The sequence below is a fragment of the Devosia sp. genome, assembly GCF_048261455.1.
In the GTDB taxonomy this organism is placed as follows: domain Bacteria; phylum Pseudomonadota; class Alphaproteobacteria; order Rhizobiales; family Devosiaceae; genus Devosia_A.
The window spans coordinates 111121-168791 of record NZ_JBLXGA010000004.1; the positions used below are offsets into that span (position 1 = coordinate 111121).

Consider the following 57671-nt stretch of genomic DNA (forward strand, 5'->3'; position numbering starts at 1 on the left):
GCCCGCCCCTCGCGCCCGCTGCAGGTCGCGCTTGCGACGCTGCCCTTCGTCATCGTCATCATCGCCTACATGATGGGTTCGGCGGCGCGTCTTGCCGATAATCCCAGCGACAAACTGCTGCCCGGCCTCACGGCCTTCGCCGATGCGATCAATCGCATGGCCTTCGTGCCTGACACCCGGACCGGCGAACTGCTCATGCTCTCCGACACACTGGCCAGTCTCGGCCGCCTCGGCGCCAGCATTGCAATCGCGACCGTCATCGCCCTGGTGACCGGCATGGTCGTCGGCATGTTTCCCTATGTCCGCGCCGTCCTTGCCCCGTTCATTGCTGTCGTTTCCATGGTGCCGCCCCTGGCGCTGCTACCGATCCTCTTCATCATCATGGGCCTGGGCGAAACCGCCAAGATCGCGCTCATCGTCATCGGCATCACCCCCATCCTGATGCGCGACCTTGCTTTCACCGTACGCGACCTGCCGCACGAGCAGATGGTCAAGGCCCAGACGCTTGGCGGCTCGTCCTGGCAAATCGGCATGCGGGTCGTGCTGCCCCAGGTCCTGCCGCGCCTGTTGACGGCGCTGAAGCTGCAACTCGGTCCGGCCTGGCTGTTCCTCATCGCCGCCGAAGCCATCTCGTCGGATTCCGGGCTCGGCTATCGCATCTTCCTCGTCCGTCGCTATCTGTCGATGGATGTCATCTTCACCTATGTCGCCTGGATCACGCTGCTCGCCGTGCTGATGAACCTCGCGCTCGACTGGCTTCGGGACAGCGCCTTTCCCTGGGCCCGGGTGAGCGCATCATGAGCCGTATCGAGATCAACGACGTCTGGAAGGAATACGACGACCAGATCGTCCTCGAGCGCATCTCGCTCACCATCGAATCCCGCGCCTTCATCGCGCTGGTCGGCCCTTCCGGCTGCGGCAAGAGCACGTTTCTGCGCATGCTGCTCGGCGACGAACGCCCGACCCGCGGCACGATCACCCTCGATGGCACGCCGCTGTCCGGTGAGCCCGGACCAGACCGCGGCGTCGTCTTCCAGCGCTACTCGGTCTTTCCCCATCTGACCGTCCTCGGCAACGTGCTGCTCGGGCTCGAACTGCTCGACTCCAACACCCGCATCCGACTGCGCGGCGCCGCCCGGCGCGAGGCCATCGAGCGCTGTCGCCAGTGGATCGCCGACGTCGGTCTCGCCGGCGCCGAAGACAAATACCCGGCGCAGTTGTCCGGCGGCATGCAGCAGCGTCTGGCGCTAGCCCAGGCGCTTGCGACCCAGCCGAAGGTCCTCTTGCTCGACGAGCCATTCGGCGCCCTCGACCCCGGCATCCGCGCCGACATCCATGTGCTGATGAAGCGCCTCTGGCACGAGACGCCGCTGACCGTCGTCATGGTCACCCACGACATGCGCGAAGCCTTCACCCTCGCCAACCGTGTCATCGCCTTCGAGCGTCCACGCGATCGTCCCGAAGAGCGCGAGCGCTACGGCGCCAGTCTCAGCCGCGATACCACGATCTGGCCGCACCGCATCGCGGGTGGCCCTGCTCCATTCAGCCCCGACCGGGACGGCCCGGTTCTCGAGGCGGGCCCCGGCCGGGACGACCTGGCAAAAGCAAAATTGCCTGGAGTCTAGCCATGTTCAGCAAGGTCCTCGTCGCTAATCGCGGCGAGATCGCCGTCCGGATCATCAGGACGCTCAAGCAGATGGGCATCGCGTCCGTCGCCGTCTATTCCGACGCCGACCGGGCGACGCCTGCCGTCACGCTGGCCGACGAGGCGGTGCGCCTCGGTCCGGCGCCCGCCACAGAGAGCTATCTCGATATCGACGCCGTCGTCGCCGCCTGCCGCGCCACCGGCGCCGACGCGGTACATCCCGGTTACGGGTTCCTCAGCGAAAACATCGGCTTTGCCCAACGTCTCGCCGCCGAAGGCATCACCTTCATCGGTCCTCGCCCCGAACACATCGAAGCCTTCGGTCTGAAGCACCGGGCCCGAGAGATCGCCCGCGCTTCCGGCGTGCCTCTACTGCCCGGTTCGGACCTCCTGACCGATAGCGATCAGGCGCTCGCCGCTGCCCAGGCCATCGGTTACCCGGTCATGCTGAAAAGCACCGCCGGCGGTGGCGGCATTGGCATGCAGCTGTGCCCCGACGCCGAGGCGCTCGCCGCCAGCTTTGCTTCGGTGCAGCGCACCGCCAACGCCAGTTTCGGCGATGCCCGCGTTTATCTCGAGCGTTTCGTCGCCGACGCCCGGCATGTCGAGGTGCAGCTCTTCGGCGACGGCAAGGGCCAGGTCATCGCGCTCGGCGAGCGCGACTGCTCGCTGCAGCGCCGCAACCAGAAGGTCATCGAGGAGACCCCGGCGCCGCTGCTTTCCGACGCCGTGCGCGCCCGCCTCCATCAGGCCGCGACCGACCTCGGCAAGGCGGTCTCCTACCTCTCCGCCGGCACCGTCGAGTTCATCTACGATCCAGACCGCGAAGAATTCTATTTCCTCGAGGTCAACACCCGCCTGCAGGTCGAACACCCGGTCACCGAAGCCGTCTTCGGCATCGATCTCGTCGCCTGGATGATCCGCCAGGCCGCCGGCGAGAACGTCATCGGCACCGCTGGTCCGCTCACCCCCAAGGGCGCAGCGATCGAGGCCCGGCTCTATGCCGAAAAGCCCAATGCCAATTTCCAGCCGAGCGCCGGCCGGCTGACCGAAGTCAGCTTCCCGTCGACGGCCCGCATCGATGGCTGGATATCCACTGGCACGGTCGTGACCCCCTTCTACGATCCCATGCTGGCCAAGATCATCGTTACCGGCCCCGACCGGGCCAGCGCCATTACGGCGCTGCAGCAGGCACTGACCGACAGCACCGTCGCCGGCATCGAAACCAACCTGGGCTATCTGCGCGCCATCGCCGCGTCAGACCTCCTTGCGTCTGGCAAGGTCGCGACCACAGCCCTGCGGGATTTCGCCTTCGTCGCCGACAGCATCGATGTGCTGCTGCCCGGCGCCCAGTCCTCACTGCAGGATCTGCCTGGCCGCCTGCACCTGTGGCACGTCGGCGTGCCGCCCAGCGGCCCGATGGATGCGAAGAGTTTTCGCCAGGCCAACCGGCTGGTCGGCAATGCCGACGAAACCGTTGCGCTCGAAATGACCGTCTCTGGCCCCACGCTCCGCTTTCACGCCGCGGCCCGCGTCGCCATCGCCGGCGCCAACATGCCGGCCCTTGTCGATGGCACCGCGATGCCGCACGACGAAGCGTTCGACGTCGCCCCGGGTCAGACCCTCGCCATCGGCGACATCACCGGTGCGGGACAGCGCGCCTATCTCGCCGTCGAAGGTGGCTTCGCGGCAACCGAAATCCTAGGCTCGCGCGCCACCTTCGGCCTCGGCGCTTTCGGCGGTCATGCCACCGGCACGCTGAAGCCCGGCGACACCCTGACCTTCGCCCGCGCCCCTCAGTCGCGCATTCAGCCTCCGACCGACCCGGCACCACTCACCGCGAACTGGGACATCTCGGTGCTCTACGGCCCGCATGGCGCGCCGGATTTCTTCCAGCCCGAGGACATCGCCGACCTCTTTTCCGCGACATACGAGGTCCACTACAACAGCGATCGCACCGGCGTCCGCCTCATCGGCCCCACCCCGCGCTGGGCCCGCCCCGATGGTGGCGAGGCCGGCCTCCACCCCTCGAACCTCCACGACAACGCCTATGCCGTCGGCGCCATCGATTTCACCGGCGACATGCCGATCATTCTCGGCCCCGATGGCCCGAGCCTCGGCGGCTTCGTCTGCCCCGCGGTGATTGCCCGCGAAGACCTGTGGAAGATGGGCCAGCTGCGCCCCGGCGACACCATCCGCTTCCACCCGGTGCACCGCGCCGAAGATCCCGTCGCGGGCCCGGCGGTGCATCAGACCACCCCTGATGCTGGCGCACCCATCGTCGGCGTCGACGAGAGCGACCCGATCCGGGTCGTCTACCGCCGCCAGGGCGACGACAATCTCCTTGTCGAATATGGCGAAATGATCCTCGACATCGGCCTGCGCCTCCGCGTCCACGTGCTGATGCAGGCGCTCGTCGATGCAAACCTAACCGGCATCATCGATCTCACACCGGGCATCCGCTCGCTGCAGATCCACTACGACAGCACAGTGCTGTCGCGTTCCCGGCTCCTGGGCTTACTCGCCGATATCGAGCGGGATTTGCCGCCGGTCGAGGACATCACCGTCCCAAGCCGCATCGTCCACCTGCCGCTCTCGTGGAACGACGTCGACGCCCAGCTCGCCATGCGAAAATACCAGGAGCTCGTTCGCCCCAACGCCCCCTGGTGCCCCGACAACATCGAATTCATCCGCCGCATCAACGGCCTGCCCGATATCGATGCGGTACGCCGCATCGTCTTCGACGCGAGCTATCTGGTGCTCGGCCTCGGCGACGTCTATCTCGGGGCGCCGGTCGCCACCCCGGTCGACCCGCGCCATCGTCTCGTGACCACCAAATACAATCCAGCCCGCACCTGGACGCCGGAAAACGCCGTCGGCATCGGCGGCGCCTATATGTGCATCTATGGCATGGAGGGTCCGGGCGGCTATCAGCTGTTCGGCCGCACCATCCAGGTCTGGAACACCTGGCGCACCACCCCCAACTTCCTTCCGGGCAAGCCATGGCTGCTCGACTTCTTCGACCAGATCCGCTTCTTCCCGGTCAGCCACGACGAACTCACCGAAGCGCGCGCCGCCTTCCCGCATGGCGAATATCCGATCAAGATCGAACAGACCGAATTCTCTTATGCCGATTACGCCCGGTTCCTGAAGCGCGAGGCCGAACCCATCGCCGCCTTCAAGGCAACCCAGCAGGCCGCCTTCGACGCCGAACGTCAGGACTGGAAAGAGCGTGGCCTCGACAGCTTCGTTGCCGAAGACGGCGTTGCCCTTGTCGACGAGGATATCCCGCCCGGCTGCACCGGCGTCGCCAGCACCGTGCCGGGCAGCGTCTGGAAGGTGCTGGTCTCCGAGGGGGACCCGGTGAAGGCCGGCGACACCGTTGCCATCATCGAGTCGATGAAAATGGAAATCCCGGTCACCGCCTTCGCCGACGGCCACGTCAAATCCGTCCGCGTCGCGCCAGGCCGCGCAGTCCGCGGCGGCGATGTCCTCATCGTACTCGAGCAGTAATTGTATACCTCATGCGCACAGACGCACATAAACTAAGCACAACTGTCTCGAACGCTCATATGTCGGGCACTTCTTTCTGGATAAACAATTGCGACTTCCTGCCTTTGTGGTTGGATTTCAACCACTTGAGCAGGTGAGCAAATATGGCACACCGCTTGCATCACCTACCGTGAGATTGGTGGCTAGGGTTCCGGTGCGTCACGCAGCACGTCTGGTCCGAGAGCCACCACCGGCGGACACCACAGTCCGCCGGGTGCACGGCGGGATAAAAGCCCGGGAGACCTCGTAGCCAGTGGGATTGGCGCGGATGGTCTCGTCAATCCCTTGATTAGATAGGGAACGACATCATGATCTCATCAAACAATCGGTCGAAACGAACAGCCGCCACCAGCCTGAAAATCGGCATTGCGACCCTCGCACTCGGCATTGCTCTGCCCTCCATATCCGTTCAGGCACAGGAAACCCTGAGGCTGCCCACGGCGACCGACTTCGACTCCTTCGACCCCGACAACGCCTTTGAAATGGACGGCCTCGCGGCCATCAACAACGTCTATGAAGGGCTCGTCGAATACGTACCCGGCAGTGCCGAGATCCGCGGCCTGCTCGCCAAGGACTGGGAGATTTCGGAAGACGGGCTCACCTACACGTTCCATCTCGTCGAAGACGCCACCTTCCATGACGGCACGCCCTTCACCGCCGATGCCGTGGTCAAATCCTTCGAGCGCCGCCGCGATGGCGAACTGATCCTCAGCTACTTCCTGTGGAACCTCGAGAGCATCGAGGCGACCGACGAGCACACTGTCGTCATGACCCTCGGCATGCCGCAGCCGTCGCTGCTCGACAGTCTCGCCAGCCCATGGGGCCCCAAGGTCATCAGCCCCACCGCTCTTGCCGAACACGCGGGCGATGACAACGCCTCGACTTGGCTCGACACCAATGCCGATGGCACCGGCCCCTACAAGCTCACCAGCTTCGAGCGCGGTCAGGGCTACACCTTTGAGCGCTATGACGATTACTATGGTGACGCGCCCTACTTCGAGACCGTCGAGGTGCCGCTCATTCCCGAGATCAGCCAGCAGGTGCTGAACCTGCAGGCTCAGGAAACCGACGCGGTGCCCGCCAACTATCCTTGGGCGCAACTCGCCGGTCTGCCCGCCGGACTTGAAATCACCACGGCGCCCAGCACCTCGCTGATCGTCGGCTTCATCAAGCCGGACAGCCCCCTGAGTGATCCGGAAATTCGCCAGGCTTTCCTGACCGCCATCAATCCGGACCTGTGGGTCGATGACGTCTTCAACGGGTACGGACACACGGCAAAATCGCTCTATCCCGAAATCATGCTCGACCCCGAGGTGCCGGTGAGTTTCCCCACCGACATGGAGGCCGCCGAGACGATCGTGACGGAAAAGGGCCCGATTGAATTGACGCTTGCGATCAGCACCGAGGAAGCCAATGCACTGGGTCGCGTCGGCGACATCCTTGTTGCCCAGCTCGCCGGTATCGGCATCGACGCTACCGTCGAGCTGCTGCCATCCGGCGCCGCCTTCGGTCTGTCGGAAGATCCCGATGCCCCCGACTTCTACATGGGCAAGCTGACCCCGGACGCCCTGCATCCGGAAAACCAGGCGGGGATATTCTTCACCTCGGGGGCGCCGATCAACTTCTACAAGGCATCGCTCCCGGCCGCCGATGAACTCGTCGGCGAAGCCGGCACGCTCACCGACGTCGCAGCCCGCAACGCGCTCTATGAAGAGGCGAGCCACATGTATTTCGACAACGGCCTGTTCGTCCCGATGGTTGGCGTCGACGACGTTGTGGTCGCGCCGGAAGGCCTGGCTGGCTTCGACCTGCGCGCCGCCTACGCACCGGGCAATATCGACTTCGGCTCGGTGCGCTGGGCCGACTGACACGCTGTGGCGGCCCCGGACCCTCCGGAGCCGCCATTCCCGCTTCCGCGTGACTGAAGGCCCGCCATGACCACCGACCCCCGCAACTCAGCCCGTCCGCCCTTCGCGCCGAACATTCGCGTGGCGAAAATCAACGACTATCTGCTGTGCTTTTACGATGGCCGCGAGACCGCCGGATACCCGGACTGGATCAAGGTCAACATCGACATGAAACTTGGCCTGAGCTGCTATGTGCTGTTCCGTGGCGACAAGGCGATCATCTTCGATACCATGCTCTACAAGGAGCAGATGATCTGGATCGACCGCTATCTGCGCGACATGGGGATCAGGACCTTCTCGGTGATCAACAGCCACTGGGACGCCGACCATATCGGTGGCAACGCCCTTTATCGCGACTGCGATATCTTCAGTACCGACAACACCCGCTGGAGCATCCAGATGCACGCCCAAGCGCTCAAAAGCGGCGACATCTGGAAGCCCTCCGGCGACCCCGACAACCCGGGGATCGAAGAGCTGGTCCTGCCCAACCGCACCTTTACCGGCCAGTTGACCCTGTGGCTCGAGGACATCGAGATCCAGCTCACCGAAGTCTTCATTCACCAGTTGGGCAGTCTCGTCGCCTACCTGCCGCGCGACCGCATCCTGCTCGCCGCGGACGCCTGCGAGGACACATGCCTTTTCGTCAACAATGGCAGCGAATACTACCTGCCGATTCAGGCCCAGGCCTACAACCGGCTGCTGTCGCTGGACATCGAGCGCATCTACCCCATCCACGGCCGCTTCGAGGTGATCGACAACGGTGGCTACGCAAGGGATTTCCTGCGCGCCATGCAGGACTACCTGAACCAGCTCATGCTGCGCCTGCCCAAGCCCGACTATCTGACAGCCGATCTTGAAAGCGTCATTGGCCCATGGATCGACAAGGGCATACTCGAAATCCACGAGCCCTACCGCTGGCTGCACACCCACAACGTCAACATGCTGCACGCCTACTACAAGGACCGCCCCATTCCGGGCATCGTCGAATAGACACATCGATCGGATGCGACCGGCCCCTAAAGGCCGGCCACGGAGCGGCGAGTCAGGGCTCTCCGGCGATTACTCTATACCTACCGAGCACTGCCTTCGCCCGCTCGACCACTGGCGCATCGACCATTCGTCCGTCGATCACGAAGGCACCCGCGTTGTCTGCAGCAGCGGCCAGCACACGCTCAGCCCAGGCCACGTCCTCGGCGCTCGGCGAAAAGCCCTTGTTGAGCAATGGCACGAGAGCGGGATGGACGCAGGTCGCGCCGTCGAATCCATGCGCCTTGGCTTCCCGCGCCGCGGCTTCTATCGCTGTGTGGTCGGCGAAATCGGCCGCTGACCGCAACAGGCCGAACGACAGCAGCCCTTCTGCCTTCGCCGCATAATGCACCATCAGCTTGGGAAAATGCAGCACCTCAGGCGTCGGCTGACCGCCCAATACCTGCGCCAGATCCTCGCCGCCCAGCGCGAGCGCGATCAACCGCGGCGCGCGCGCAATGGCCCGCGCATCCAGTACCGCCGCCGGGTCCTCGAGCAGCGCCACGAACGACATCGCCCCGCGCCCCAATTCATGTTCCACAGGGTCCAGCAACAGGCCGAGCTCGGTCAGCGTCTCGGCCCGCTGAACCTTTGGGACGAACAGGCCATCCGCGCCGGCGCGACAGGCCGCAATCGCGTCGGAAGCGTTGCCGGCATTCATGCGCACGAACACCACCGCGCCACCCCGACGCACCGAGGCGACGCTGGCTGCAAGGTCGTCACGCGCCGCATCCTTGTGCTCCGCTGGAACAGCGTCCTCGAGGTCTAGCACGATCGCATCCGCCTGGCGCTCATGCGCCTTTGCGATAAATCGCGCCGAATGCGCAGGCACATAGAGCAGCGAGCGGATCATCGGCCTGCCGCGGCAATTTCCGCATCATCGAGCCCGGCCGCCCGCAGCACTTCCTCGTTGTGCTCGCCCAGCCCCGGTGCGGGGCGACGCCACACGCCCGGCGTACCGGACATGCGCGGCACGATATTGTGCATCGGCAGGGTGCCGAAACCCTCGTCCTCGACATCCACGATGATCTCACGCGCGTCGAAATGTGGGTCCGCCATGGCGTCGGCAATATTGTAGATCGGCCCGACTGTCGCACCCGAGTTCCGCATCACCTCCAGCGCTTCGGCGCTGTCGCGGACCGCGAACCATGCACCCACCGCCTCATCGACCAGGCCCCGGTTTTTCACCCGCTCCGAATTCGTTGCAAAGCGTGGATCCTCGTTCATCTCGGGCCGTCCGATGATCTCGAAAATCCGCCGGGCGACCGCCGGGGTGGAGCCCGACAAGGCCAGATACTTGCCATCGGCGCAGCGATAGACGTTGCGCGGCGACGCGGTATTCGACGCGCTTCCGGCCCGCTGCTTGACCTTTCCGGTCACCGCGTGGATCGCCGCCTCCGGCCCGAGGACGGAGAACATCGGCTCCAGCAGCGACAGGTCGATCACCTGGCCGCGCGCCCCGCCCGTCTGGCGCGCGAACAGCGCCATCGTCGTCGCTGAGGCGCCGTAGATACCGGCGATCATGTCGGCGAGCGCCAGTGGCGGCAGCACCGGTTCGCGATCCGGAAATCCCGTTCGGTCGGCAAAGCCGCTCATCGCCTCGATGATCGTCCCGAACCCGGGCAGCTGCGCATAGGGTCCGGTCTGCCCGAAGCCGGAAATCCGCACCACAATCAGGTCCGGATTACGCGCCAGCAGGGTTTCGGGTGCCAGCCCCATGCTCTCCAGCGTTCCGGGACGGTAATTCTCGATGAACACATCCGCGCCGTCGATCAGCGTCCACAGCGCTGCCATCGCCTCGGGCTGCCGCAGGTTCAAAGCCACCGACCGCTTGTTGCGCCCGTAGGTCTTCCAGAACAGCGAATGCCCGTCATCCTTCCAGTCGCGCAGCGGATCACCGGCCGGCGGTTCGATCTTGATGACATCGGCACCAAAATCCGCCAGTTGCAGGCTCAGCATATTGCCGGCCATCAGCCGCGACAGGTCGAGGACCCGTATCCCGTCCAGCGGCCCCCTGGCCGCCGGGTCGAAGTGACGCGTGGGGCTGTGCATGTGCTAGCTCGCCTGTACCGTCTCGCGAATGTCGATCGTGCCGACGCTGATGCGTCCGGCCGATGCCATCCGGATCCCCGACATGCCATATTGATAGGCACCATCCTCGGCGCTCAGCAGCGCCTTGCCGTCGACGGCGAGGCGCAAGTGCTCGCCCTCGACCGTGAACGCCAGTTCGTAGCTCTTGCCAGTCTCCACCGCGAACGGCGTCCGCGCCAGTACGGTCGAGCCGAAATCCTCCTTGAGGATGACCAGTTCGTCTCCCTCAAAACCGGCAGCGTAGAAGCGGCCGGTGCCCTGCACCCGTGCCGTCACCAGTTGCGACCGGCCAGCGAGCCGTTGCACATCGGCCGTCACCGTTACGTCACGGGCATAGTAGTGCCCGGTCCAGATGTCGGCATCGCCCGAGGTATGTCCGTGGATCCGGCCCCCCTGCTTGGTCCAGTGCCCGCGGTTGTAGGTAAACCGGGAAATGCTCCCCCATTCTTGCACCTCGGTCTCCGGCGCGATCACCGTATGGCCCGCGCCCGACACCTCGAAATCGGCAAGGAACAGCCGGCCGAGGAACTTCAGCCGACCGAAATATTCGATCGAGATGCCGATTTCGTCGATCGCCTCGACACCCTCAGGCACGATAAACTCATACTGCTGCCAGCCTTCAGCCGAGGGCACATCCCAGGCACCCGCCTCTTCGATCTTCCCACTCATCGTCCTTCGCACATAGGGCGCAACGCGCAGATTGCCGTCGCCATTCCACGGGTCGAGCCACAGCTTGAAGCGCACTGTCTGCCCGGCATCGACAACCGGCGTGAACATCGGGCGGTAGCGCTCATCGTCGAAGTCGGTGCGGCGATAAAACGGCTTCCAGAACACTCGGCCGCCCTGCCCGCGCTCCAGCCGGTCGAGCTGGATCTCGAGCGATCCGCGCGAATCTTCGACGTGGCGCTCGTCTGAGTGCTTGAGGCTGATCTGGTTGAACCCGGCAGTGCGGAACCCATGCGTCGCTCCGGGCAGATCGAAGTCGAAGCGCAGCCCGCGCCGCGTCATGTCTTCCAGCCACAGCGCCGGCACATCACGTCCCGCCAGTTGCAGCGCCAGCACGGTCAGTTCCCGCGCAAAGCTCGGCATGTCGACAATATTGATCGTCCCGACGATGCCCGAGGCGACGAGGAAGTCGTTGATCGGCTTGCGGTACTTGTCCCAGCTGGCGTCCAGTCCCTGGAATGTGCCGACGATCGCGGCGGCGTTGCCCGCGTTGCAATCGGTGTCCCAACCAGCCATCGTGGCGATCTCTGCGGTGCGCGGCAGCGAGCCGGCCCCGTACAGGATCGCCATGATCGTCACGCCTGCATTGGGGATGATGTGGCAGACCCCGGGATAGCGGTCATAGCCCCACTCGGCGCCGAGCATCTCCCGGCAGGCGCGCCAGTCATCTGGATTGGCGGCGTGGAAGTCGATCACTGCACGGCAGACCCGCGCATAGGTCGAGTCCGGCTCGATCTGCGCCAGCGCCGTCTCGATAATTTCGTCGATAGATGTCGCTTCGAATGCTGTCGCGATGGCCGCGGCACAGAACCGTGCGCCCTTCAGACCGTCGCCGTCATGCGCAACGCTTGCCGCCATGGCCGACATCTCGGCTGCCTTGGCCGGATTGCCCGGGTTCACCCAGCCCCAACTGTCGATGAAGATCTGGCCACCGATCTGCTCGGCAACCGTTGTCCCATTGGTCGCGATGGCGCCCGAAAGCGGCGCAGGGATGCCAGCCCTGAGGTTCTTGTAGGCGGTATGCTCGGTCGAAACCCCATAGCCGCCCCACCAGTACATGCCGTGCTCTTCGGCGGCATAGTTCAGCCAGGTCTTGCCCACGTCCTCGGCGGTGCAATCGAGGCCATAGTCGCGCAGCGCACGGATGAAATAGACCGGCCCATTCGTGTCATCATCGGCCGCGAAGTTCTGGAAGTCGCGCAGATATTGCGTCACCTCGCCATAGGTGTCGCGCACCCGCTCATAGCTCCAGATCGTCGGCTCGACCGGCGCCCCGAGGCGTACGCCGATGGCCTTGGCGATGAAGCCGGCATAGATCTTTTCGAGGATTTTCGTTTCGGACAACATGGCAAGCTTTCAGGTTAGGCGGGGTCGAGTTGGGCGAAGGCGACCTCGCGTGCGCGGGCAGCAGCGAGATCGCTGGAAATGATCATGTGGGCGGTGTCGGCGAAGGCATCGGCAGAAGCCATCAAATCGAGGCGGTTGGCGCCGTTGAGCTGCTCGAGCTCGTCACCGGCGATCACGGCCTCGCCATGCAGCGCGCCCAGCACGGCGCCGGCCATCACGCCGATTGAATCCGTGTCGCGGCCCGAGTTGATGCCGTCGACGATGCTCGTGCGGAAGGCGCCATCGTTAAGGAGGCAGAACCCAAGCGCCAGCGGCAGTTCCTCGATCGCCCGCAGGCGCGAGGGCTGATAGGCGTCGGAAAGACGTCCCGCCTTGTCGGCCCTGTGGTTGACGTCATCGCCCATCGGAGAATAGGGCGCGATGGCAACGTGGAACGCATCCACGACCTCGGCATGGGACATGCCCTTGCCCCGCGATTCGCGTGCAATCTGGCAGATATCGGCTATCGCGGCGCGGGTGCCGTCCTTGGCCAGCGACAGCGCTACCTCCACCACCGCCTCGATCGTCGTGTCGGGTACGAAAGCCGCGGCAATCGCCGCCGCCAGCACGCCAGCGGCTTCGAGGCCGTAGCTTTCCTGGTGGCCGCTGGCAAAACTTATGGCCTCGTCATAGGCCGCGCGAGGATTGGCCGCATTCACCACGCCGACCGGCGCCACGTACATCGCCGCGCCGCAATTGACCATATTGCCGATCCCGCCCTGGCGCGGGTCACATGCGGTCAGTTGGTGGCGCTGAAAGATCCACTTTTCGGGATAGAACAGCCGGTCGAGCAGCACCGTCTCGCGCTGCAGCTCGGGAATCCAGCGCGGCGTCCAGGCGATCTGGCGCACCATGCCGTCGGCCATATCCCAGGCATCGATATGCCGGCCGGCCTCGGCATAGACCTCGCACAGCGCCAACATCATCAGCGTGTCATCGGTGACAATGCCGTCGCCCCGGACCCGATGGTTCCGCTGCGCGGGCGGCAGGTCCATCTTGTGCCAGCGCGTGTTCAGGCTTTCCACGCGACCATATCGGTCGCGGATCGCGGCAGCGGACAGCTTTTCAACCGGCGCGCCCAGCGCGTCGCCCAGTGCCACACCATACATCATGGCCCGAACCCGGCCGCGAAATGTCTTGGTCATTCCAGATCCTCGTTGGGCAATCCCTTGCCCTGCCCCCTTCAAATTGAAGACGGCACACTCAAGAACATGGACCCGCCCTTCCGGGCGGATCCACTGGTGCTCTGTCTTACTCGCCCAGGACGGTCCGGGCGTATTCGGCCATCCGCTGGCCGCCGACCGAATTGTACTCGGCGACGAACTCGTCCCACTGGTCCATCGAAGCCTCGCCAGTGATGAACTTCGCCACCCAGGCGCGGTACACCTGCTCGGTCGCGTCCACATCAGCCGCATAGTCGGCCGGCCACACGAAGGCATTGTCGGGCGTGAAGCTCGACTTGATGGTGTCGAGGTCCTTTTGCGCCGTCTCGCTCAGCAGCGGCGTCGGCGGCTGCCAGTTGGCAGCGTTGAAGAAGCGCGCATACCAGGTCGAGATCTGGTCGGTGAAGGTCACCTCTCCGTCCGCGTCCTTGGTGTATTGCGTGCCCTCAAATCCCATCCGGTCGATGTTCTGACCCTCTTCGGAGGTCATGAAGTCGAGCACCTTGAACGCCGCTTCCTTGTTCTCGGAGAGCGAAGAAATCGCGAAGCCACGCGACTCCTTGGCCACGTCGACCGCTGCCAGTCCCTGGCCACCAGGGCCGCTGGGCGGGGGCAACAGGGTCAGCGAGATGTCTTCGTCAGGATGTGCCTGGCGCATCTTGCCGGTGTAGATGTCGATCACCTCGGGCGACGAGCCGAAGATGACGCCGGCCTTGCCGGAGTAAAACTTGTCTTCCTTCACGTCCCACGTGTTGGTGACATACTCCTTGTCGAACAGACCCTTGTCCGCCAGCTCCGCATAATAGGCGATCTTGGCCTTCTCGGCGTCCGTGACGCGGGAATTGACCCACTCGCCCTCGTCGTTCTTCATCCAGGTTCCGGTGACCCCAAAGGCTTGGTTGAAGATGGAGTCGAGCTCATTGGTATTGCCGTAGCCGGTTAGGCCAAGCGTGTTGCCCGGCGTGCCGTCGCCATCGAGATCGGCATCGTGGATCGCCTGGAATAGCTCTTCATAGCCTTCGACAGTCGTCGGCGGCTCCATGTCGAGCTGCTCGAGCCAGTCGGTGCGGATCACCGGCTGCGGTGCCCGCGGCGGATAGATGTAGGCGAGATAGGGGTAGTTCTTGAGACGCTCGACATTGTGCGGCCACAGCGCCGCTTTCATGTGCTCGGAGCCGTCGATCCAAGGCGTCAGGTCCTCGAGAATCCCTTGCTCGGCCATCTTCTGGTCGCCGCCCTGGAAGTAGATGATGTCGGGAATATCGCCCGACAGCAGCATGATACCGAGCGCATCGGCATATCCAGAACCAGGCATGTCGACGATTTCGATGTCGATCTCGTCGCCCTGCGCCGCAAGCGCCTCTTCGATGGCTTCGATTTCCTTGACGTCATCCGGATTGGTGGTCAGCAGGTCCTTGCTGACGAGCCGCACGGTGACCGGGTCGGCGAGTGCGGGCCCGGCGATGGCGCCGAGCAGCGCCAGCGCCGTGGTCGTGGTGAGAAGAGTCTTCAAAAGCATGGTCTTTCCTCCCTGATGCTTTGTCGTTGCAGGCCGCGTCATCCCTTCAGCGCACCGGTCATGGTGCCCTTGGTGAAGAACCTCAGGATGAGCGGATAGATGGCCAGGATCGGCACGATCGTGATGAGGATCATGCCGGCCTTGAGCGCCCGGATGTTGATCTGGGCGAGGCCGATATTGTTGTTGACGTTGTTGGCGCCGACGATGGCGACCTTGTCGCCCTCGATGACGAATTGGCGCAGCACCACCTGCAGCGGCCATTTGGTCTGGTCGTTCAGGTAGATCATGGCGCGGAAGAACTCGTTCCAGTGGAAGACGAGATAGAACAGCGCGATGGTGGCGAGGGCCGACCGTGCCAGCGGCAGCACGACCCGGAAGAAGGTCTGGAACGGGTTGGCGCCGTCGAGTTCGGCCGCCTCCAGCAACTCCTGCGGGATTTCCTCGAAGAAGCGGATCAGGATGATCAGGTACCAGGCGTTGATCGCCTTATACATGATCACCGACCACGGCGTGTTGAGCAGCCCCATCGACTTCATCAGAAAGTAATCGGGAATGATGCCCGGTTCGAAGACGATGGTGATGAGCACGAACAGGAAGATCAGCCGGCGGCCGGGCAGGCCGGGTCGCGACATGCCCCAGGCCATCAGCGCCGTGCCGCCGAGGCCGATGATCACACTCGCCGCCGTCATCCAGATCGAGTTGAAGATGCCCCGCTGAACGTTGGGATGCTGCAGCAGCAGCAGCCAGACGTCCGGCGAAAACCCATCCGGAACAATCGACAGGCCGGAGAAGCCGGCAACATTTTCCGGCGCGCTGAAAGAGAGCGCCAGCAGGTTGAGCAACGGCTGCAAGGTGAACACCACGAGCAGCAGCAGGCTCGACACGATGATCAGATATTCGAGGCGCTCGAGCGGCGTGCGCCGAATGGTGCGGACTGCCATCACCACACCCCCTTGCCGGTCAGCCGCTTGCTGACGAGGTGGGCGACGAGGATCAGCACCATGCCGATCACCGCCTTGAACAGTCCGGCAGCGGTCGCCAGCGAGTACTCGCCGGTCGACAGCCCGAGCCGGTAGACATAGGTGTCGAGGATATCGATGGTCGATGCGTTGACCGCATTCTGCATGTTGATGACCTGGTTGAGATCGGCGGACAGGAACATCCCCATGTTGAGAATGAACAGCGTGGCGATGGTCGGCACCATGCCCGGAATGGTCACGTGCCAGATCTTCTGCCAGCGGTTCGCCCCATCCATTTCGGCAGCGTCGTAGAGCTGCTGGTCGATAGCGAAAATCGCTGCCAGATAAAGCAGGCTGTCCCACCCCGCCGAGCGCCAGATTTCCGAGACGACCAGCACCCAGCGGATCGTGCCGGTATTGGTCATGTAGCTTACCGGCGCGAACCCGAGCGCGGTCTGCACCTGGTTGACAGCACCGTCGGACGGGGACAGCAGCGCGATGAAGACGCCGGCGATTACCACCCAGCTGAGAAAATGCGGCAGGTAGATCGCCGACTGGATCGCCCCACGCAGCTTGCCGCTGCGGATTTCGTTGAGCAGCAACGACACGACAATCGGCACCGGGAAGACGAAGGCGATCTTCATTGTCGAGATAATCAGCGTGTTCCCCAGCACCTGGTAGAACACCGGCGAGGCGAACAGCGTCTGGAAGTTCTTCAGCCCCACCCAGATGTTGGGCGGAATGATCCGCACCTGCTCGAAGGCCATCTTGGCCTCCCAGATCGGCACGTAGTGCCAGATGAAGAAGAACAGCAGCCCAGGGGCCATCATCGCGTAGTACGGCCACCAGGTCCGCAGCCCGACCCGCAGCCGGCGCCCCCTGCGCGCACGCGCGGGAACGTTCCCATCATCGACACCGGAAAGAGCCGCTGAGCGTGTCTGTGCGGTCATCGTCAGTCTCCCCCCGCCCCTGCGACGTGCCGGACACCGTGCGACACGTCGCGCACGGACCCCCGGTCGATCAGGCGGCATGGCATAAAGATGCGGCCGTGGTCCGGCCGTCCTTCGATTTCATCGAACAGGCACTCGACGGCGCGCGCGCCGAGGTCCTGTCCAGGCTTGGCGATCGTGGTGAGGCCGGGCCAGGCAAACTCACCCGACGGAATGCCGTCAAACCCCATGATCGACACGTCGTCGGGACAGCTCAGTCCCGCATCCCGCACCGCCATCATTGCGCCGAGCGCCATCATGTCATTGGCGGCGAACACGGCGACGTGGCCCACATGGTCACGGGCCAGCAGCCGCCGCATCGCCTCGCGTCCACCCTCGACCGTATACTCGCCATCCTCGACCGCCAGGATCGCCGGATCGATATCGCGCGCCACGCAATGCTCGTGCACGGCCCGCAGAAAGCGCGCACGCGCGAGACGAGATTTGGGCCCAAGGATCAGGCTCGGCGCCGGATGTCCCTTGTGCACCAGATGATCCAGCCCCAGCTGCACCGCCTGGGTGATGTCCGAGCCGACACTGGACACGTCAGGAAACCGCTCCGCACTCGAGCCGATGAAGACGAATGGCAACCCGAAGCGGTCGAGATCGTCGAAATTGTCCGCCACCGGATTGATGATCGCGCCGTCGACCCGCGCTTGCCGCAAAGCGCGCAGATGCGCCGTTTCGGCATCGGGATCCCAGTCCGACGAAAAAACCAGCAGCGACGTCCCGCTCTTTGTCGCGCGATCCTGCGCGCCACGGGCCACGTCGGCCCAGAACGGGTTGGCGATGTCGGGAATCACCAGACCCAGCATGCCGCTGCGCCCCGAGCGCATGCCGACCGCCAGATGGTTGCGCTCATAGCCGGCCGCCGCGGCCGCCTGCAGCACCCGCTCGCGCGTCTCTTCGGTGATATTGGATGAGCCAGCCAGCGCCCGCGCAGCAGTGCTCTTCGACACCCCTGCCCGTTCTGCGACATCAATTATTGTCGGCCGGCGATTGCGGCTCTTGCTCATGAATCCATCCCTCGACGCCGCCGGATTTCCGGCCCGGGTTCGAATGCCCAGCGTCGTGGGAACGTTACCGCGATAAGCAAGAATGTCAATGCCCGTTTGGGGTGTCTTCGCCAGTCGGCAGCTCAGGCTTACCAGCTACAGACGAACGGCCCATGGTAACCGAACCCTTTCGAGCGTCACGAGATCTTTCCTAAAAAGCCGCGCGAAAGCCGCATGGCCGCTTAGGTCGCGCCGCTTAGCCTCCCCTGAACACGAGACCCAGAAAGGGATCCTCGACGGAGGCGAAAGATGACACAGTTCACCCGCTCCGGCCTCAGGTCGGTCACCCTGGCACTCGCGATCGCGGGCATGTTCACCACGATCACAGCCCTGCCCCTCGCCGCACAGGCAGAGGCGGCGCAGTATCGTGTGCTGACCAAGCTCACCAAGAGCGGCTATCGCTCGGTCCGCGTTTATGGCCCGTCGCGCTACGTCTGCACGCCGAGCGGCTTCGGCCAGAAGGGCCGCTGCTTCCTGCGCAGCTCGGTCTAGTTCTCTTCGACGATATTGTGGGTCACGCGCCAGTCCGGCAGCCCATAGGGAGCTTCCCACGGCACCACTTCGACGTCGTTGAAATAGGCGACGCCGAGCAGTGCCGGGTACGCCTCATACTTGAGCAGTGAGTCCCTGGCCCACTGCTCGACATATGAGCGCTTGCCGCGATAGCCGAGCTCGGCGACATAGATCGGCTTGCCGAATGGCACGGTCAGGTCATAGCCGGGCTTGATCCGCTCGGCGAAGAACCGGTCTCGGCCGAACTTGTCCTGATCATATTGCTGCAGGGCGAAGAGCGACAAGCCGATGTCGTCCACCACGTCGGCCCCGGGATAATAGTCCTGCAGACCGTCTTCGCCCTTGGGCGACCACATGAACCGGCTGCCCGGCGTGCTGGCACGGCACCGCTCCACAAAATACCGATAGGCCCGGATGTAGTCGGCCGGCACCCAGTCCGACCAGATGAAGCGACCGGTCGTGTCCTCCATTTCCTGCGCGAAACGCACGGTGGTCTTGGACTGAAGTCGGCCGATCTCTCCACAGATCCCGTCGATGACCCCGTCATAGGCGCCGGAGAAGATGCCATTGCGCAACTCCTCCGGCGTGATCCGCCGGCTTTGGTCCCAGGTCCATGGTTCGACGGTAATCCACAGGTCGCGCCCCCGCTCGCGGGCATAGTCATCCGCCAGCGCTAGCGTAGCCAGTTCGATGTCCAGCCAGGGCAGGAACAGATGCTCGATCTCGGGCGTCGGATCATTGGTGAAGTCACCATGCGGATCATAGGCACCGAGGACCATCGGGTCGGGTCCGGCGACCGGGCGACCGTCGTTGAATGGCGGTGTCTGCGCCAAGACCGCGGCCGGTAGCATGGCAACGAGCACAGTGGCTGTCAGGCTGGCTAGCTTACGCATGGGAAACTCTTTCTGCAGGTCGCATGACCTGCCACTTGCCTACTCGCTGACGACGCGAACGAGATCTTTGCTCACAAGCTTGGTGAACTCATCCGTCTCGAGGGTTTCGGCGTGCTTGAAGATGTACCATTCGCCGTCCGGAAGGCGCCGCTGATAGATGTCGCCGTCCTTCTGCCGATGCTGGAAGCAGGTGTCGGAAAACTGCACCTCCGCACCCGTTTTCCAGTTCGCCCTGAAACAGAGCTTGCCGCTGTCGGTGATGCGCCAGACGCCCCTGGCGGTCGTTTCGCCGGTTTCGCCAAAGGTCCTCGCGCGAAACGCGCGGCCGTCCTCGTCGAAATAGGCGCCGCCGGTCCCCCACTGCCAGGTCTTGTTGCCGTAGATCCGGAGCAAATCCACGGCAGTCAACGCCACGGTGCCCCTGGGGAGCCCCTCCCGGTCCGCCTTGCTCAGCAGCAGCATGCCGGTCGCGCTCGCTGGCACCGCCATGCCGATCAGCGACAGGGCTGCCGCGATTGGCAACATAATCCTGCGCAACGCAGTGCGGCCCCGGTTTGAGGTCTGTCGGTCTTGGCATGTGGTCATGGGGTGTCGTCCTGCTTCCATTGAAACTTGAAATAGAGTTTGCGCTGCGCCGGTGTGCCGGCGCCTGAAGGCGTGAAGCGCGTTTCGGTAAACCGCAGGCTGGAGCGCCAGGCGACCGCGTCGAGTATGTCGAGCCCGCGCGCCGCGGACGCCGAAACCGGCACAACAGTGAGCATGGCTGCAGCGCCGACCCGGATCAGTCGCGGCATCCCGCGGCTCACGATCCGGTTTTCGCGCCAATGGCCGAACAGGATCACCGCAAAGACCGCGCCATAGATCGCGGCATTGAACGTCGCCAGCAGATAATAGCCATTGGCAATGTCGAGGCCCGAGATCGCGAGAGCGGCAAACCCGGAGGCCAGGGAAATCACGGCATAGGGCGTCAGCACGCTCAGCGGCAGGTCGGTGGCACCGCCTTGCCCCTTCGGCGTCACGCGAAACTCGGTGCGGCGCCCGGCAATGAAGTCGGTGAGCGCAGCGACGGTGCCCAGAACCACCCAGGGCCAGCGGGCGCAGGCAAACGTCGCGCCTTCCCACGACAGGATGCGCGCATTGCCCGGCCGATAGACACCACTGCGCCGTTGGGCGAAGGCAAGCAGCGTCGCGGCGGCCCACATCGGCAGCACATGGGCCAGAAAGTCGAAATAGGAGACGTTGACGAAGGTGAAATCGAAGGCCAGCGCGAGGATCGGCATCGCGACCCCGAGCAGCATGGTCAGCGACGACAGCGGATACCACATCTGGGCGTAGAGGAACTGGAACTTCAACCGAAGCGGCAGCGCGCCGAAATAGTCACGCGTGTACTGCAGCAGGATGGTGACGAGACTCCGCGACCACTGGAACTCCTGCACGGCGAGATCTGCAAATGTCTCGGGGCCGAGTCCGTGGGCGATCGCGTCGACAGCATGCACCCCGCGCCAGCCTGCGGCATTCATCAGCATGGTGGTCGAGTGATCCTCGGCCAGTTCGGGCCCGAGCCCCCCGATCTGCTTCAGCGCGGCGGTGCGCACTGCGTAGTGCGAGCCGATACACACGGTCGCCCAACCGTTGTTATAGCCGGCCTGCAGGGTCCCGTGCATGCTTGCCTCGGCATAGAGCCTGCCCCGCGCCGACCAACTCGATGCTGCGTTGGCATCGCAGATGCTGGGGGCCGAGACATAGCCGACCGTGGGGTCGGCAAAGGGCTGCACCATGGCGCGCAGGTACCCGGGCTCGGGCACGTGATCGGCGTCCAGTTGCGCGACGACGTCGTAGAGCGCGTAGCCATAGTGATCGTAGAAATAGGCGAGATTGCCTTCCTTGCAGCGGGTCCGGCGCGGCCAGGTGGCGTGGTGATAGTCCTCGACGCCGAAGCGGGTCGAGATACGCACGCCGTGCGCTTCGGCCCAGGCGATGGTCTCGGGCGTCGGCGCCTCGTCGGCAAGCCAGGTGTCATGAACAATATCTTGCGCCAGCATGGCTTCGAGCGTGACGCGGACCACGTCGAAGGGCTCGCTCGGCGCCTTGGTGACCACCATGGCCACCCGCAGTCCCTCCGGCACGGCAGCCTCGGGCACCGGACGAAGCGGCTTCACGGTGACGATCAAATAGTAGAGATGATTGAGCGACAGCCAGCCGATGCACGCGGTGACGAGACCAAACGAGATCCAGCCGCTGAAGTGTTCGACCCGGAACCACCATATCCAGAACGAGGCCGCACAGATGAGCCACACGACAATACCCAGCGTGTTGATCCGGCCGAGCGTTCCCGTGAATACCGGTTGCATCTGCGAGACCCTGGCGCGGTCATCCGGCATGACGCACCTGTTCGGAAAACCAGGGCAGCGCCGTACGGATGATCGTATCGAGGTCTGAATGCTGCGCCACGAACCTGAGTTCGTCGCGGGCGCGGGCCACATCTGCGTAGAGTTCCGCCGGATCTCCGGGGCGCCGGCCGCGATAGACCGCGGGCACCGGATGCCCGATGACCTGCGCTATGGCATCGAGGACCTGCCGGATCGAGTGGCCTTTGCCGCTGCCCAGGTTGACCTTCAGGCTGTCGCCGCCCGCCAAAAGGCGCTGCGTCGCGAGGACATGGGCCTGCGCCAGATCGGTCACATGCACGTAGTCTCGAATGCAGGTGCCGTCGGGCGTCGGATAGTCGGTGCCGAAGACCTCCAGAAACGGCAGCAGCCCGGCGCCTGCCATCAGCGCGCGGGGGATCAGGTGCGTCTCTGGGGTGTGACGCTCGCCGATATCACCTTCGGGGTCCGCACCGCAGGCGTTGAAATAGCGCAGTGCCGCGAAGCTCAACCCATAGGCACTGCGGTAGTCGTCGAGCATCTGCTCGCCGATCAGCTTGGTGCGCCCATAGGGATTGATCGGAGCCTGAGGCGTGTCCTCGGTGATCGGTGTCCGGTCGGGCGTGCCATAGGTCGCGCAGCTGCTCGAAAAGATGATCGCGCGCACACCGGTCGTCCGGCACGCCTCCAGAAGGTTACGCGTGCCTTCGACATTGTTGCGATAATAGACGGCCGGATCGACCACCGACTCCCCGACATAGGCCGAGGCGGCGAAGTGGATGACGGCCGCCGGCTGATGCAGGCGAAGCGTCGCCACAAGCGCCTCGGGGGCGCGAATGTCCCCCTCAACCAGCGGACCCCACTTCACCGCGTCGCGGTGACCGGTGCTCAGGTTGTCGAAGGTGACCGGCATCAGGCCTGCCGCCGCCAATTGCTTGCAGGTATGGCTACCGATGAAGCCGGCCCCGCCGGTTACGAGGATCTGCGGCTTCATAGGGCCACCAGCAACGCATTGGCGCTGTCGCGGCTGTCGAGTTCGGCCCGGAAATGGCCTATCGTCCGGCTCAGTCCCACGGGCAGCGCGATTTCGGGCTGCCAGCTGAGCAATTCCCCGGCCCGCGAGATGTCGGGCCGGCGCTGTCGCGGATCGTCCGTCGGCAGCGGCCGGGACACCACCCGCGACACCGAACCGGTCATCGAGATGACGAGTTGCGCCAGTTCGAGGACGGTGAATTCGCCGGGATTGCCGAGATTGACCGGAGCCGTCGGGGCCACCGGCGCCCGCATGAGCGCGACGATCCCTCGCACGAGATCGTCGACATAGCAGAACGAGCGGGTCTGGCTGCCATCACCATAGACCGTGATGTCCTCGCCGCGCAGCGCCTGCACGATGAAGTTCGAGACGACCCGTCCGTCCTCGGGGCTCATCCGCGGCCCATACGTGTTGAAGATGCGCGCGATCCGCACATCCACGCCGTATTTGGCCCGGTATTCGAAGAACGCGGTTTCGGCGGCGCGCTTGCCCTCGTCGTAGCAGGACCTGGGACCGAAGCTGTTGACATTGCCCCAGTAGGTTTCCGGCTGGGGGTGAACCTGGGGGTCGCCATAGACTTCCGAGGTCGACGCCTGGAATATCCGGGCGCCGGTGCTGCGGGCGAATTCGAGGACGTTGAGCGCGCCGATGACATTGGTCTTCAGCGTGCGGATCGGGTCCCGCTGATACATCGGCGGCGAAGCCGGCGACGCCATGTTGTAAAACTCGGCGACCTGCGCATGGGGCAAGTCGAGCGGCATGGTCACGTCATGCTCGACAAGGCTGAAGCTCTTGTGGGACAGAAGATGCCGGATATTGTCCATCCGGCCCGTTTCGAAGGTGTCCACGCAGACCACTTCGAGGCCGTCAGCGAGGAGCCGCTCGCACAGATGGGAACCGACGAAGCCGGCACCACCCGTCACGACAGCCACCGGACGGCGGTGCGAATACAGGGACGCAATCACTACTTACTCCTGCACTTCACCCAACAACAAACCGGCCGGTGAAGTCTTTGACGGCGACTGGCCGTCTTACTAAACGCGCGCTACCGGCAGGGGGGTCGGAGAACTGCAGGGCGACCTGCCCTTGCAACGTGACGCTGGTTTTCTTACTCACACCAGCGCTAAACTACCGATTGCGTTAAGACTTTTATAACCAATCCGCCGTGCTGCCCGTTACGGGCTTTGGTCGCCACTGTGGCTACGGACCCTGGTCGGTAATAAAGTTTCTATCGTCGTAAATAAAATCGCGGTCACCGCAGGATCACGAAACCCGCAGCAAATGGTAAATTTCCGGCCAGAATGGATGATGTCGATGCGCGAAACTATTTGGACCACAGAGACGCTCGACAGGCCGCCGACTTGTGAACATCGGAAAGCCAAAGTCTTCTCAAAATTTTTTTGGATACAAGTCTTCGTGATCTCAGTTTTGGCCGTAGGAGCCGGAGACGTATCGGCGGCAGAGCGATGGACGGTACAGAGCAGCCGTGGAACCATTCTGACCCTCGATGGCCAACGCTGGGTTGACGTTTCACCCTCTCCGTCCCTCAATACCGGAACGACGCTGCGCACGCTCAGACGCGCCACCATCTCGATGGGCACTGACGGGCTTGTCGTGACGATTGGGCCCGACAGCGCCGTCCGCCTCGAACAGACAAAAAACGGCGTGACCGCCGTGACCCAGTTCGCAGGAACCCTTACGGTCGCAAGCACGGGCGCGTCGCGGACTCGGCTCGTCGTCGCTACGGCGTCCATGCGGGTTCAGGTCGCGCCGGGAAGCGCGCAACTCACCATCAACGCCGATACGGGCGCGGTGGATGTTGCGGTCGGCTCCGCCCTCGTCATCGAACGCGGCTCGGGAAACCGCATCAATGTCGAGGCCGGCGCCGCCGGGTACTCACCATCCGGCGCGCCGAATGACGAGCGCAGTACCGCCGGCGGCGGCAAGGGCAATGGGAACAGCAATGCCGGCGGCAATGCGAGCCCTAAAGGGAACGGAAAAAGCAACGCCGGCGGCAATGGAAATGCCGGCAGGAATGGCGCAGGAAACTCCGGAGGCAATGGCAACTCCGGAGGAAATGGCAACTCCGGAGGAAATGGCAACTCCGGAGGAAATGGCAACTCCAGTGGGAGTGGCAACTCCGGTGGTAACGGCAACTCCGGCGGTAGCGGCGGCGGAAACAGCAATGCCGGCGGCAATGGCAACGGCGGCGGTAGCGGTAACGGCCCGAAAGACAAAGGCAGATCCGGCGACGCCAGAAAATAGGATGGAAGCAAGACGAACAATGGCACCAAACACGACGACCGACGTCGGCGAACCGGCACCGCAGCCCCCTATCCGTATCGCCTTCATCGACGATCACCCGACGCTGTTAATGGGCATGAGCGCCCTGTTCGCGAGCAATCCGCGCTTCGAGATCGTCGGCTCAGGCGTCTCTGCCGACGACGCCGTGGCGGTAGCACGCCAGCACAAGCCGGACGTGCTCACCATGGACCTCAGCATGCCAGGCGATGTCTACGCTGCGATCACCGAGGTGCTTGATGCCTCAATGGCAACCCGGGTCATCGTCTTCACCGCCTATGCCGACGTGGACCGCGCGCTCATGGCGATCGATTCCGGAGCACACGGCTTCGTGCTCAAGGGGCAGCCGGCGGAGGAACTGCTGGCCGCCATCGACTCCGTGCGCCGCGGGAGCCTCTATATCTCGCCCGAGTTCGCGCCCAAGGTCCTGTCTGGCTTCCGCCATCGCAGCCAGCGCGAAGTCGAAAAAAGCGCCGCCAAGCTGAGCCCGCGGGAGAAACAGCTCGTCGATTGCTTGTTCGAGGCCATGTCCAACAAGGAAATCGCCCGAACGCTCAACCTCACCGAAAAGACGGTGAAGCACTACATGACCAACCTGATGAACAAGCTGAAGGTCAAGAGCCGGCTCGAGGTCGTTCTCGCCGCCAGCCGCCTGCGACTGCGCTATGGCCCCGAGGAGGTCACCGGCGACGACGCGTGAGGCAGTTCCGTCAGCGGGATGCGCGCTGCATTCCGCGCCTCTCCGCCGGCAAAGCTGACCTCGAGTTGCCCGCCCTGGGACTCGACCCGAAGGCGCATGGCGCGGAGCCCCAGGCGGTCAGACGCCTGCGGCTGCACCGCATCAGGCGGCAACGGGTTGGTGATGACCAGGTCCAGCCAGCCGCCCTTCTCGTGCGCCAGAACCCGCGCCACATTGCTCAGGCCATGCCGGTTCGCATTGGTCAGCGCCTCCTGCACCACCCGGAAAGCGCAGATGCGGGCACTGAGCGGCCCCATCAGGTCACCGTCGACCGCAACATCGCGCGCGATCTCTGCGCCCGTCAGATCCTCGTGCCGTTCGATGGCCAGTTCGATGACGCCCGACAGTGTCAGATCGGAGAGTTCTGGCAAAACGAGGCCGGCCGAAATGCCGCGCAGCTGCCGCATAGCGTCCTGGGCGATCCGCCGGCTCGATTGCCCTGCCCCCGCCCCGTCGGCCGGCAGTTGCAGGATGAGCAGCGTCAAAAGCTGCAGCGGACCGTCGTGAATGTCCGAGCCGACCTCCACCAGCACCCGCTCGTTGGCCAGCATCGCGTCCATCCGCAGCGCGTCCGAGACCGATTGCAGTTGCATGTTCTCGCGCAGCAGATGCTGGCTGCGGCGCAGGTTCTCTGCCAGCTTCCGGCGCTGGTCGGAAATGATGCTTCCCGTCACATCGACCAGCAAGGCCACCGCACCCAGCGCGAGAAAACCGAGCAGCGCTGCAATGATCCACGAGTCGCTTGTCGCCTGGGCCTGTAGCCGGCGGATTGTCTTGGCGCCGAAATAGAGTTCAGCGACGCCGCGCACCTCAGCCCCCGTGCCGCCCAGCGGCGTGTAGATTTTCAGCACGGGCAGCCGCGCCGGCGGCAGCGGGCCGATGCCGGGCACGATGACGTCGACAAAACGCAGCACCAGCTGCCCTTGCGCGGCGGCCGACACATCGGCGGCCGACGCCTCTGTATCCTCGAGCGGATTACCGGCCCGCAGCACCTGTGTGCCATCCGGCCGGCGCACCTGCAGCATCAGCAGGCGCGTATCGCTCGTTTCGCTGGCGATATCGAAAGCCGCCTCGATCGCCCTGCGGTCCTCCGGCGAGGCGGTCCCGTCGTTCAGGATACCCTCGAGGTCGCGCGAGATCAGCGACACGATGCTGCCCGCCGCGGTGCTACCGACGCCGCGCACGATGCTGTCGGACACATATTGCCCTGCCCAGCCGCCATAGGCAACGACGATGCCGAGCACCACGACGAGGGCAATTTGAAAGAACTGCTGCGACAGCCGCATGTTGTCTTGTCCGCACCCGGCCAGAGGCCACCATATCGCTGCAGACTACCACAATCGCCGGCAAGGTCCTGGCAGAACACAAAAAGGCCACCAGTAGCGCCTCCGCCGGCGCCCTCGACTACCTGCCGACGGATGCCGATCCGGGTCTCATCGCCACGCTGCGGCGTATTCTCGTCAGTTCCTTTACCACCGGCTTCAAGGGTCCGGGCATTCGCCTCGCGGTGTCCGCCGCCACTGGCCAGCCCACCAGCCCCTATTGTCCCTGGTGGTCCCTGCCAGAAACCATCCGCAGCGCGGCGCTATGCTACGAGCGCACCGGCGCCGCCGACATCCTGGAGATCTGGCGCACCGCCGACGAGACGTTCTTTTCCGACTATTAGCGTCCCGAGGCGTCGATCGCGTATCAGTGCCTCACCCCGGACGGCCCGATCGACTACGTCCCGGCGACACCCGACCTCGACCCCGGCTACCACACCGCCCTCAGCCTGCTCGCAGCAATCGAAATGGTCGAACGTCGCTAGCGCCCCACCGTCAGAACGCCCTTAACATTGGTTCAGGCGGCCTTCATCACCCGGGCGACAGCGCGTCGAAACTGTGGCAATGACCGGCCCCGGCCTGGTCCATCGCTTGACCCCGGTACCAGCCGCCACAGCCAACCATCTGATGTAGCGACAGTTCTCGGGACTTATCCCCGCCCGACCCTTGGCGCCTACACTACGGCTCATCCGAACGGCAAAACGAGGGGCCGTTCACCATGGCATTGCCAAGCACCACCGGACCAAGCCCAGTCGGTCGATCCCGCCCCCGTCGGCCTCTGCTGCAATGAGGCGCCGCTTGCGCTGCAGAGCAGCTGACGTGGTCAGCGCTTCAGCGCCACGGTTTCGATCTCCACCTTGATCTCCTCGACCGGAAAGCCGCAGATGATCGTGGTGTTGGTCGGGCGTGGATCAGCAAACGTCTCGCCGAGCACTTTCGAAACGGTCATCACATCGGCGCGGTCGGCAACATAGACCCGAACCTGGACGATATCGGACAGCGCCGCCCCGGCTTCTCCGAGCGCCGCGGAAATGGTCGACAGCGACTGCCGGGTCTGGATTTCTACATCGTCCGAGATGCTGCCGTCCGGGCTGTGGCCGGCCGTCCCGGACACGAACACCCATTCCCCGTCGACAACGGCGCGGGAATAGCCCGCCAGCTTTTCGAATTTCGATCCGGAGCTAATTGCCCTGCGTTCGCTCGACATCGGTCACCTATTAGTTTGTTTTAGTCTCTTGATTTAATTGGAGAAACGCCGCACGCAGCAGGCTGCGGGACCTACCGGGTGAGCTGGACGATCTCGTCCTCGTTGGCGAGGAAATCCAGCAGCAGATCCTGCGACGCCTGGATATCGGCCTCACAGGCGGCGCCCAGCGCCTCCGCATCGCCCATCTTGATCGCCTTGATCATGGTCACGTGCAGGTCGGTAAAGTCGTTCCGGTGATCGCTCTTCAGCAGGTCCGCCATCCGATCGGAAAGATAGCGCACATAGGGTCCCGAGCGCAGCCACAGGTTCTCGATCTGGCTGAGCAGCACAGGGCTGCCGGCAGCGCGGTAGACCTGGAAGTGAAAGGCGCGGTTGGCCGCCGTCATCTCGACGATATCGCCCGCCGACGCGCTGTCGCGATGTCGTGCCAGGATCTGTTCCAGCGCATCGATATCGGTCTGCGTCATCCGCGGCCCGGCAAGGCGCGCCGTCGCCCCTTCAATGATGATCCGGGCACGGCTGATGTCTCGCAACTCCAGCGCGGTAATCGCTGGCACATAGGCCGTGCCGCCCGACGAGATCCGCAGGGCGTTTTCCGACGCCAGCCGCCGCAGCGCCTCGCGCACCGGCATGTGTGACGTGTTGAACCGCTCCGACAGCGAGGCAATGGTGAACAGTTTGCGCGCCTCGAAGGCACCGGACATCAAGGCGTCCCGCAATTGTTCATAGACGAGGTCATGAACAGTCTTGCGCCCCGAGACGGGTTTGAGTTCACCATTGGCCTTCGTATCTTCGATCAATGCATCGCCCCCAGCCCGCACCCGGCTCATAAGCCTCTCCTGTTGCTAGTATGATCGGGTGCACGCGGCAATAGAACGTCCTCAGTTCAACCCAGCCGGGAGATAAAACCAGTGATCCGGTCGAGCGCTTCGTCGATCGCCTCGTAGGAGAGCGAACCGAAGCAGATACGCAGCCGGCCCTCGCCGGTGGCGCCGTAAAAGCTCCCGGCCTCGACCACCACGCCGGTGTCGTCCATCAGCCGCTCGGCAAAATCCTGTGAGGCGATGCCGAGCGCGGAGACGTCCGGAAAGGCGTAAATCGTTCCCTCAGGCCACGGGCAGTTCACCCCGGCGATCTGGTTGAGCCGGGTTACCAACCGGTCGCGCTTGCGCCGATCCTCTGCAATCAGATCGGCCAGAATCGAGGGATCGCCGGTCAGCGCCGCCAGCGCACCTTCCTGAATGAACGTGTTCACATGGGTCACGTCATTGGCGGTGATCTTGAGGATGGCGCCAACCGCCGCCGCCGGCGCGGCCAGGTAACCGATCCGCCAGCCATCCATCGAAAAGCTCTTGGTGAAGGCGAACAGGCTCACCGTGCGCTCTGCCATTCCCGGCAGCGCGGCGATCGAGATGTGCTGCGCGTCGTCGTAGACGATCTCCTCATAGACCTCGTCGGAAACGACGATCAGGTCGTGCCGAATCGCCACATCGGCGAGGCTCTCCAGTTCGGAACGGCTGTAGACTCGCCCGGTCGGATTGCAAGGGTTGATCAGGACGATCATCTTGGTGCGCGGCGTAATCGCCGCCTCGATCCGCGCCGCGTCGATCGCAAAGCCGTTCTCGGAATCGAGCGGCACGATCACCGGAACGCCGCCCGCGAGCTCGATCTTGCCGACATGCTGCGGATAGTACGGCTCGAGCAGGATGACTTCGTCACCCTCGTCGATAAAGGCCATCAGCGCCGCATACGAGCCGTGGGTCAGCCCGTTTGTGACCACCACCTCGTCCGCCGTTACGGTCAGCTTGTTCTGCCGCGCCAGCTTCTCGGCGATCGCCTCGCGCAGCGGCAGAATGCCCGGCAGGTCGGAGTAATGCACCTTGCCCTCGTTGATCGCGGCAATGGTCGCGTCCTTGATGTGCTGCGGCGTATCGGCGAACGGCTTGCCCAGCTCCATATGGATCAGATCGTCACGGCCACTGGAGGCCGCCCTCGCATACATGCCGAAGGATTTCTTGGAAGTACCGGTGATGCGGCGCGCGAGATGCTTCATTTTCTCTTTCCGGTGGCCCGTAGGAGCGGGCGGGCCACACCCGAGGGTGTGGCAAAGTGGGTGGTCATATGAGGGGTGGCGGATGCGGTCATGCGGCGAACTTGTCCTTGAGCCGGGCATGGACAAGCGCTGCCGAAGCGACGATCGGGGTGAAGGCATGCATCGGCAACGGCCGCAGCGAACGCAGCGGGATCGGCAGCTGATCCGCCGCCTCTCCCATCGCGGCGCGGGCCAGAACGCGGCCCAGCTGGGCGGTCATTGCGATACCGCGGCCGTTGCAGCCGATGCCGCCGAACCAGCCTTCACCCAGCTGATGCAGCCGGGGCAGGAAGTCGGGGGTCATCGCGGCGGTGCCGGTCCACACAATCTCAGGCTGGGCCCGGCTCTTCAGGCCCAGCTCGTCGTTTAGCCGTTCGGTGACCGCCTTGCCCAGCCGCTCGAAAGCGCCGAACGGCACGGCGGCCATGCCGCCGCTGATCAGCCGGTTGTCGCGGTCGAGCCGATAGGTGAACAGGTTCTGCCGCGTGTCGCCCACCGGCCGGCCGTCGGGCGCAATGCGCTCCACTGTGTCGGCGTCGGCAGGTGTCGTCGCGATCTGGTAGACCCGCAGCGGCACCGTGGAGCGCCCCATGCGCGAGGCGGCACCGGTGGTGAAGGCATTGGTGCACAGCAGAACTTTTGTGGCGCTCAGCGTTGCGCCCGAACGCATCACCAGCTGCCAGCCTCCCGGCTGCGGCAACACCTTGTCGACGCACTGGTTCTCATGCACCGAGCCACCGTGCTTCTGCACGGTAATCGCCAGGCCACGCAGATAGTCGAGCGGGTGGATCGTGCCACCCTCGGCATCCAGCAGCGCGCCGGAATAAATGTCCATGCCGGTCTGGGCGCGAGTCTCATCGGCACTGAGAAACCGTACCGGTCGGCCCAGCTCGTGCCACATGCCGGCGCGCGCTTCGAGCATGCTGGCGCTCTCGCCGCCGAACGCAGGATTGAGCCAGCCGGTCTGGCGCGCATCGCAGCTGATGCCGTCTTCCTCGATGGTCCGGAACACAGCATTGGCGCCGTCGCCGACCAGTTTGAGCAGCGCGTCGCCCCGTTCGTTACCGAGACGATTGCGGACCGCGACCGGGTCGGCCTTGGCGAAATTCGGCACCACGAAGCCGGCATTGGTGCCGCTGGCGCCGGAACCGAGCACGCCGGCTTCGAGCACTGCGACCGAACGGCCGGCTTTGACCAGTTCCCGGGCAGCCGTCATGCCGGTGAAGCCGCCGCCGATCACGGCGACGTCTACTTTCGCCGGCAGATCGCGATCCGGGTTCACCGAAAGGCGCGCGGTGCGGGTCCACAGGGTTTCCAAGTCGAGTTACTCCCAGGAGTTCAAGGTTTTCCGGGCGACAGGCGCCCGAAAGGGAAGCGGGAAAACAACGTCATCGGCGCGCTCACGTCCGCACGCGGGGGTCGAGCAGCACATAGAGGAAGTCGACGACCAGATTAGCGATGACGATGAAGAAGCCGGCAAGCAGAACGACGCCGATGATCACGGGACGGTCCTGGCTCTGCACCGACTGCACCGCGAGCGAGCCGATCCCCTGCAGGCCGAAGACCTGCTCGGTCACCAGCGCCCCGCCGAGCAGCGCGGCGATATCGGTGCCGAGCTGCGTGGTCAGCGGCGTGAAGATCGAACGCACGCCGTGCTTGTAGATCACCTTGCGCTCGGACAGGCCCTTGGCCCGCGCAGTGCGGATATAGTCCTCGCCGAGCACTTCGAGCAGCTGGCCGCGGGTCAGGCGGGCATAGATAGCCGCCGAGGTCAGCGCCAGCGTGAACCAGGGCAGCAGCATGTGCCAGGCCCACAGCGCCGGATTGGGCAGGAAGGGCTTGTAGCCTCCTGGTGGCATCAAAGTGAAACCAGCCTGGCGCGGCAGGAAATAAAGAAAATACAGCGCCGCCATGCCCAGAACGAAAGATGGAAAGCTGATGCCGATCAGCACGAACCCCTGCCCCAGCCGGTCGCGCAGGCTGCCAGGATGGCGTGCCGACATGATGCCGATCGGCACCCCCAGGCACATCCACAGGATCACCGCGCCCACCGTCAGCGAGATGGTCGCCGGCATGCGGTTGACGATCAGGTCGAGCACCGGCTGCTGATTGCGGAACGAGAAGCCGAGATCGCCACTGAGGCTGCGGCCCAGAAAGCTCACATACTGTTCGATGATCGGCCGGTCGAGACCCAGATTCTCGCGCACCATGGCGACCTGCGCCTCGGTGGCGCGCTCGCCGGCGACGACGCGTGCCGGATCGCCCGGAGCGACGTAGAACAGGGTGAAGACAAAGCCACTGAGCATCAGCAGCACGAGCGCGGCGAAACCGATCCGCCCGGCGAAGAACTTGATCATGGCGTGGTCCTCGCCGGCTTCGTCGCGACCTTTCGGCGCGCCTTGTGCTTCATGCTGGCGGGATCGAGCGCATCGCGCAGCGCGTCACCAAGGATATTGAAGCTCAAGGTGGTGAGCAGCAGCGCCAGACTGGGAAACAGCACCAGCCACCAGGCGAACATGTAGATCGAGTTGTTGGCGGCCTCGGCCAGCATACCGCCCCAGCTCGGCGCCGGCGGCACCACGCCCAGGCCCAGGAAGGACAGCGTCGCCTCGAAGATGATCGAGGTCGGCACCATCATCGTGGTGTAAATGATGATCGGCGCGCCGAGATTGGGCAGGATGTCTGTCAGCATGATCGACAGATGCCCTGCCCCCATCGAGCGCGAGGCCAGCACGAACTCGCGCTCCTTCAGCGACAGGACCTGGGCACGAATAACGCGGCCCATTGTCGTCCACGAAAAGAACACGATCACTGCCAGCGAAAGCGGCACGCTGGGCCCGAACACCGCGACCAGCGACAGCATGCACAACAGCACCGGGATGCTCATCACGAGATCCATCAGCCGGCCCAGCACGGTATCGATCCAGCCACCGAAATAACCAGCCACGAGCCCGATGGTGATGCCGATCAGCGCCGCGAGCAAAGCGGCGACTACGCCGATCGCCAGCGAAATGCGGGCGCCATAGGCCAGTCGGACCATCACATCGCGACCGATCTGGTCGGCCCCGAAGACGAAATCGCTGCCCGGTCCGACGGGCAGCCCGGTCGGGCTCAGGCCGAGCTGATGAAACTGCTCGTTCGCGCCGTGGCCCGTCAGCAGCGCGATCCCGTCCGCTCCAAGGGCGACAGCGATCAGCAGGAGAATGAAGACCAGAGCGACCAGACCGGCCCGATCCGCAACCAGCCGCCGCAAGGTGAGCTCAAACGAGCCGCGCTGCTTGATTTCCCCCGTCATGACAGCACTCCCGTACGGCTGCGGTAGTCGGGGTCGGCCGCGGCGAGAAGTTCGCGCGTGTAGGGATGCTCGGGGTGATCGTAGAGCACCCCGGTCGGACCATGCTCGACCACCTGCCCCGCCTTCATCACGATGATCTCCGAACTCACATGACGCACAACAGCGAGGTCGTGCGAGATGAACAGGTAGGACAGCCCCAGCTCGTGCTGCAGCTTGGTGATGAGGTTGAGGATTTGGGCCTGGATGGACACATCCAGCGCCGAAACCGGTTCGTCGAAGATGATGATCGACGGCTTGAGCGCAAGCGCCCGAGCGATGCCGATGCGCTGGCGCTGGCCACCCGAGAATTCGGACGGAAAGCGATTGTAGTGCTCGGGGTTGAGCCCGACCAGCTCCATCAGCTCACGCACCTTGTTCTTGCGATCGGCGCCTTGAGCAACCTTCTGGATGCGGAATGGATCACCGATGATGGCGCCGACCCGGCGCCGCGGATTAAGCGAGCCGAACGGGTCCTGGAACACCATCTGCACCCGCTTGCGCATCTCGACCCAGCGGGCCCGATCGAGATCGATGATGCTCTCGCCCTCGATCTCCACCTCGCCGCTGCTGGGTGGCAGCAGGCCGGCGATGATCCGCGCCAGAGTTGACTTTCCGCAGCCACTTTCGCCGACAATGCCGAGCGTCGCACCGCGCTTCAGCTCCAGGCTGACGCCCTTCAGTACTTCGGTGCCGCCCTTGCCGGAAAACAGCGAGCTGCCGCCATAGGTCAGCCGAACATCGGAAACGTTGACAACGGCGTCAGTCTGACTCCCGGCAGCGGGGGGACCATCGGTCTCGGCGAGAGGCTCGGCCGGCAGGCTGACAGCCTTCTCCTCGAGCCAGCACAGCGATTGCGAACCGTCTGCCAGTTGCCGTAGCGGCGGGCGCTTTTCCCGGCAGATCGGCATCGCCGCAAAGCACCGCGCCGCAAAGGCGCATCCGGTCTGCGGTATCAACAGGCTCGGTGGCTGGCCGGGAATGGAGTGCAGCGGGCCGCTCGGCTCATGGCTGGGGGATGAGCGCAGCAGCCCCAGGGTATAGGGATGCGCGGGCGTCTTCAGCACGGTCTCGCCGGCGCCCAGCTCCATGCGGTTGCCCGCATACATTACCATCGCGTGGTCGGCGACCGACGACAGCAGCTCGAGATCGTGCGTCACCATGATGATCGCGGTGCCCAACTCGCGGCGCATCTGGTTGAGCAGGCCGATGATTTGGGTCTGCACCGTCACGTCAAGCGCCGTGGTCGGCTCGTCGGCGATCAGCAGCGATGGCCGCAGCACGACCGCCATGGCGATCATCACACGCTGGCGCATGCCGCCGGAAAACTGATGGGGGTAGTCGTGGACGCGCTGCTCGGGGTCGTGGATGCCGACGCGGTCGAGCACTTCGATCGCCTCGTCCAGCGCCGTCTTGGCGTCCACCTTCCGGTGTGTCCGGATCGCTTCGACGATCTGGTGGCCAACGGTGTAGAACGGGTGCAGGCTCGACAGCGGATCCTGCGAAATCATCGCGATGCGGTCGCCGCGCAGCTTCTGCATCTGCTGCGGTGACAGCTTCAGCAGGTCGCGCCCCTCGAACAGGATCTCGCCCGAAATCTCGGCGCCGGGCAGCAAGCCCATGATGGCCTGCGACAGGACGCTCTTGCCCGATCCGGATTCGCCGGCAATGCCGAAGAGCTCCTCGGCCTCGACGGCGAACGAGACGTCGCGTGCAGCATGCACATGACCATCCCCGGTCGGGATGGCAATGCTGAGGTTGTTGACGGCAAGAACTGTCATGAGCGGGTCGCGAGGGCCTTGGTAAAGGGGAGACCGGGCCGGGGCCCGATCTCCGATGCGTTAGTGCTGCGCTGCGATCAGCGGCTCAGCCAGACATTGGTCCAGTCGCCATTGCCGCCAGCCGCATAGGGCAGGAAGTTCTCGACGGCGGTGCCGTGGTAGAGCACGGTCGTCTGCGAGATCAGCGGCACGGTCGGCGGATCGGCCATCACCACTTCGTCGACCTCGTTCCACAGCTTGGCGGCTTCGGTCAGATCGGAGGTGGCAAGCGCCTCATCGGCGATCTCGTTGGCTTCAGGATTGTTATAGTCCGAGAAGTTGAACGTGCCGTGGTTCTCGCCGTCATAGGTGTACTGCGGCTGGAAGATCGAGCGCGCTGCGCCGCCCGGCCAATCCGGCGACCAACCCGAGGGGACGAGATCCCACACGCCATTCTGGGCGTTCTCGAAATTGGTGATCAGGCGCGGATAGAAGTCCGACGCCGGAGTCGGCACCAGCTCGATCTCGAAGCCGGCAGCTTCGAGGCTCGCCTGCAGCACCTGGGCTTCAGCCGCACCATTGCCCGCATTGCGGAACGGCATCTTCAGCGACAGACCATCGGGATAGCCGGCTGCGGCCAGCAGTTCCTTGGCCTTTTCCGGGTCACCCTTGCTGTCCGGGGTCGGATAGGGATCGAAATCGTGATGCCCGAGAATGCCCAGCGGGAAGATACCGTTGAGCGGGGTGGCGAATTCCGGCCCACCGAGCTGCTGGACGATCGCGGCCTTGTCGACAGCGTAGTTCAGCGCCTGGCGCACCAGCGGATCCCGCAGCGCCCCGTCATTATTGTCCGACACGGTGTTGATCCAGATCATCCGCGAGGCGCCTTCGGCCAGCTTGGAGATCTTGTCGTCGCCCTGCATGGACAGCATCTGCACGGTGACCGGCGGCACGTTGATGTCATACAGCATGTCGCCGTCGCCGGACTGCAGCTGCTGCATGGCGGCGTCGGGCTGCACGCCCGCGATGATGTCGATCTGGTCGACATAGGCCGCGCGCAGCGGATCGCTGTCGGCATTCCACGACGGATTGCGCACCAGCGTCACGCTGGTATCGGGCACATAGGACTCTACGGTGTAAGGACCGTTCGAGATGAAGTTATCGCGATATTCCGGGCTGTCCGGCAGGTAGTCGAGCACCTCGACCGGAGCCGGCGTCGTCACGGGCAGCGTCACCAGATAGATGAAATCGTTCGCCGCATAATTGAGGTGGAACACCACCGTGTCGTCGGCCGGCGTCTCGATGCCCTCGATATCGGCGGACTCTATGAACGCCTTCATCGCCTCGGCAGTCGGCTCGACCTCCGAGAAATCGGCGCAGAAGTCGGCGAAACCGACGACGAGGTCCTCGAAATAGGACACGGCCGGCGCCGGGATCGCGGGGTTGCACATGCGCATGAAGCCGCGCTCGACATCGTCGGCAACGATCTGCCGCGCACCGTCAGGGGCATCCCAGGTAGCGCCGTCACGCAGGGTGAAGGTGTAGGTCTTGCCGTCGTCGGTCGGCACCGGAACGGTCTCGGCGAGGTCGGCCTGCGGAGCGATCTGCTCTTCGGGATCGTTCGACGCCGCAAAGCTGATCAGCTGGCGCGTCGTCGCACGGAAGAAGCTGCCGGTGTCGGCGGTTGCGGGCGGCACGGTGTCGAACCGGTCGACTTCGGCCGTTCCCAGAACGCGCAGGGTGCCGCCCGGTTGGGCGTCCTGCGCGAAGGCGCTGGCCGAACTCATCAGGGCCAGCGTCAAACCGCCCAGTACCAGGGCGGAAGATACGCGGTTGGTCATTGTTTTCCCTTTCTGCCGAATGGCAGGTCCCCTTGGACTGCGTTCCGAAACGCGGGGAGCGCCTCGAACTCTCGAAGTCTGAGCATTTGATCAAACTTGCCGAACACTAGGGGCGGCTACGCGACGCTGTCAACGCAGGAATGCTCAAATGACCAGCAATTAGCCCGATGCGGTGAAAAGCGCAGCAGGACAAGTTTGATCAAATGGCTTTACATCGCTGGCCCGGGCGGACAAATTGCCGCCGACCATCTGGCCCGCTCTGGGCCGGAGCGCTTTCACGTCCGGAGAAATGACCCATGGCAGCCATCGCCTTCACCAATGCCACCCTGTTCGACGGCGTGAACGATGAAGCCGTACCCGGCATGAACGTCCTCGTCGTCGATGGCAAGATCGAGGCCGTCAGCGACAAGCCGCTGTCGGGCGGCGACTCGGTGACCGAATATGATCTGGGCGGTCGCACCCTGATGCCGGGCCTCATCGATGCCCATGCGCATGTGTTCGCAATCAACCTCGTCGAAGAGCACAATCGCAATATCGCCATCACCGAGATGACCGCTCGCGCCGTCCCGCGCATCCGCAAGATGCTGGATCGCGGCTTCACCTCGGTGCGCGACGTTGCCGGCGGCGATGTCGGCATCCGCAACGCCATCGCTCAGGGCTTCATTCCCGGTCCGCGCCTGTTCGTCGGGGGCCCGGCGCTCAGCCAGATCGGCGGCCATGGCGACCATCGCAACCTGACCGACGACAGCCTCGATATCGATTTCAACGCCTCTGCCTTCAACTTCGAATGCCGGATCGTGGAAGGCGAAGGTCCGCTGCGCAGCCACGTCCGCAACGAGCTGCGCAAGGGCGCCGACCATATCAAGGTGCTGGCCTCGGGCGGTGTCGGCTCGCCCACCGATGCGATCGACCAGATCCAGTACTCGGAAGCCGAAATCCGCGCCGTCTGCGAAGAGGCCGCGGTCCGCGGCAAATATGTCGCCGCCCACGCCTATGAGAGCGCCGCCATCGCCCACTCGATCCGCGCCGGCGTGCGCACCATCGAGCACGCCAACCTGATCAATGCCGAAACCGCCGCCGTGGTCGCCGAGGCCGATGCCTATATCGTGCCGACCCTCGTCGCCTACGAAGTGACAGCTCAGCACGGCGCCGAACTCGGCCTGTCCGAATACGTCATGGAAAAGCTGAACTACGTGAACGATTCCGGGCTCAAGATGCTCGGCCTTGCCGAAAAGGCAGGCGTCAAGCTCGGTTTCGGCACCGACCTAATGGGGCAGATGGAATTCGCGCAGCTGCAGGAATTCGTCATCCGCGGCAGGGTACAGCGGCCGGTCGACGTGCTCAAGTCGGCGACCTCGGTCAACGCCGAGATCGTCCAGCGCGACGACCTGGGCGTTATCCGCGCTGGTGCCACCGCTGACATGATCGTCGTCGATGGCGACCCGCTCACCGACATCTCGATCATGAATGCACCGGAACAGCATCTGCGCCTGATCATGAAGGATGGCGACATCTACAAGACCGATCTCACGGCCAAGTAACACACTCACCCACCTCTGGCAGGGGACAATTGCCCCCTGCCCTCCGCGTCCCGTCCCCATCCGACCAAACGAGCCGATCATGCCGTCCACCAGCGCCAACGACCTGACCTTCGAAACGCTCTATAGCGAGCCCAGCATCATCGGCACCCGGCCGATCGGGTCGTCCTGGTCGGCCGATGGCCAACAGCTCGCCTTCCTGTGGAACGACGCCGGCCATACCTATCGCGACATCTTCGTCCATGACCGCGCCAGTGGCGATACCACCCGGCGCACACGGCTTGGCGACGGCCAGGTCTCGGGCGAACAGCAGGGGATTGTCGAGCTCGCCTGGCTGAAATCCGGCGCCATCGCCTTCGTCCTCAACGGTCGGCTCTATCTGAGCGCCGCCGACGGAACGGTGCAGCCTCTGGCACTCGAGCATGGTGCCATTCGCGACCTGACCACCGGCCCGACTGGCGACACGCTCGCCTTCGTCTCCGGCACCTCGCTCTGTGTTCTCGCCCCGGCAGAGGAGAGCCTGCCCCGGATCGTCCATGCGGGCAGCCGCTTCGTCGGCGTGGAATCCTATCAGTGGTCCGCCGACGGCAGCCAGTTGCTCTTCGTCGAGGCCGACGACACCAATACGCGCAAGATCGAAATCGCCTATGACGCGCGCTCCGAAGCGCACAAGGACCGGTTCACCCGCGCTTTCCCGGGCGATCTGCTGACCCGGCGCCGCATCGGCCTCGTCGGCTCTTCAGGTGGCGAGACGCAATGGTTCGACCGGCCCGATGCCGAAGACGCGATCTGGGGCTACGGCCTGTCGACCGATGGCGCGACGGTGTTCGTCTCCAGTAGCGGCCTGTCGATCAAGACTCACACCATCTTTACCTATGATGTCGCGTCGGGAACGCGCGAGGTCTTCTATAGCGCCCACGATCCGCTCAAGATTCGTCCCGACTGGCAGGTCGCCTTCGCCCCCGACGGCGAGGGCCTCATTGTCCTCACCGATGCCGACGGCTTCAATCACCTGCACCGGCTGCGCACCGCTGGCGGCGCCCTCGAGCCGCTGACGTCCGGTCCCTGGGAAATTGAGACCTTTGCCGTCGACTCCGACAATGCGCAGCTCTACTTCACCGCCAATGCAGCCCACCCTGCCGAGCGCCACGTTTACCGCGTCGCCCTTGCGGGCGGCGAAGTGACCCGGCTCACCACGGCCGCCGGCATTCACGTGCCGACCTACAGCCCCGATTTCAGCGCCATGGCGGACCTCTTCAGCGACGACATGACCCCGGCCGAGCTGTACCTCCAGCAGCTGAAGGCGGATGCTGCTCCGCAACGCCTCACCCATTCGCCGCTTCCAGCCTTCGCCGAGCGCGACTGGGCCGAAGTGCGCTATGTGGAGTTCACCAGCTCGGTCGATGGCGCCACCCTGATGGCCCGCGTCAGCCTGCCGCCCGGCTTCACCGCCGACGGCACCGCCCCGATGATTGTTGGCTCGGTCTATTCGGACGGCTTGCTCAACCAGTGGGGCGGCCGCGCCGCCCATCCGAGCTGGGGCATCGACCAGTACCTCGCCGCCCGCGGCTTCGTCGTCGTCAGCCCGGAAATCCGCGGCAGCTTCGGGCGCGGCCGCGAGTGGAACCGCGCCATGCTCAACTCCTACGGCACGCAGGATATCGAGGATATTGCCGACTGCGTCACGACGCTCACTGACCTCGGCTATGCCGACAAGGCGCGCGTCGGCCTGTGGGGCTCGAGCTATGGCGGGCTGATGACGCTGATGTCGCTGTTCAAGAAGCCCGGCTTCTACGCCGCCGGTTTCGCCGGAGCCCCCGCCACCAATGTGTGGCACGCCTATCCCGAGCAGGGCTGGATCATGGGCCTAACCGAGGGTGAGGACTTTATCGATCGCTATGCCGCCCAGTCCGCGCTGTTCCACAGTGCTGGGCTTCAGGACAAGCTGATGATCATGCACGGCACAAAGGATGAAGTCGTGCTCTATGCCGACACCATGGCGCTGGTCGAAAAGCTGATCGCCCAGGGCAAGATGTTCGAGCTGGTCACCCTGCCCGGCACCGGTCACGGCTGGTCGCGACAGGACCTGACCCTGACCCGCTTCACCTACGGCAAACTCGCCGCCTTCTTCGAAGCCGCGCTCAAGGCCTGACCGTTCGGCAGTTCTTCACCGCAAAAGCCATTCAGCGGCACCAGTAACGTGCCGCTGAATGCGGGAAGATTCGACTTCGTGGGTCATCACTAGTGGCGGGTGGGGAGGGATTCGAACCCCCGGGACGCTTGCACGCCCGCCGGTTTTCAAGACCGGAGCAATCGACCACTCTGCCACCCACCCGTGGCCCCGATTTAGCGGGGCATGGCGGCACTGTCCAGCTTAGGCTTTCAGGACCGTCGACCCGGTCGTTTCACGCGCCTCGAGTGCCCGGTGCGCCTCGGCCGCCTCTGCCAGCGGCAACGTCCGGTCGATCGCGATCTTCACCTTGCCCGAGGCGATCACCTCGAACAGCGCCTTGGCGCCCTCGCGCAGCGTGGCGGCATCGGTGAAGTAGCTTGCGCTCGTTGGACGGGTCAGGAACAGCGAGCCCTTTTCGGCCAGCACCGTCAGCTTGTCGATGGAAACCGCCCCCGAGGCATTGCCGAAACTGACCATCAAGCCGCGCGGCCTGAGACAGTCGAGCGACGGCAGGAAGGTCGCCTGCCCCACGCCGTCATAGACGACGTCCACGCCCCTGCCATCGGTGAACGCTTTCACCTTCTCGACGAAATCCTCGGCCTTGTAGTCGATGGCGAGGTCGGCGCCATTGCCCTCGACGATCGCCACCTTCTCCGGCCCACCGGCGGTGCCGATCACCGTTGCGCCGATTGCCTTGGCCCATTGCGTCAGAATCTGCCCGGTGCCGCCCGCTGCCGCATGGATCAGCACGGTCTCGCCGGCCTTGAGGGCGTGTGTCCAATGCAGCAGATAAAACGCCGTCGTGCCCTTGAGCAGTGCTGCCGCGGCGACCTCGTCGCTCACGTCGTCAGGGATTGGCACGGCCTTGCTGGCCGGCAGTAGCCGTTCCTCGGCATAGGCGCCGGTGGGGCCCGCGTAGGCCACGCGATCCCCCACAGCGAACTCACTCACGCCCGCGCCGACGGCCACCACTTCGCCGGCGCCTTCATTGCCCGCAACGAACGGCAGCGGCAACTTGTAGAGGCCGGTTCGCTGATAGACGTCGATGAAATTGACGCCCACCGCAGTGTTGCGCACCCGGATCTCGCCTTCGCCCGGCGTGCCGACGTCCACCTCTTCCCAGTTGAGGGCATCGGTTCCGCCGGTTTGATGGACAACAATGGCTTTGGGCATGACTCTCTCCCGCTCAAGGCGCGAAACATGGTGTGAGGTGGCGCAGCGCCTCTCCGCGCTGCGCCGACAGGCTTTGCGTTATTTGCGGCGCGCCGATTTCGGCCGGGCCTGGGCGCGCGACTTTGGAGTGGACCGCGACTTCGGCTTCGACGACGACACAGCTGCAGCTGCCGCATTCTCCGGGACGGTGGCCGCTGCCTGCTCGCGATGGGGCATGGCCGCGCCCTTGCCGCCCCGCGCCAGCCGACGCTGCTTGGCGATGATGTTGATGGTCTCGACCAGCACCGAGAAGGCCATCGCGGCGTAGATATAGCCCTTGGGAATATGGAAGCCGAGACCATCCGCCACCAGTGACACGCCGATCAGCAGCAGGAATGCGAGTGCCAGCATCTTGGTCGTCGGGTGATCGGCGACAAACTTGGCGACCGGCCCGGAAGCGACGAACATCACACCGACAGCAACAATCACAGCTGCGATCATCACCTCGACATGCTCGGCCATACCGACAGCGGTGACGATCGAATCGATCGAGAACACCATATCGATAACGATGATCTGACCGATGATGGCGCCGAAGGCGGCAGTCGCCTTCCGGCCGAGATCCTCGGTATGCGGCTCCTCGATCTCGGCATGCATCTCGTGCGTCGCCTTGTAGATCAGGAACGCGCCACCGGCGAGCAGGATGATGTCCTTCCACGATGGCGAGAACCCGGCGATCTCGAACACCGGTTCGGTCAACCCGATGATCCACGAGATGACCAGCAGCAGCAGGATGCGGAACACCAGAGCCAGCGCCAGACCCAACCGGCGCGCCCTGTCCGCCTGTTCGCGCGGCAAACGGGACACCAGAACCGAAATGAAGACGATATTGTCGATGCCGAGGACGATCTCCATGACCGTCAGGGTTGCGAAGGCGATCCACACATTGGGGTCGCTCAAGAGCTCCAGCATCGATATCTCCTTGTCACGGAATTGGTCGGGCCGCGTTTAGCCTCCCGCCATCCTTGTTGAAAGTACCCTGCGAGCTGTTGTCGCCGCTGGCAAGAAAAAGCGCAGGATATTCCCCACCAACGGGCCCTGCGGCAATGCGGTTCCCCCGTCAGCTCTGGTGGCGGAGTCGGCCGGCTGCTAATATCTCACCTTAAACTATTCGGTTCGACCATGACCTCCTTCACCCCATTCACTGCCACGCTGGGCGGGCTGCTGATCGGCCTTGCCGCAGCGATCCTCTGGCTTGGCGCCGGTCGCATCGCCGGTATCTCCGGCATGTTCGGCCAGCTTCTGCCGCCGCGAGACGACACCTCCGGCTGGCGGCTCGCCTTCATCGTTGCCCTCGTGCTCGGTGCGCTCTTGGCCGGCTGGGCGCTGCCCAGCCTCGGCAGCAGCTCCCTGGCGCTAGTTGGCGCGCCACAAGGCTGGGGCATACCCACACCCGTCTGGATCGCCATCGCCGGGCTGTTAACCGGCCTCGGTACGCGCCTGGCCAATGGCTGCACCTCGGGCCATGGCGTCTGCGGCATCGCCAGGCTGTCGCCGCGCTCCTTTGTCGCCGTGGGCACCTTCTTCGGTGTCGCCATGCTCACCGTCGCAGTTACGGGGATCGTCTGATGCCCAGCAAATCCAGCTATTCCACCTATGCCGTCGCCATTGCCAGCGGCCTGGTCTTCGGGGCCGGTCTCTATGTGTCGCAGATGGTCGATCCGCTGAAGGTCCTGCGCTTTCTCGATGTCGGCGCCATCCCGTCCGGCGGCTGGGATCCGAGCCTTGCCTTCGTCATCGTGCCCGCGATCGCGGTGATGTATGCCGCTATCCGACTTGGCGGCCAGCGGCAGCGTCCGCTGTTTGCCGGACGCTTCCAATGGCCCGAACTGACCAGCATCGACGCGCCGCTGATTGTCGGTTCGGCGCTATTCGGCATCGGCTGGGGCATGTCGGGCATCTGCCCCGGCCCTGCCCTCGCCCTCATCGCCTTCGGCCCCGAAAACCTGCTGATCTTTCTTGCCGCGATGTTCGTCGGCTCAGCGCTCGGCGGTGTCTTTCAGGCGCGCACCAGCACGAAAGTGGTGACACCATGAGCCGCGATGCCGAAGTGATCATCGTCGGCGGCGGCCTTGCCGGCATCGCCGCCGCGGTGACCGTGGCCAGCACCGGCCGGAAAACCCTGCATCTGGCGCCCAAGGCGCCCCCCGATCGGCGCACCTCGGCGCTGATGCGCCCCAGCGTCGATTTCCTGCTCTCCGCAGGGCTGATCACCGATCCGGCCAGCCTCGGCACCGCACTCACCCAGATCCGCATCATCGATGCGACGTCGCGTCTGGTGCGCGCCCCCGAAACGCTGTTCGACAGCCGCGAAGCCGGCCTCGACGCCTTCGGCTGGAACTTTCCCAACATCGCGCTGCTCGAGTCCTTCGAGCGGGTGCGCAGCGGCCTCGACAACCTGACCACAATCGAGGCCCCGATGCAGGCACTTACCCGTGTCGACGACGGCTGGCGTCTCACCCTGCCCGATGGCACCACGCTGGAGGCGCCGCTGGTCGTCGGGAGCGACGGCAAGAAGTCGCTGGTCCGCGCTGCCGCGGGGTTCCGCGCGCGCGAGCACGGCTTCACTCAGGCTGCGCTGGTCGCCGATCTCGAGCTGGCCCGCCCCGTCGACGGCGCGTCGATCGAATTCCACTACCCGCAAGGTCCGTTCACCCTGGTGCCGGCCGGCGGTCAGCGCGCCAACCTCGTCTGGATCGATGATCGCGAAGTGCTGCGCGACATCCAGGCCGCTGGCAAGGAGCGCTTCACCGAGCTGCTGCAGGAAAAATCGCAGCGCCTGTTCGGGCGCCTGACCCCGCTGACCCCTGCTCACATGTTCCTGCTGTCGAACCTCAGCGTCGAGAAGGCCGGCATGGATGGCGTCGTCCTCGCCGGCGAAGCCGCCCACGCCTTTCCGCCCATCGGGGCCCAGGGCCTGAACCTTGGTTTGCGCGACGTCGCCGATCTCGCCCATGTCATTGCGACACCCGGCATCGGCACCGACTGGGCCGATACCGTCAGCACCGACTACGCGGCGCGCCGCGCCACCGATCTGGCCCGCACCGGCGGCATGGTCGATACACTGTTCCGCTCGCTGCTGGCCGATTTCCTGCCCGCTCAGGCGTTGCGGGCGACCGGGCTGTGGGCGCTCAAATCCGTGCCAGCGCTGCGCAAGCGCGCCTTTTCCGTCGGCATGGGCATCGGCTGATACAATCCCCTCACGATCGGCCACATACAAAAAAGGGCGCCGCGAGGGCGCCCTTTTTCATTCTGTCTGTGGTCTGGCTTACTGGCCGGCGGCCGGCTCTTCCGCCGGTGCGGCATCCGCACCACCGTCAAGCTGGCGACGCAGCTCTTCAGCGCGATCCTGCAGCTGCTTTTCGAGATCGCTCGAATCCGGCGAGGACTGCTTGTTGAACTCGTCAAAGCTCATCGCTTCCTCACCGTCATAGGTGGCGGTGAAGCCGGCGAGATTGATCGAAATTACCAGATCCTTGTTCTGCCGGTTCTTGGCGGTCAGCTTTAGCGTGCCGCCCTTCTTCAGGCTGTTCACATAGGCTTCGTTGATCACCAGCTGGGTCGAGCACGACACCGGATCGCACAGCAGGAACGGCACGCGGATCGGCTTGCCGCCATCGATCTGCCAGGTCAGGCCGAACGGCAGCAGCACGCCGAGCGGCACAGCGGCAACGGCAGACAGCCGGCTTTCCTGGCCCGGGTCATCGCGCAGCAGGAACGAGCCCTGGAACTGCCCATTGTTCACCACGACCTGGCGCATGATACAGGCCTTCTTGCCATCCTCGAGCGGATCGCAAACCTTCAGCCAGTTCTGCGGAGTCGGAGCGGCAGTTCCCCCCTCTGCCGCCGGTGCCGCGGTCTCATCCTGCGCCACGGCAGCCGACATCGGCATGAACAGCGCGGCGACAGTCATGCCGGCAACAACTAGCTTTTTAAAAGTCATCGAATTCCCTTGGATTTAAGATCGAAGGCGGCGCCCCACAGCCCTGCGTTTCTACTACGCTCTTCAAGGCATTAAATCGGGCAATAACATGACCGGTACAACCGGCAACAGCCTTTATCCCGCAAGTGTAGTCGTGCGCGCCCCGTCTTCTGCGAGCCGCGCCATGCGCGAAAGGATAGCCGCTGTCCCCTTGAGCCGCGCTTCGGCGTCCGGCCAGTCACGCGAAAACACAAGTTTCTGATCGGGCTTGATGCGGACACGCATCGCCGGATCGGACACCAGTTTGACGAGGCCAGCCGGATTCGGGAACTCCTGATGCCGCAGCGTCACGACCGCGCCCTTGGGACCGGCATCGACCTTTTCGACATTGGCCAGCCGGCACAGCGACTTGACCAGAATGACCTTCAGCAGCGCCTCGACCTCTTCGGGCAAAGGCCCGAACCTGTCGATCAGCTCCGCCCCGGCGGCATCGATCTCACGCGCATCTGTCAGATCGCCCAACTGCCGGTAGAGCTGCATGCGCACCTGCAGGTCCGGCACGTAGCTTTCGGGAATCATCACCGGCATGCCCAGAGAAATCGTCGGGCTCCATTCGCTGCGGTCCTCATAGGCGCCCTCGCCCTGCCGCAGCGCGGCAACTGCTTCCTCCAGCATCGCCTGGTAGAGCTCGAACCCGACCTCACGGATATGGCCCGACTGCTCGTCGCCGAGCAGATTGCCCGCGCCGCGAATATCGAGATCGTGGCTCGCCAGCTGGAAACCGGCACCGAGGCTTTCGAGGGACTGCAAGACGCTCAACCGCCGCTCGGCAGTGTCGTTCAGCTTGCGGTCGGGCGGGATCGTGAACAGGGCATAGGCGCGCTGCTTTGACCGGCCGATGCGACCACGGATCTGGTAGAGCTGCGCCAACCCGAAATTATCCGCCCGGTGCACCACCAGCGTATTGGCGTTGGGAATGTCGAGGCCGGATTCGACGATCGTCGTCGCCACCAGCACGTCGAACTTGCCATCGTAAAAAGCGTTCATGATGTCGTCGAGTTCGCCCGCAGCCATCTGGCCATTGGCGACGACAAAGCTGACCTCGGGCACTTCATTCCGAAGGAAGTCAGCAATCTCGGGCTGATCCTTGATCCGCGGCACGACGTAGAATGCCTGCCCACCGCGATACTTCTCGCGCAGCAGCGCCTCACGCACGCTCAGCGGATCGAACGGCGAAATAAAGGTACGGACGGCCAGCCGGTCGACCGGCGGCGTTGCCAGCAGGCTCAGGTCGCGCACCCCGGTCAGCGCCAGCTGCAAGGTGCGCGGGATCGGCGTCGCGGTGAGCGTCAGCACATGGACGTTTTCCTTGAGCTCTTTCAGCCGCTCCTTGTGACCGACGCCGAAATGCTGCTCCTCGTCGACGATCAGCAAGCCCAGGTTCTTGAAGGCGATGGATTTCGACAGCAGCGCATGGGTGCCGACGACGATATCCACCTTGCCGTCGGCCAGTTCCTGTTTGGTGTTCTTCAAATCGGTCGCAGAGACCAGCCGAGAGGCCTGCGCCACGCGCACCGGCAGGCCGGCAAAGCGTTCGCGGAAGGTCTTGAAGTGCTGGCGCGACAACAGTGTCGTCGGCACCACCACCGCCACCTGCTGGCCCGACATCGCCACGGCGAAGGCGGCGCGCAACGCAACCTCGGTCTTGCCGAACCCCACGTCGCCGCAGACCAGCCGGTCCATCACCCGGCCCGCTGCAAAGTCCGAGAACACCGCATCGATTGCCGTGAGTTGGTCCTCTGTCTCCTCATAGGGGAATCGCGCCGCGAACTCCTCGTAAAGCCCCTCCTGCATGTCGACCGGCGACGCACTCGTCAGCGCGCGCTGTGCAGCGATCTTGATCAGCTGATCCGCCATCTCGCGGATGCGCTTTTTCAGCCGGCTCTTTTTGGCCTGCCAGGCGACACCACCGAGCTTGTCCAGCTCGGTGACCGTGTCCGAGCCATAGCGCGACAGCAACTCGATATTCTCGACCGGCAGATAGAGCTTGGTATTGCCGGCGTATTCGATCTCGACGCAGTCGTGCGGTGCGCCCGTGACCTCGATCGTCTTGAGACCGAGGAACCGGCCGATGCCATGGTCGACATGCACCACCAGATCGCTGGCCGACAGGCTGGTAGCCTCCGTCAGTGCATCCGAGGCCTTCCGCTTGCGCTGCTGGCGCAGCATGCGCTCGCCCAGAATGTCCTGCTCGCTGAGCACCAGCAGATCGTCGGTCTGGAACCCCGTCTCGAGCCCCAGCACCACCAGCGCGGTCGTCGCCGCCGAGGTGGTGACGGCGTCCTGCCAGTTTTCGGCCAGCCGCGGATTGGTGAGCTCGTGGTCGCTCAGCACCTGCGCCATGCGGTCGCGCGAGCCTTCGCTCCAGCAGGCAATCACCGTGTGCCGCTTGGCCTTCTGCTGTGTCTTGAGCTGCTTGACCACCGCGCCGAACAGATTGACGTCCTGCGCCTGGCGCTCGGCGGCAAACGACGGCGCCACACGGCCACCGGCGTCATCCGTCGTGATGGCGTCTGGCGCCAGGAAGGGCGACAGTTGCACCACACCATTCTTCGGCGCCAGACGATAGAGCTCCGTATCGATCTCGTAGAGCTCGGCCGGCGGTACCGGCTTGTAGGGCGCCACGCTGGCTGTCGCCGGCTGCTTTGTGGTGCGGGCCGTCTCCCGCGCCTCGTAATAATCGACAATCTGCTTTTGCCGGTCGACAAATGCCTCGGTCGCCTGGTCGTCGAAGACGAACGGCGCATCCTCGGTATAGGCGGTCAGCCGATCGACATGGCTGTAGAAATACGGCAGCCAGTGCTCGAGCCCCGGATAGCGCTGCCCCGAGCTGATCGCGGCATAGAGTTGATCGTCCACCGTGTTGCCGCCGAACGCCGACGTATAGCGCGAGCGGAACCGCTTTATGCTCTCCTCACTCAGCAGCACCTCGCTCATCGGTGCCAGTGAGATACGCTTGAGATTGCCAGTCGTGCGCTGACTCTCGGGATCGAAGGTGCGGATCGTTTCCAGCTGCCGGCCGAAAAAGTCGAACCGCAGCGGCGCCTCGGCGCCCGCCGGGAACATGTCGATCAGCCCGCCGCGTACCGCATATTCGCCCTGCTCCCGCACTGTCGGCACGCGCAGATAGCCGTTGCCCGCGGCCCAGCCCATCAGCTTGTCGCTGTCGACCACCTGACCCGCAGCGGCCGCAAAACTCATCGAGGCGACCAGGTCGCGCGGCGGTAGCTTCTGCACCAGCGCATTGACGGTCGTCAGCAGGATGGCGCCGGTGGTCGCGGTGGTCGTCATTGCCGACAGGCTCGTCATCCGCGCCGCAATCGTCACGCCGTTCGGCGACACCCGGTCATAAGGCAGACAGTCCCAGGCCGGCAGGGTCAGCACCTGATGCCCCGGCAGCAATTGCGCCAGCACATCCGCCATCCGCTGCAACCGGCGCCCGTCTCGCGCCACGAACACCGCACTCACCGCAGCGTCAGGCGCTGCCTTCAGCCGCTCCTCGACCAGGCGCCCCAGCACGATCGGCTGCATGCCATCGGGGACATTGGAAATCGTGCGGTCGGCTGTGTCGGTCATTTGTCGCTTCGGAAGGCAAGCAGGCTGGCAATAAGCGCATGGTCGGCATCGGCGCGGGGCGTCTCGACACCGGTGATCCATGCGAGCAGTTCGGGATCGTTCTCGCTCAGAATGGCCTCGAACCTATCGAGTTCCTCCGCCGTCATGTCCGGCAGCCGAGCATCGGCGTAGGGGCCGAGAATCAGGTCCATTTCGCGCGTACCGCGATGCCACGCCCGAAAGCGTAAACGGCGCAGACGAATAGCCGGGTCTTCACCGGCGTCATTTTCGGAAGCCATGAGCAGGGTCATCTCGGATTGTGTCGGGGCCGTACTTATTCTGTTCTCGTGCAGCTGTCAGCCCAAAATCGGCTCGCGGCATCTGGGTTCCGGCGCAAACAGGGCTTCAAAGACGACCGCCGGTCAGTGATGAACCCAGAGCCACCAGATGTAGCCCGCATAGCAGGCGAGCAACAACGCCCCTTCCAAACGTGAGAATCTCCGGCCGGTATAGGCAAGGACAAGCGCGATCGCCGCTGCGCCGACCATAACCGGCATATCGAAGCTGCTGATATCCGCCGGCACCGGCCCTGGCGCGATGAGCGCAGTCACGCCACCGATGCCGAGAACATTGTAGATACTGGAGCCGACGATATTGCCGAACGCGACATCGGCCTGTTTGCGCAGCGCCGCGATCACCGAGGTCACCAGTTCCGGCAGCGAGGTCCCAAGAGCAACAATTGTCAGTCCGATGATGCTCTCCGAGATGTCCCATTCCCGCGCCAGCCCAACCGCGCCGGTAACCAGCAGGTTACCGCCCAATACGACGATACCCAGACCGGCAAGCGAAATGAGCAACGGCAAGGCCAGTGTCCGCGTTGACGACGGCTTGGATCGCAGCCCGGGGTCGGCCCCTTGAGCGGCTTCGCCCTTGTCGAACGCCGCACCATGGTCCGCAGCCTCCGCCTGCCGCTCCTGACGCAACGCGATCAGGATATAGCCCGCGAGTGTTGCAACGAACGCCGCACCGAGAAGGCGGCCGAAGTCGAGCAGCGCGGCGAGCAAGGCAAAGACCGTCACCACGAACACCATGAACACCCCGTCCCGCCTCAGGGCGCGGGAATCGACGAGCATCGGCGACAGCAGGGCAGAAACGCCAAGGATCAGAAGGATGTTGGCGATGTTGGAGCCGACGATGTTGCCATAGGCGATGCCTGGCGAACCGCTCAGCCCCGCCTGCACCGAGGTCACGAGTTCGGGCGCTGACGTGCCCAGTCCCACCAATGTCAGCCCGATGACCAAGGGCGAAACCCCCAGGCGGCTGGCAACGTCCACCGCGCCCCGCACCAGCAGTTCGCCACCGACAACAAGCAGAACGAAACCACCCAACAACAGCAGCCACAGCAACATGGACCGGTATCCTCGAGACATTAGGACGCGGCGCATGTCCGCTGCCGCAAGATCGGTACTTTCGCGGGCAAACGCAACGCGACGTGATGGTCAGGAACAGCTGCTTACCAGACTTTTGGCGCTCTCGCCGCTGGCGGCTGTCGTGCAACAAAACGCCCGGCTATAAGAGAGGGATGTCGCGCCCCACTGCCCTCGATCCGCTGTTTCGGTCCCTGCCCTCCATCAAGGGCGTGGGCGACAAGCTCGCCACCCTGCTAAATCGCTTCTTTGCCGCGCCCGAGGGGCAGGATGCCATCGCGCTCGACCTGTTGATGCATATGCCGTCCGGCTATGTGGATCGCCGCGCCCGCGTCAGCATTGCCCAGGCCGTGCACGACACGGTCGCGACGCTCAGCCTGCACATCGACCGGCATCAGCCGCCGCCCCGCACCCGCACGAACGTGCCGCACCGGGTCTTCGCCCACGACGAATCGGGAGAAATCCAGCTCATCTATTTCCGGGCCAATGGGGGTTGGGTCGAAAAGCTGCTGCCCGTCGGCGAGGATCGCATCGTGTCCGGCCGCATCGGCTTCTTCCAGGGCGAAAAGCAGATCACCCATCCCGACTATGTCGTCGACGCCGACCAGATGGACAGCCTGCCGCTGGTGGAGCCGGTCTATCCGCTCACCAACGGCCTCACCTCGCGCGTGCTGCTCAAGCTCGTGGCCGACATGCTGGCCACCCTGCCGGACCTGCCCGAGTGGATGCCTGCCGAGCGCCTCGCGCAGTTCAACTGGCCGGGCTTCTCCGCCGCCATGCGCGCCGTGCATCACCCCGACGCCCCCGAGGACGGTGTGCTCTACGGCCCCAATCGCATGCGCCTCGCCTATGACGAATATCTGGCCGGCCAGCTCGCGCTGCTGATCGTGCGCCAGCAGATGGTTTCGCCGCGCGGCACCGCCCGTGTCTTTTCGGGCGACATCTCATCCCGCCTCGAAGCCGCCCTCCCCTATGCCCTCACCGATGGCCAGCAGGCCGCCGTCGCCGACATCCGCACCGATCTCGCCGCGCCCGAGCGCATGTCCCGCCTGCTGCAGGGCGATGTCGGCGCCGGCAAGACCGTGGTTGCGCTCATGGCCATGGCCGCCATGGCCGAATCCGGCGCCCAGTCGGCTCTCATGGCGCCGACCGAGATCCTCGCCGCCCAGCATTTCCGCACCCTCGTGCCACTCTGCGAAGCCGTCGGCCTCGAAGTCGCATTGCTCACCGGCAAGATGAGTGCCGCCGAGCGCCGTGCCATTCTCGCGCGTATCGCCGAAGGAAAAACGCACATCGTCGTCGGCACCCATGCCCTCTTCCAGTCGGGCGTCGAGTTCCACGATCTCGGCCTCACCGTGGTCGACGAGCAGCATCGTTTCGGCGTCCATCAGCGCCTGGCGCTGAGCGGCAAGGGCAAGCACACCGACCTGCTGGTGATGACGGCGACACCCATTCCGCGCACCCTCGTCCTCACCCATTTCGGCGACATGGCGGTCTCGGTGCTGCGCGAAAAGCCGCGTGGCCGGCAGCCGATCGACACGGCCGTTCTGTCGATCTCCGAATATGCCCGCGTCGTCGAGCGGCTCCACTCTCGCATCGCCGAGGGCGCGCAGGCCTTCTGGGTCTGTCCGCTGGTCGAGGAAAGCGAAACGCTGGAGGTCGTCGCCGCCGAGGATCGCTTCGCCGAACTCAAGCAGGTCTTCGGCGATCGGGTGGTTCTGGTGCACGGCCGGATGAGCGCCGCTGCCAAACAGGCCGCCATGGACGCCTTCCAGCGCAACGAGGCCAAGATCCTTGTCGCCACTACAGTGATCGAAGTCGGCGTCGACGTGCCCAACGCCTCGATCATGATCATCGAGCACGCCGAACGCTTCGGCCTAGCGCAACTGCATCAGTTGCGCGGCCGCGTCGGGCGCGGCAGCCAGCGTTCCTCCTGCCTGCTGCTCTACAAGGGCCCGCTCAGCGAGACCGCGCAGGCCCGGCTCGAAACCATCCGCAAGACCGAGGACGGCTTCGAGATCGCGGAAAAGGATCTGGAGCTGCGCGGCCAAGGCGATGTGCTCGGCACCCGCCAGTCCGGCATGCCCGGCTACCGCCTCGCCGTCGCCGATGTGCATCGACACTTGCTCGACTGGGCGCACGACGACGCCAAGGCCGCGCTCGAACGCAATCCGGGCCTGACCGGCCCGGACGGAGAGGCGCTGCGCGCTCTGCTCTACCTGTTCAGAAAAGACCTGGCGATCCCGCTGCTGCGCGCCGGCTGAGCCCTCAGGCGCCAGTGCGCGCTTCGGCCAGCGCCTTGAGGTCGGCGGGCTTCAGCTGCACGCTTTCGCCACAGCCGCATTCGCCGGTCTGGTTCGGGTTCTTGAAGGTGAATCCGGACTTGAGGATATCTTCCTCGAAGTCCATCACCGTACCCAAAAGGAACATCGTCGCCTTGGGCTCGATCCACACCTCGACACCCTGATCGACCACATGGTCATCACCGGCCACGGCCTCGGTGACATAGTCGAGCGTATAGGCCTGCCCGGCGCACCCGGCATCCTTGATCCCGACGCGCACGCCGATAACCGGCTTGTCGCTGTCGGCGATGATCTCGTTGATGCGCTCCGCGGCAGCATCGGTGAGGGTCATGATTTTAAGGGCCATGGGATCGCTCTATCGTTGCAGAGACTTCATCGTCATCTGACGATATATAGACTCATTCGCTCCGCATTACCACCAGTTCAGCGCCACCTGGGCTTCTTCGCTCATGCGGCTCGCGTCCCACGGCGGATCGTAGACCATGTTCACGGTCACATCCTGCACGCCCTCGACGCTCATCGCAGCGTTCTCGACCCAGCCGGGCATCTCGCCGGCAACGGGGCAACCCGGCGCCGTCAGCGTCATGTCGATGGTCAGATTGCGGTTGTCGTCCAAGTCGACCTTGTAGATCAGGCCAAGCTCATAGATATCGACCGGAATTTCCGGATCATAGACCGTCTTTAGAGCCGAGATCAGGTCTGCGGTGATCCGCTCGACATCGTCGGCGGGAATCGCTTCGCTGGCGCTCGGGGTCAGCCGCGGAGCCTCGGCTGCCGGAGTCTCGGCCACTGCGGTCTCAGCCTCTGCGGACATCTGTTTTGCTTGGGCGTCTTCAGACATATGGCAATCGCTTCGTGTTGGGGCCGTCAGGCAAAAAAGCGCTGGGCCTTCTCGACGCCCTCGGCGAGAGCGTCGATATCGTCTTTGCCCGTATATAGGCCGAACGAGGCCCGACAGGTAGAGCTAACCCCGAACCTTTGTAGCAGCGGCATTGCGCAATGCGTTCCGGCGCGCACCGCAATGCCGTAGCGGTCGAGGATCGTAGCGATGTCGTGGGCATGCGCACCCTCGACCTCGAACGAGAAAATACCGCCCTTGTCAGGCGCTGTGCCGATCAACCGCAGCGAGTTGATCCGGCTCAGCCGCTCCATCGCATAACCGGTCAGTTCCGCTTCATGCGCCGCGATGGCGTCGTGCCCGATCGTCTCGATATAGTCGATGGCGGCACCTAGCCCGATCGCCTGCACGATCGGCGGCGTTCCGGCCTCGAACCTGTGCGGCGGCGTGTTGTAGGTTACGCTGTCGCGCGTCACGACGTCGATCATCTCGCCGCCACCATTGAACGGCTGCATCTCGGCGAGCAGGTCATAGCGTCCGTAGAGCACGCCAATGCCGGTCGGCCCGTAGAGCTTGTGCCCGGTGCACACATAGAAATCGACGCCGAGATCCTGCACGTCGACCTTCAGGTGCACCGCACCCTGGCTGCCGTCGACCAGCACGGGGATGCCCCGGGCATGAGCAATCTCGGCGATCTGCCTGATCGGTGTCACCGTGCCCAGCACGTTCGACATATGGGTGATCGCCACCATTTTGGTACGATCCGTCAGCGCTGCCTCGAAATCCGCGATATCGAAGCTGCCGTCATCGCCGACATCCACCCAGTTCAGCACTGCGCCCTTGCGCTCGCGATGAAAGTGCCATGGCACGATGTTGGAGTGATGCTCCATGATCGACAGTACAATCTCGTCACCGGCGCCGATCCGGGGCCCGAGGAAGGAGGACGCGACGAGGTTGATTGCTTCCGTCGCCGAGCGGGTAAAGACGATCTCTTCCGCGCGCCCCGCATTCAAAAAGCGCGCCACACTCTTCCGCCCATCCTCATAGGCTTCGGTCGCCCGGTTCGCCAGCGTGTGGAGGCCCCGGTGGACGTTCGCATAGGCATGCCGGTGCGCCCAGTCCATCTTGTCCAGCACGGCATTCGGCTTTTGCGCCGACGCCCCGGAGTCGAGATAAACCAGCCGCTTGCCGTGGATTTCCTCGGCGAGGATCGGAAAGTCGGCGCGGATCTGTGCGAGGTCGAATGTCATCCGGTCATCCTGCGCGAGGTGTCCCTCACCCTTGTCCCCTCACCCAATTGAGCAGGAGGCGATGGCACCCTGCGGTGCCACCTTGAAATTTGACGCCATCTCGGCTGCGTCCCTTGGGAGGCAGCCACGCAAGTGGCGGCTATGACGCTTCGCTACAACCTAGGCGCGCAGCCAGCTTTCGATCACGCCGTCCAGCGCGGTCTTCAGCGTCTCGGGCATGATCGGGTCGATCACTTCCGCAAGGAAGGACCGCGTCAGCATCGTCTCGGCCTCGGCCCGCGGAATGCCGCGGCTCATCAGATAGAACAGCGAATCCTCGTCCAGCCGGCCGCAGGTGGCGCCATGGCCGCACACCACGTCATCGGCGTAGATTTCGAGTTCCGGCTTGGCGAGAATGCTCGCCTCGTCCGACAGCATCAGCCCCTGCGCCATCATCTTGGCGTCGGTCTTTTGCGCATCGCGCGCCACCACCAGACGGCCCTGTACCACGGCCGTTGAACGGCCACGCGCCACCGATTTGAACAGCGGCTGCGAGGTCGTGTGCGCCACCGCATGGTTCGAATCCATCGTCACGTCGACATGCTGGCCGTCGCTCACGAGGTTCAGCGCCGTGATGTCGCCATGCGCGTTGGCACCGCCATAGCGCGGGAACAGTTGCACCCGGCTCAGCTTGCCGCCGGCATTGACCACCAGGGTCCTGAGCTTGGCGCCTTCGGCAAGGTGATACTCGGCCGTCGCGAACAGCGTCGCGTCACTCGGCATCAGATTGACGATGACATGCGTCAGCTCGGCATCCTTGCCGAGCGCCACATAGCTCGCGGCATTGCCGACATGCGCGGCGTCCGAGCCGGAAAGCGTCTCGACAACCACGGCTTTGCCGCCCTCGCCCAGATAGATCTTCGCGCCGCTCGCCACATGCGCTGCTGCCCCGTCGATCAGCCGATCGATCTGGATCACGCCTTCGATCTCGCCATCGAGCTCGAGGCTCAGGCTGTCACCGACCAGCGCATTGTTGAGCCGAACCAGCACGTCATCGCGCGTCGTCAGCACGCCGCCCGGCGTCGTATCTGCCTTGATCGCACTGGGCAGATCGTCCGGAAGCGCAACGTTGCCGTTACGGATTTCGATCCGCCGCGCGCCATCAACCGACAGCTTTGCACCGCTCGCCTCGCCATTTTCGGCCGCAAGCTCGGGCACGGCCCGCAGCAATGTTTTGAGATCGGTATAGTGATAGCTCTCGACGCGCCGCGTCGGCAGCCCGGAGGCGCCCAACCGCTCGGCCTCGGCGGAAGCACCACGGGCGTTCAACTGAGCAATCAGCGTCTCTTCGGCCGGACCAAGCCGGACGGGTACCTGCATAGCCATGATCGCTTACGCTGCCTTCTCGCCGTCGAACGCCGCATAGCCCTTGGCTTCGAGTTCCAGCGCCAGATCCTTGTCGCCACTCTCGACCACACGGCCATCCGAGAACACATGCACCCGGTCGGGGACGATGTGGTTCAAAAGCCGCTGATAATGGGTGATGACCAGCATGGCACGACTCGGGTCGCGCAGCGTGTTGACGCCATTTGCCACCACCTGCAGCGCATCGATATCCAGCCCGGAATCTGTCTCGTCCAAAACGGCCAACGCCGGCTTGAGCAGCGCCATCTGCATGATCTCGGCACGCTTTTTCTCGCCACCTGAGAACCCGACGTTCAGCGGCCGCTTCAGCATGGCGCTATCGACATTGAGCTGCGTGCCGGCCTCTTTGACCGCCCGCATGAAATCGGGGGTCGACAGCTCGTCCTCGCCACGCGACTTGCGCTGCGCGTTCATCGCCGCCTTGAGGAAGGTCATGGTCGCAACGCCCGGGATCTCGATGGGGTACTGGAACGCCAGGAACAGGCCCGCCGCGGCCCGCTCGTCGGGCTCCATCTCAAGGATGTTCTCGCCATTGAGCAGCACTTCGCCCTCGGTGACCTCATAGTCTTCCTT

Annotated in this window: 48 protein-coding genes, 1 tRNA gene and 1 riboswitch (1 of these 50 running past the window's edge); of the genes, 15 read left to right on the forward strand and 34 right to left on the reverse strand. The window is 64.3% G+C overall.

The window, feature by feature from the left end; genetic code table 11:
- The 5 genes from ACN0TK_RS06010 to ACN0TK_RS06030 all read left to right on the forward strand — a co-directional run.
- A partial coding sequence (locus ACN0TK_RS06010; RefSeq protein WP_417308558.1) for an ABC transporter permease occupies positions 1-801 on the forward strand: 801 nt, incomplete at its 5' end.
- Positions 798-1625: an ABC transporter ATP-binding protein gene (locus tag ACN0TK_RS06015; protein ID WP_417308559.1), complete on the forward strand. Its 828-nt coding sequence runs from the start codon at positions 798-800 to the stop codon at positions 1623-1625. The genes ACN0TK_RS06010 and ACN0TK_RS06015, both read left to right, overlap by 4 nt.
- Before the next feature lie 2 nt (positions 1626-1627).
- A complete protein-coding gene (gene uca / locus ACN0TK_RS06020) occupies positions 1628-5158 on the forward strand; it encodes an urea carboxylase (protein ID WP_417308560.1) in 3531 nt (1176 codons plus the stop codon).
- Positions 5159-5329: 171 nt separating this feature from the next.
- Positions 5330-5440: riboswitch (guanidine-I (ykkC/yxkD leader) on the forward strand.
- Positions 5441-5505: 65 nt separating this feature from the next.
- Positions 5506-7065, forward strand: coding sequence for an ABC transporter substrate-binding protein (locus ACN0TK_RS06025; protein ID WP_417308561.1), 1560 nt, complete (start codon positions 5506-5508; stop codon positions 7063-7065).
- Positions 7066-7131: 66 nt separating this feature from the next.
- Complete coding sequence (locus ACN0TK_RS06030) at positions 7132-8094, forward strand: MBL fold metallo-hydrolase (protein ID WP_417308562.1); 963 nt, start codon at positions 7132-7134, stop codon at positions 8092-8094.
- A 52-nt stretch (positions 8095-8146) separates the two neighbouring features.
- Here ACN0TK_RS06030 and ACN0TK_RS06035 read toward each other — a convergent pair whose 3' ends face one another.
- From ACN0TK_RS06035 to ACN0TK_RS06070, 8 genes are all read right to left on the reverse strand, one after another.
- The gene (locus ACN0TK_RS06035) at positions 8147-8983 is read right to left on the reverse strand and encodes an HpcH/HpaI aldolase/citrate lyase family protein (protein ID WP_417308563.1); all 837 of its coding nucleotides are present in this window, start codon (positions 8981-8983) and stop codon (positions 8147-8149) included.
- A complete protein-coding gene (locus ACN0TK_RS06040; protein WP_417308564.1) occupies positions 8980-10182 on the reverse strand; it encodes a CaiB/BaiF CoA transferase family protein in 1203 nt (400 codons plus the stop codon). Before ACN0TK_RS06040 ends, ACN0TK_RS06035 begins: the two co-directional genes overlap by 4 nt.
- A 3-nt stretch (positions 10183-10185) precedes the next feature.
- Entirely contained in the window at positions 10186-12294 is a 2109-nt protein-coding gene (locus ACN0TK_RS06045; RefSeq protein WP_417308565.1) for an ADP-ribosylglycohydrolase family protein, read from the reverse strand.
- Positions 12295-12308: 14 nt separating this feature from the next.
- Positions 12309-13478: an ADP-ribosylglycohydrolase family protein gene (locus ACN0TK_RS06050; protein WP_417308566.1), complete on the reverse strand. Its 1170-nt coding sequence runs from the start codon at positions 13476-13478 to the stop codon at positions 12309-12311.
- 106 nt (positions 13479-13584) lie between these two features.
- Entirely contained in the window at positions 13585-15015 is a 1431-nt protein-coding gene (locus ACN0TK_RS06055; RefSeq protein WP_417308567.1) for an extracellular solute-binding protein, read from the reverse strand.
- A gap of 38 nt (positions 15016-15053) precedes the next feature.
- Complete coding sequence (locus tag ACN0TK_RS06060; protein WP_417308568.1) at positions 15054-15956, reverse strand: carbohydrate ABC transporter permease; 903 nt, start codon at positions 15954-15956, stop codon at positions 15054-15056.
- On the reverse strand, positions 15956-16924 hold the full coding sequence (locus ACN0TK_RS06065; RefSeq protein WP_417308569.1) for an ABC transporter permease: 969 nt from the start codon (positions 16922-16924) through the stop codon (positions 15956-15958). Before ACN0TK_RS06065 ends, ACN0TK_RS06060 begins: the two co-directional genes overlap by 1 nt.
- A 2-nt stretch (positions 16925-16926) precedes the next feature.
- On the reverse strand, positions 16927-17979 hold the full coding sequence (locus ACN0TK_RS06070) for a LacI family DNA-binding transcriptional regulator (RefSeq protein ID WP_417308570.1): 1053 nt from the start codon (positions 17977-17979) through the stop codon (positions 16927-16929).
- Between the two features lie 288 nt (positions 17980-18267).
- Here ACN0TK_RS06070 and ACN0TK_RS06075 point away from each other — a divergent pair, with 288 nt between their 5' ends.
- Complete coding sequence (locus tag ACN0TK_RS06075; protein ID WP_417308571.1) at positions 18268-18510, forward strand: hypothetical protein; 243 nt, start codon at positions 18268-18270, stop codon at positions 18508-18510.
- Here the strand turns inward: ACN0TK_RS06075 and ACN0TK_RS06080 are convergent.
- The 5 genes from ACN0TK_RS06080 to ACN0TK_RS06100 are packed head-to-tail and all read right to left on the reverse strand — an operon-like array spanning position 18507 to position 23788.
- Positions 18507-19424 (reverse strand): beta-mannosidase, encoded by a 918-nt coding sequence (locus ACN0TK_RS06080; protein ID WP_417308572.1) that lies wholly within the window; start codon positions 19422-19424, stop codon positions 18507-18509. The genes ACN0TK_RS06075 and ACN0TK_RS06080 overlap by 4 nt on opposite strands.
- 39 nt (positions 19425-19463) lie before the next feature.
- Entirely contained in the window at positions 19464-19949 is a 486-nt protein-coding gene (locus ACN0TK_RS06085; RefSeq protein ID WP_417308573.1) for a DUF995 domain-containing protein, read from the reverse strand.
- 56 nt (positions 19950-20005) lie between these two features.
- Complete coding sequence (locus ACN0TK_RS06090; protein WP_417308574.1) at positions 20006-21775, reverse strand: glycosyltransferase; 1770 nt, start codon at positions 21773-21775, stop codon at positions 20006-20008.
- A gap of 19 nt (positions 21776-21794) precedes the next feature.
- Positions 21795-22784, reverse strand: a complete 990-nt coding sequence (galE, locus tag ACN0TK_RS06095) for a UDP-glucose 4-epimerase GalE (protein ID WP_417308575.1) — start codon at positions 22782-22784, stop codon at positions 21795-21797.
- Entirely contained in the window at positions 22781-23788 is a 1008-nt protein-coding gene (locus ACN0TK_RS06100) for a UDP-glucuronic acid decarboxylase family protein (RefSeq protein WP_417308576.1), read from the reverse strand. Before ACN0TK_RS06100 ends, galE begins: the two co-directional genes overlap by 4 nt.
- A 349-nt stretch (positions 23789-24137) precedes the next feature.
- On the opposite strand from ACN0TK_RS06100, the gene ACN0TK_RS06105 reads away from it, so the two are divergent.
- A complete protein-coding gene (locus ACN0TK_RS06105) occupies positions 24138-25088 on the forward strand; it encodes a hypothetical protein (protein WP_417308577.1) in 951 nt (316 codons plus the stop codon).
- 19 nt (positions 25089-25107) lie between these two features.
- Entirely contained in the window at positions 25108-25824 is a 717-nt protein-coding gene (locus ACN0TK_RS06110; protein WP_417308578.1) for a LuxR C-terminal-related transcriptional regulator, read from the forward strand.
- On the opposite strand, the gene ACN0TK_RS06115 is transcribed toward ACN0TK_RS06110, so the two are convergent.
- Positions 25788-27149, reverse strand: a complete 1362-nt coding sequence (locus tag ACN0TK_RS06115) for a sensor histidine kinase (protein ID WP_417308579.1) — start codon at positions 27147-27149, stop codon at positions 25788-25790. The genes ACN0TK_RS06110 and ACN0TK_RS06115 overlap by 37 nt on opposite strands.
- A gap of 221 nt (positions 27150-27370) precedes the next feature.
- On the opposite strand from ACN0TK_RS06115, the gene ACN0TK_RS06120 reads away from it, so the two are divergent.
- The gene (locus tag ACN0TK_RS06120; RefSeq protein WP_417308580.1) at positions 27371-27529 is read left to right on the forward strand and encodes a hypothetical protein; all 159 of its coding nucleotides are present in this window, start codon (positions 27371-27373) and stop codon (positions 27527-27529) included.
- A gap of 479 nt (positions 27530-28008) precedes the next feature.
- Here ACN0TK_RS06120 and ACN0TK_RS06125 read toward each other — a convergent pair whose 3' ends face one another.
- The 8 genes from ACN0TK_RS06125 to ACN0TK_RS06160 all read right to left on the reverse strand — a co-directional run bounded on the left by ACN0TK_RS06125 (position 28009) and on the right by ACN0TK_RS06160 (position 37416).
- Positions 28009-28392, reverse strand: coding sequence for a Rid family hydrolase (locus tag ACN0TK_RS06125; protein WP_417308581.1), 384 nt, complete (start codon positions 28390-28392; stop codon positions 28009-28011).
- Positions 28393-28463: 71 nt separating this feature from the next.
- The gene (locus ACN0TK_RS06130; RefSeq protein ID WP_417308582.1) at positions 28464-29222 is read right to left on the reverse strand and encodes a GntR family transcriptional regulator; all 759 of its coding nucleotides are present in this window, start codon (positions 29220-29222) and stop codon (positions 28464-28466) included.
- A gap of 56 nt (positions 29223-29278) precedes the next feature.
- The gene (locus ACN0TK_RS06135) at positions 29279-30445 is read right to left on the reverse strand and encodes a pyridoxal phosphate-dependent aminotransferase (RefSeq protein WP_417308583.1); all 1167 of its coding nucleotides are present in this window, start codon (positions 30443-30445) and stop codon (positions 29279-29281) included.
- Between the two features lie 88 nt (positions 30446-30533).
- Positions 30534-31802: an NAD(P)/FAD-dependent oxidoreductase gene (locus ACN0TK_RS06140; protein ID WP_417308584.1), complete on the reverse strand. Its 1269-nt coding sequence runs from the start codon at positions 31800-31802 to the stop codon at positions 30534-30536.
- Positions 31803-31884: 82 nt separating this feature from the next.
- Positions 31885-32841 (reverse strand): ABC transporter permease, encoded by a 957-nt coding sequence (locus ACN0TK_RS06145; protein ID WP_417308585.1) that lies wholly within the window; start codon positions 32839-32841, stop codon positions 31885-31887.
- On the reverse strand, positions 32838-33779 hold the full coding sequence (locus ACN0TK_RS06150; RefSeq protein WP_417308586.1) for an ABC transporter permease: 942 nt from the start codon (positions 33777-33779) through the stop codon (positions 32838-32840). Before ACN0TK_RS06150 ends, ACN0TK_RS06145 begins: the two co-directional genes overlap by 4 nt.
- A complete protein-coding gene (locus ACN0TK_RS06155; RefSeq protein ID WP_417308587.1) occupies positions 33776-35596 on the reverse strand; it encodes a dipeptide ABC transporter ATP-binding protein in 1821 nt (606 codons plus the stop codon). Before ACN0TK_RS06155 ends, ACN0TK_RS06150 begins: the two co-directional genes overlap by 4 nt.
- Positions 35597-35673: 77 nt before the next feature.
- Positions 35674-37416, reverse strand: a complete 1743-nt coding sequence (locus ACN0TK_RS06160; RefSeq protein ID WP_417308588.1) for an ABC transporter substrate-binding protein — start codon at positions 37414-37416, stop codon at positions 35674-35676.
- 296 nt (positions 37417-37712) lie between these two features.
- Here ACN0TK_RS06160 and ACN0TK_RS06165 point away from each other — a divergent pair, with 296 nt between their 5' ends.
- The gene (locus ACN0TK_RS06165) at positions 37713-38957 is read left to right on the forward strand and encodes an amidohydrolase family protein (RefSeq protein ID WP_417308589.1); all 1245 of its coding nucleotides are present in this window, start codon (positions 37713-37715) and stop codon (positions 38955-38957) included.
- Positions 38958-39036: 79 nt separating this feature from the next.
- Positions 39037-41106: a prolyl oligopeptidase family serine peptidase gene (locus tag ACN0TK_RS06170; protein WP_417308590.1), complete on the forward strand. Its 2070-nt coding sequence runs from the start codon at positions 39037-39039 to the stop codon at positions 41104-41106.
- A 93-nt stretch (positions 41107-41199) separates the two neighbouring features.
- Here ACN0TK_RS06170 and ACN0TK_RS06175 read toward each other — a convergent pair.
- The 3 genes from ACN0TK_RS06175 to ACN0TK_RS06185 all read right to left on the reverse strand — a co-directional run bounded on the left by ACN0TK_RS06175 (position 41200) and on the right by ACN0TK_RS06185 (position 43251).
- Positions 41200-41289: transfer RNA gene (locus ACN0TK_RS06175), tRNA-Ser, on the reverse strand.
- 39 nt (positions 41290-41328) lie between these two features.
- Positions 41329-42300 (reverse strand): quinone oxidoreductase family protein, encoded by a 972-nt coding sequence (locus tag ACN0TK_RS06180; RefSeq protein ID WP_417308591.1) that lies wholly within the window; start codon positions 42298-42300, stop codon positions 41329-41331.
- Between the two features lie 78 nt (positions 42301-42378).
- Positions 42379-43251, reverse strand: a complete 873-nt coding sequence (locus tag ACN0TK_RS06185; protein WP_417308592.1) for a TerC family protein — start codon at positions 43249-43251, stop codon at positions 42379-42381.
- Between the two features lie 210 nt (positions 43252-43461).
- Between ACN0TK_RS06185 and ACN0TK_RS06190 the strand changes: the two genes are divergently transcribed.
- Genes ACN0TK_RS06190 through ACN0TK_RS06200 form a run of 3 tightly spaced genes read left to right on the forward strand, consistent with a single transcriptional unit; the run spans position 43462 to position 45529 of the window.
- Positions 43462-43908, forward strand: a complete 447-nt coding sequence (locus ACN0TK_RS06190; protein ID WP_417308593.1) for a YeeE/YedE family protein — start codon at positions 43462-43464, stop codon at positions 43906-43908.
- Entirely contained in the window at positions 43908-44375 is a 468-nt protein-coding gene (locus tag ACN0TK_RS06195; RefSeq protein WP_417308594.1) for a DUF6691 family protein, read from the forward strand. Before ACN0TK_RS06190 ends, ACN0TK_RS06195 begins: the two co-directional genes overlap by 1 nt.
- The gene (locus ACN0TK_RS06200) at positions 44372-45529 is read left to right on the forward strand and encodes an FAD-dependent monooxygenase (protein WP_417308595.1); all 1158 of its coding nucleotides are present in this window, start codon (positions 44372-44374) and stop codon (positions 45527-45529) included. The genes ACN0TK_RS06195 and ACN0TK_RS06200 overlap by 4 nt, the downstream gene beginning before the upstream one ends.
- Positions 45530-45607: 78 nt before the next feature.
- On the opposite strand, the gene ACN0TK_RS06205 is transcribed toward ACN0TK_RS06200, so the two are convergent.
- The 4 genes from ACN0TK_RS06205 to ACN0TK_RS06220 form a co-directional block, all read right to left on the reverse strand.
- On the reverse strand, positions 45608-46282 hold the full coding sequence (locus ACN0TK_RS06205; RefSeq protein WP_417308596.1) for an invasion associated locus B family protein: 675 nt from the start codon (positions 46280-46282) through the stop codon (positions 45608-45610).
- Positions 46283-46396: 114 nt separating this feature from the next.
- Positions 46397-49897 (reverse strand): transcription-repair coupling factor, encoded by a 3501-nt coding sequence (gene mfd / locus ACN0TK_RS06210; protein WP_417308597.1) that lies wholly within the window; start codon positions 49895-49897, stop codon positions 46397-46399.
- Positions 49894-50187 (reverse strand): succinate dehydrogenase assembly factor 2, encoded by a 294-nt coding sequence (locus tag ACN0TK_RS06215; RefSeq protein ID WP_417308598.1) that lies wholly within the window; start codon positions 50185-50187, stop codon positions 49894-49896. Before ACN0TK_RS06215 ends, mfd begins: the two co-directional genes overlap by 4 nt.
- Before the next feature lie 111 nt (positions 50188-50298).
- Positions 50299-51285 carry a calcium/sodium antiporter gene (locus ACN0TK_RS06220; RefSeq protein ID WP_417308599.1) on the reverse strand — a complete coding sequence of 329 codons (987 nt, stop codon included), beginning with the start codon at positions 51283-51285 and terminating at the stop codon, positions 50299-50301.
- Between the two features lie 173 nt (positions 51286-51458).
- Here ACN0TK_RS06220 and recG point away from each other — a divergent pair, with 173 nt between their 5' ends.
- Complete coding sequence (gene recG, locus ACN0TK_RS06225) at positions 51459-53567, forward strand: ATP-dependent DNA helicase RecG (RefSeq protein WP_417308601.1); 2109 nt, start codon at positions 51459-51461, stop codon at positions 53565-53567.
- 4 nt (positions 53568-53571) lie between these two features.
- Here the strand turns inward: recG and ACN0TK_RS06230 are convergent, their stop codons facing one another.
- The 5 genes from ACN0TK_RS06230 to sufC form a co-directional block, all read right to left on the reverse strand.
- The gene (locus ACN0TK_RS06230) at positions 53572-53952 is read right to left on the reverse strand and encodes a HesB/IscA family protein (protein WP_417308602.1); all 381 of its coding nucleotides are present in this window, start codon (positions 53950-53952) and stop codon (positions 53572-53574) included.
- Between the two features lie 66 nt (positions 53953-54018).
- Positions 54019-54420 carry an SUF system Fe-S cluster assembly protein gene (locus ACN0TK_RS06235; RefSeq protein ID WP_417308603.1) on the reverse strand — a complete coding sequence of 134 codons (402 nt, stop codon included), beginning with the start codon at positions 54418-54420 and terminating at the stop codon, positions 54019-54021.
- Between the two features lie 53 nt (positions 54421-54473).
- A complete protein-coding gene (locus ACN0TK_RS06240) occupies positions 54474-55694 on the reverse strand; it encodes a cysteine desulfurase (RefSeq protein ID WP_417308604.1) in 1221 nt (406 codons plus the stop codon).
- 159 nt (positions 55695-55853) lie between these two features.
- Complete coding sequence (sufD, locus tag ACN0TK_RS06245) at positions 55854-57053, reverse strand: Fe-S cluster assembly protein SufD (RefSeq protein ID WP_417308605.1); 1200 nt, start codon at positions 57051-57053, stop codon at positions 55854-55856.
- A 12-nt stretch (positions 57054-57065) separates the two neighbouring features.
- On the reverse strand, positions 57066-57671 hold the 3' portion of the coding sequence (gene sufC, locus ACN0TK_RS06250) for a Fe-S cluster assembly ATPase SufC (protein ID WP_417308606.1). 159 nt of this gene lie beyond the right edge of the window; only the last 606 of its 765 coding nucleotides appear in the window; its start codon lies beyond the right edge, outside the window; its stop codon occupies positions 57066-57068.

What these genes read in the sequence shown, in the direction of transcription:
- ACN0TK_RS06235 (WP_417308603.1), bottom strand. Translation starts at nt 54,420, where the DNA reads ATGTCCGCAGAGGCTGAGACCGCAGTGGCCGAGACTCCGGCAGCCGAG.
- ACN0TK_RS06045 (WP_417308565.1), bottom strand. Translation starts at nt 12,294, where the DNA reads ATGTTGTCCGAAACGAAAATCCTCGAAAAGATCTATGCCGGCTTCATC.
- ACN0TK_RS06070 (WP_417308570.1), bottom strand. Translation starts at nt 17,979, where the DNA reads ATGAGCAAGAGCCGCAATCGCCGGCCGACAATAATTGATGTCGCAGAA.
- sufD (WP_417308605.1), bottom strand. Translation starts at nt 57,053, where the DNA reads ATGCAGGTACCCGTCCGGCTTGGTCCGGCCGAAGAGACGCTGATTGCT.
- galE (WP_417308575.1), bottom strand. Translation starts at nt 22,784, where the DNA reads ATGAAGCCGCAGATCCTCGTAACCGGCGGGGCCGGCTTCATCGGTAGC.
- ACN0TK_RS06085 (WP_417308573.1), bottom strand. Translation starts at nt 19,949, where the DNA reads ATGTTGCCAATCGCGGCAGCCCTGTCGCTGATCGGCATGGCGGTGCCA.
- ACN0TK_RS06195 (WP_417308594.1), top strand. Translation starts at nt 43,908, where the DNA reads ATGCCCAGCAAATCCAGCTATTCCACCTATGCCGTCGCCATTGCCAGC.
- ACN0TK_RS06130 (WP_417308582.1), bottom strand. Translation starts at nt 29,222, where the DNA reads ATGAGCCGGGTGCGGGCTGGGGGCGATGCATTGATCGAAGATACGAAG.
- ACN0TK_RS06215 (WP_417308598.1), bottom strand. Translation starts at nt 50,187, where the DNA reads ATGACCCTGCTCATGGCTTCCGAAAATGACGCCGGTGAAGACCCGGCT.
- mfd (WP_417308597.1), bottom strand. Translation starts at nt 49,897, where the DNA reads ATGACCGACACAGCCGACCGCACGATTTCCAATGTCCCCGATGGCATG.
- ACN0TK_RS06205 (WP_417308596.1), bottom strand. Translation starts at nt 46,282, where the DNA reads ATGACTTTTAAAAAGCTAGTTGTTGCCGGCATGACTGTCGCCGCGCTG.
- ACN0TK_RS06220 (WP_417308599.1), bottom strand. Translation starts at nt 51,285, where the DNA reads ATGTTGCTGTGGCTGCTGTTGTTGGGTGGTTTCGTTCTGCTTGTTGTC.
- ACN0TK_RS06105 (WP_417308577.1), top strand. Translation starts at nt 24,138, where the DNA reads ATGCGCGAAACTATTTGGACCACAGAGACGCTCGACAGGCCGCCGACT.
- ACN0TK_RS06190 (WP_417308593.1), top strand. Translation starts at nt 43,462, where the DNA reads ATGACCTCCTTCACCCCATTCACTGCCACGCTGGGCGGGCTGCTGATC.
- uca (WP_417308560.1), top strand. Translation starts at nt 1,628, where the DNA reads ATGTTCAGCAAGGTCCTCGTCGCTAATCGCGGCGAGATCGCCGTCCGG.
- ACN0TK_RS06015 (WP_417308559.1), top strand. Translation starts at nt 798, where the DNA reads ATGAGCCGTATCGAGATCAACGACGTCTGGAAGGAATACGACGACCAG.
- ACN0TK_RS06060 (WP_417308568.1), bottom strand. Translation starts at nt 15,956, where the DNA reads ATGGCAGTCCGCACCATTCGGCGCACGCCGCTCGAGCGCCTCGAATAT.
- ACN0TK_RS06025 (WP_417308561.1), top strand. Translation starts at nt 5,506, where the DNA reads ATGATCTCATCAAACAATCGGTCGAAACGAACAGCCGCCACCAGCCTG.
- ACN0TK_RS06230 (WP_417308602.1), bottom strand. Translation starts at nt 53,952, where the DNA reads ATGGCCCTTAAAATCATGACCCTCACCGATGCTGCCGCGGAGCGCATC.
- ACN0TK_RS06180 (WP_417308591.1), bottom strand. Translation starts at nt 42,300, where the DNA reads ATGCCCAAAGCCATTGTTGTCCATCAAACCGGCGGAACCGATGCCCTC.
- ACN0TK_RS06040 (WP_417308564.1), bottom strand. Translation starts at nt 10,182, where the DNA reads ATGCACAGCCCCACGCGTCACTTCGACCCGGCGGCCAGGGGGCCGCTG.
- ACN0TK_RS06125 (WP_417308581.1), bottom strand. Translation starts at nt 28,392, where the DNA reads ATGTCGAGCGAACGCAGGGCAATTAGCTCCGGATCGAAATTCGAAAAG.
- ACN0TK_RS06075 (WP_417308571.1), top strand. Translation starts at nt 18,268, where the DNA reads ATGACACAGTTCACCCGCTCCGGCCTCAGGTCGGTCACCCTGGCACTC.
- ACN0TK_RS06200 (WP_417308595.1), top strand. Translation starts at nt 44,372, where the DNA reads ATGAGCCGCGATGCCGAAGTGATCATCGTCGGCGGCGGCCTTGCCGGC.
- ACN0TK_RS06135 (WP_417308583.1), bottom strand. Translation starts at nt 30,445, where the DNA reads ATGAAGCATCTCGCGCGCCGCATCACCGGTACTTCCAAGAAATCCTTC.
- ACN0TK_RS06155 (WP_417308587.1), bottom strand. Translation starts at nt 35,596, where the DNA reads ATGACAGTTCTTGCCGTCAACAACCTCAGCATTGCCATCCCGACCGGG.
- ACN0TK_RS06065 (WP_417308569.1), bottom strand. Translation starts at nt 16,924, where the DNA reads ATGACCGCACAGACACGCTCAGCGGCTCTTTCCGGTGTCGATGATGGG.
- ACN0TK_RS06115 (WP_417308579.1), bottom strand. Translation starts at nt 27,149, where the DNA reads ATGCGGCTGTCGCAGCAGTTCTTTCAAATTGCCCTCGTCGTGGTGCTC.
- ACN0TK_RS06165 (WP_417308589.1), top strand. Translation starts at nt 37,713, where the DNA reads ATGGCAGCCATCGCCTTCACCAATGCCACCCTGTTCGACGGCGTGAAC.
- ACN0TK_RS06240 (WP_417308604.1), bottom strand. Translation starts at nt 55,694, where the DNA reads ATGACATTCGACCTCGCACAGATCCGCGCCGACTTTCCGATCCTCGCC.
- ACN0TK_RS06035 (WP_417308563.1), bottom strand. Translation starts at nt 8,983, where the DNA reads ATGATCCGCTCGCTGCTCTATGTGCCTGCGCATTCGGCGCGATTTATC.
- ACN0TK_RS06055 (WP_417308567.1), bottom strand. Translation starts at nt 15,015, where the DNA reads ATGCTTTTGAAGACTCTTCTCACCACGACCACGGCGCTGGCGCTGCTC.
- ACN0TK_RS06090 (WP_417308574.1), bottom strand. Translation starts at nt 21,775, where the DNA reads ATGCAACCGGTATTCACGGGAACGCTCGGCCGGATCAACACGCTGGGT.
- ACN0TK_RS06185 (WP_417308592.1), bottom strand. Translation starts at nt 43,251, where the DNA reads ATGCTGGAGCTCTTGAGCGACCCCAATGTGTGGATCGCCTTCGCAACC.
- ACN0TK_RS06145 (WP_417308585.1), bottom strand. Translation starts at nt 32,841, where the DNA reads ATGATCAAGTTCTTCGCCGGGCGGATCGGTTTCGCCGCGCTCGTGCTG.
- ACN0TK_RS06050 (WP_417308566.1), bottom strand. Translation starts at nt 13,478, where the DNA reads ATGACCAAGACATTTCGCGGCCGGGTTCGGGCCATGATGTATGGTGTG.
- ACN0TK_RS06150 (WP_417308586.1), bottom strand. Translation starts at nt 33,779, where the DNA reads ATGACGGGGGAAATCAAGCAGCGCGGCTCGTTTGAGCTCACCTTGCGG.
- ACN0TK_RS06170 (WP_417308590.1), top strand. Translation starts at nt 39,037, where the DNA reads ATGCCGTCCACCAGCGCCAACGACCTGACCTTCGAAACGCTCTATAGC.
- ACN0TK_RS06110 (WP_417308578.1), top strand. Translation starts at nt 25,108, where the DNA reads ATGGCACCAAACACGACGACCGACGTCGGCGAACCGGCACCGCAGCCC.
- ACN0TK_RS06160 (WP_417308588.1), bottom strand. Translation starts at nt 37,416, where the DNA reads ATGACCAACCGCGTATCTTCCGCCCTGGTACTGGGCGGTTTGACGCTG.
- recG (WP_417308601.1), top strand. Translation starts at nt 51,459, where the DNA reads ATGTCGCGCCCCACTGCCCTCGATCCGCTGTTTCGGTCCCTGCCCTCC.
- ACN0TK_RS06030 (WP_417308562.1), top strand. Translation starts at nt 7,132, where the DNA reads ATGACCACCGACCCCCGCAACTCAGCCCGTCCGCCCTTCGCGCCGAAC.
- ACN0TK_RS06080 (WP_417308572.1), bottom strand. Translation starts at nt 19,424, where the DNA reads ATGCGTAAGCTAGCCAGCCTGACAGCCACTGTGCTCGTTGCCATGCTA.